Consider the following 52,037-nt stretch of genomic DNA (forward strand, 5'->3'; position numbering starts at 1 on the left):
CCTCTGAACTCGGAAGTTGAGCCTCTGAACTCGGAAGTTGAGCCTCTGAACTTAAAACTTTCAGTTTTAACTCTCACCGATCTCTCCCATCCCTCCATGCCCTATGCCCAATACCCCATGCCCACATAATTATGAAAATTTGGCAGATTGATTTTTATCGTCGTCCCTCACAAGATGCGTCTGGACAAATTTTATGGGAGTTGTTGATTTGTGACGCAACTCGTAGCTTTGAATATGAAGCCACCTGTCTCCAGTCAACAGCAAATTCTAATTGGGTTGTGACTCAACTTGAGCTAGCTGCTGGTGAAAAATTGCCAGATGTAATTCAGGTGTTTCGTCCGCAGTCTCTCAGCTTAATTGAGGCGGCAGGACGCAATTTAAGTATTAATGTCGAACCTACCCGCCACACCTTGGCGTTAAAGCAGTGGTTACAAGAAAAGCAATATCCTTTAACGCTGGATAAACCACCCCCAGCACCATTACCAGAAAATCTCTGGGGAGAACAATGGCGTTTTGCGACTCTAGCTGCTAGTGATGTAGAAACGAGATTTAGCGATCGCCCCATTCCCATTTTGCACATCCCAGAACATCTCAAACCAATCAATTTGGGTTTAGCATCAACAGTTCCTGTTCCTGGTGTAGTAATTTATGGTGGACGGCAATCGATGCGCCTAGCACGGTGGTTGCAGCAAGCCCGTCCTGTAAGCTTGAACTACATTTCTGGCGCACCGGATGGCTTAATATTAGAAGCTAGCTTGGTGGATAGGTGGATTGTTGCCACATTTGAAGATCCAGAAGTTACAACAGCAGCCCAAGCATTTGAACAACGCAAAAAGCATTGCCGAGGATTGCATTTTTTGTTAGTTCAACCCGATGATTCTGGTATGACTTATAGCGGCTTTTGGTTATTGCGGGTAGAAAATTGATATTAATTGCCAAAAATATTTGTCTGCTTAATTTTGATAGCTAAATAAATCGACTAAAGCGATGTCTGACTACAAGGGAATATGTGTCTAGGCTTTACTGTAATTTGCCTATATGGCCCAGGTGTATAAGTTTAGCAAATTTTAGTATGATGAGAAAGTCATACTAAATAGTAATACTAAAAATTAATTATAGATGCTCAAAGTCACAATTACTTTAGAAGAAGACATTCTGCAATTTATAGATCAGTATGCACAGGGGAACCGTAGTGCATACATCAATACACTGCTGGCAGAACACCGCCGCCAAGTTTTAGCAGCAGAAATGATTACAGCGCTAAAGCAGGATGCTGAAAATACAGAGTATCAAGCTGAAATTGCTGCTTGGGACGGCGTTGCAGGAGATGGCATAAATGCCAGGGAGTAATTTAACTTATCGGCGAGGAGAAATACGTTGGGTGAATCTCGATCCAACAGTGGGGGCTGAAGCAAAAAAAATCCGCGCTTGTTTGATTGTGCAAAATGACATCATGAATCAGTATGGATTGCTGACAATTGTCATACCATTTCGCCCTGGAAGTAAACAAGCCCCCTATGTTGTCAATATAAAAGCAACACTAAATAATGGGCTAGACCAAGACCGTTTTATTGATGTTGGGCAAATTCGTGCTGTTGATCATAGTCGTATTTTGGGTTTAGTTGGTGTATTGGAATCAGAATATTGGGAACTTATTCATACAGCTTTAAATGTAGTTCTGGGATTTGTGGTTTAAGGGTGTTAGAGAATAAAAATAGAGATAAAAGTGAGGCGAAGCCGATCGCTTTTCTGTAATAAGCTTTGTAATCATAAAAATTAACTTAAGAACCATTTTACTACTTTGGCTGATTTGCAGTCTTGGTTATAAGGGCAAACAAATTAAACTACTTCTTCCTGCTTTTGACTTAAATACATTGCAATTCCTTTCTCGTAGTAAGCTGCCTCATTAATAAAAATAGGATAAACAGTAGACTCTCCCTCATAGAAAATATCTTTTCCTTCAAAAGTTAGAAACATTGGATCGCCTGGATGCAAAGGTTCATAATCCCTAAACTGAAGCTGGGGGTGAATCATGGCTTGAATTTCTCCGCGTAGGTGCAGCCCGCCGTAGGCATCGCTTCTCGGATAATCGATAGTCTGAATATATTTATAAAGTGTAAGGTGGTTGCTTGTCTGCGGAACATTCCCCTGGTTGCACCCTTCAAAATAATCTAAAACTGCATAAATAAGCTGTTCTGTTTCCTGAAATAATTCGGCGTTTAAAACATTTTGAGCTACAGCCCCAACTTCTATAACAAAACCCAATTCACACAAAGAACGGAGAAAACCATTTTCTTTAGATTGCTGATTAATACAGACTTTTACTAAAGGATTGATAGAACTTAAATAAGCACCTAACCGAAGTAATAAAGGATGCATATCACAAAAAATCAGACTTAAACCCATATTGGCAGTTGTGCTGTGCAAATCAACAATTACATCTACAAAAGGCTGATTTTGCGGTTGCAATATCTGTTGAATTGCTTTTGCCCGCATATCTTCATAACTTGAGAGTTGGGGATTTTGTAAGCCTTGATTAGTGAAACAACGATTTAAATCCTTGTCAATGTATCGTTTGCCTTCTTCAATAGCTTTGAGATTACCAAGTAATGCCAAAGTTTCAAAACTTGCCCTGTTAATTAAATTAGGATATTGCTGAAACTTTTTGACTAAATGTACTCCTGTTAACTCATTACCGTGGTTTCCTCCAACGATCGCAACTCGTTCAATCTGACTCATAACAACCTCATATTTAAAAAACTACCCTACGGTTATTGAGAATGGTGCAAGATACAAGATAGAAGTATACCTGCTGCTGACTAAATCTTGTAAAAGACTGACGCGATGTCTACGACGGGCTACACCTACGCTCCATGTTCGAGTCAAAATATGATAACTGTTAAGCTGTTGGTTTGAGTACAAAAGGGGAGGAAATTTATGGAGTATAATTTTCAAGCGATGCCTCCAGCGGGCTACGCCTACGCTGAACTTTACAAAAACGCCCTCCTCAACGACGTACTCCCCTTTTGGGAAAAATATTCTCTTGATTGGCAGCAAGGCGGCTATTTCACCTGCCTTGATCGCGAAGGCAAAATTTATGATACAGACAAATTCATCTGGCTACAAAACCGCCAGGTGTGGACTTTTTCGATGCTTTACAACCAGCTAGAAAAACGCGAAAATTGGCTGAAAATTGCTAGTAATGGCGCTAATTTTCTCGCCCAACACGGCAGAGATAGCGATGGTAACTGGTACTTTGCCCTCACCCGTGAAGGTAAACCATTGGTTCACCCTTACAATATCTTTTCTGATTGCTTTGCAGCAATGGCATTTAGTCAATATGCACTCGCTGGCGGTGAAGAATGGGCAAAGGATGTAGCAATGCAAGCTTACAACAACGTATTACGCCGCAAAGATAACCCCAAGGGCAAATATAATAAAACCTATCCCGGCACACGCCCGATGAAATCATTGGCTGTACCGATGATTTTAGCCAACCTGACTTTAGAAATGGAATGGTTGCTGCCAAAGGAAATACTAGAGGATGTTCTAGCTGAGACAGTCCGCGAAGTGATGACCGATTTTCTCGACCAAGAACGGGGACTAATGTACGAAAACGTTGCCCCTGACGGTTCCCACATAGATTCTTTTGAGGGACGGCTGATTAATCCAGGTCACGGTATCGAAGCGATGTGGTTCATCATGGACATTGCGCGTCGGAAAAACGATACCAAAACTATTAACCAAGCCGTTGATGTGGTGCTAAACATCCTGAATTTTGCTTGGGATAGCGAGTACGGGGGATTGTATTACTTTATGGATGCAGATGGTCATCCCCCACAACAATTGGAATGGGATCAAAAGCTGTGGTGGGTTCACCTAGAGTCTTTGGTTGCATTAGCGATGGGCTATCGCCTAACCGGGCGTGAGATTTGTTGGGAATGGTATCAAAAGATGCACGATTACGCCTGGTTGCACTTTGCTGATTCCGAGTATGGTGAATGGTTTGGCTACCTGAATCGACGTGGAGAAGTATTGTTGAACCTCAAAGGCGGCAAATGGAAAGGATGTTTTCACGTACCGCGTGCATTATACCTTTGTTGGCAACAATTTGAGGCATTGCAATGCCTGCGGCGGTAAACAACGCAGTCAGTTTAATCTTCAGGGAAAACGCATCTTATTTTTTATGCTCAAAGAATTATTTGACGGTGTAGACTATACAACCGATCCACTTTGGATAGTCAAGTCATACTTTAATGCAATAGCGGGTATTTCTTTCCCTGATGCATTAAATTATCTTCTTGAAGGTACTGGTTATGGTAGTGAATATGCCATGTGTGAATTTCCTTGCGAAGATGAGGATGATATGTTTGAAGGAGTTCGCTTTTGCTTTCTGGATAAAGATGAAATAATAGTTTCTCAAGAGATATTCAAAAAATATCTCAAAATAGCGGCTGAAAGGTACATTGAACTTAATCCAGAAAGAGCAGATGAAGTTCAAAATATACTCAAAAAATTATCTGAATAGCACTGGCAAGTTAAGTGATTAGACGAGGTTCTTTACTCCGTTAATGAGGTTTTAACTGCCAAGATTAACGCTTCGCTTACTCGCTTTCACCTTAAGTTGACACTAATAAGCAATGCTATACCCCTACTGCATGGTCTATTTACCTGAAAATTGCTGTAGTCTCTGTTAATGTACAAGTAAAAGTAGAATCAGTGTCATTAGTAAGGATGTCTCATGAATGCTGTGACACCTAAGCGATTTACGATCGCACAATACCATCAATTGATTGAACTCGGATTTCTCACAGAGGGCGATCGTATTGAATTAATTCGCGGAGAACTGATTCAAATGACAGCCAAGGGAACGCCTCATACAGTTTGTGGTTCTATCTTATGCCGTCAATTGGCTCGGCTATTAGGCGATCGAGCAGTCATCCGTGGACAAGATCCCATCACCCTTCCTAATCAGAGTGAACCTGAGCCGGATGTTGTCATTGCACGAGGAAGAGATAAAGATTATCTGGCTCATCATCCCTATTCCGAGGATATTTTATTAGTAATTGAAATTTCGGATAAAACAATAGATTATGACCAAACAACCAAGCTGTCTTTATATGCAGAAGCCGGAATTTATCATTACTGGATTGTGAATTTGCCAGATAGTCAACTTGAGCGCTACAGCCAACCGTATCAAAATGCTCAAAATAAGTTTAGCTATCTTAGCAAGCAGATTTCTCTATCTAACCAGTCAGTAGCGATTCCTGGATTTGAAGATGCATTATTAGACTTGAGTCGGTTGTTTCCAGAAGATACTAGTGAATGATTTTGTTGGTGCGATCGCGTAAAAAAGTGTTCTATTCTCTGAAACACGTTTAAATACTGATACTTTATGCTTTAAATGATTGATATTATACTAAAATACGCAAAAAGTTTGCTGTTAGTATGCATCACATTGAACTAATTATATTAATTTTGGATTTGTTTCCGAATTACATGGGTTCAGACAAGCTATTGAGAATGCTAAAAATGCTTGATAATCATTTTAATGTAATTGACAGGCAGATAAGTGAAATAAAATCTCTTCTGTCTATGCTGTAAGTAAGCATTTTCCAGTTTTTTAATACATAACTACAAACTTTTGTTTAAGCCTGTGTTTGAGATTTAGGTTTCAACTTCATTACTATTTCCACATCACAACCTAAAGCATTTAGAAATCTGAAAAGTCGCTCTGTTGAAAAACCTGATAGTTTTCCCCTTATTAAAGCATAAATCTTAGGTTGATCAACTCCCAATAGTGCGACGACTTCAACTTGATTCATCTCGTGTTTAGCGATGATTTCACTGATTTGACGTGCAAGTTCTGCTTTCACAAGTAGTTCATCCGGGTTTGCTAGACCTAAATCTGCAAAGACATTACCGCTACTTCTTTTTACACTGATTTCTTCAGTCATTTTTCTCTTCCTTTTTTTCAGGTTATAGTTTTGTGCGTGATGCTCTTTTGCCCGATTAAGCCTTGCTTTAATTAATTCGATGTTTTGTTAGCAATCTTGATGAAGATGAAATAGTTTTTGAAGACATATTCAAAAGCTATTTCAAAATAGCAGATGGAAGGTACATTGAACTTAATCTATAAAGACCAGATGAGGTTCAAAATGTACTCAAAAAATTATCTGAATAGCATTGGCAAGTTAAGTAATTAGACAAACGAAACATAAAATGATTTAATCAAAGGTATTGCCCAAACAAAAAACTTTTAATATGAGAAAACTGTCTCTGATTCTCCCCTTAGCTATACTAGCTTTTGGCAGTGTAGTTGTTAAGAGCCAAGAAATCTCCTCACCCAATACTTACACTCAATCTGTTACCCGTGAAGTTTTAGCGAGTGGTTATCCTACTCAAGATCAAAAACAGATTCTTGAGCTTGTACGCTATACCATCGCACCAAGAGCAAAACTCCCTACTCATACTCATCCAGGAATGCAGATTGGACGAGTAGAGGTGGGAAGTTTAACTTTTACTGTTGTGAAAGGAGAAGCTAAAGTAACGAAAGCTAACGGCACAGAATTGATTCTTCAAAAAGGGAAAACTATACAACTTACAGTTGGAGATTCTTTAGTTGAATCTGTCGGAATAGTTCATTATGCAGAAAACAGAACGAACAAACCGATTATTCTTTTGTCTGCTTCTCTATTTAATGCTAATCAACCAAAAGCTATTTTAATCAATCCTGAAAACAAATGAATTTGATGAGAGATTTCGACTTTTGTTAGAGGTTTACTCATTGGTATTTTAAATGTCATCACACAGATGACGATATGAGTCGCCATTATCAGCAAAGTACCATCGAGTTGCCATTTAATCGTGTTAACCCTTTCAAGTTAAATGTGAAAGAACTTACCAACTTTGCAAAGTGTCACAGAAAACTGAAGATTTAAATAATATTCTAAAGAAGGTTTTTCAATCTGCTTGTTCTTCTAGTTCAGTGGCTTCATCATTAATCACAAACTAAATTCCGCTGCACCATCCTCATCCACATCTGCATTTTTATCCATAGCAGTAGGTTTAAATTTAGAGCCATGAATTAATTCACCAAACGCAATTCCTGGATTTTGGTGAAGAATATTCAGCACACTCATAAAATCTCGCACAATTTCCCCTGGTGTCAGTAATGCTTCCGCACCCAAACGATTAATAATTTCTTGCACAAACTCTTTCAACTCACGATTTGTCAAAGTCTGTTCATACCCAAAATTGAGTGCATGAATCTCAGTTAAACGTTGCAAAAGCGCCAATATTTCTGCTTCATTCAATGGATTTAGCCGAATTACTGGCCCTAAATGTTCCTGAACATTAGCTTGTGCAACAAAACGGCTTTCTTTTGTACGTCTTTGCCAAGCTTGGTCTGCAAACAGTCCTCGTTTGGGGTCTTCTAAAAACTTACTTGTTCCACCAACAACAATGCCAAGATGTTCTGCTTTACATTGCATGGTATCGTTAAACATTGCGAGGAGTCGATTATAATTCTTTTCTCGTGTAACGGTGGTAGATATTTGATATAAATGTACGGCTTCATCAACTAAGATTAATAGTCCTTTATAGCCAATCTCAGCCACAAACTTCGCAAACAGTTTGATGTAGTCATACCAACTATCATCATCAATAATTACCCGCACTCCTAAGGCTGCTTTCGCCTCAACTTTAGTAGTAAATTCTCCCCGTAACCAGCGCATCGCTGCATTTTTTAAATTATCATCATCCAATCGGTAGCCACGCCAATAAGCAATAATCACGCTACCAAAGTCAAAACCGTGAACTAAATCTTCAATATACTGAACAACTTCTCTAATTTTCGATTCAACTTGGTCATCAAAACCATCGTCATTCGGACGCATTTCAGTTTCTTTAACCACTTCTTGTTGAATTTTATTAATCCATCCTTCTAAAATTGAGACTAAAGCACCACCATCAGGACGAGTTTTTGTTGCTAGGTGGCTCATTAATTCTCGATAGGTAGCGACACCTTCATTGTTGCTTCCAGCTAATCGGCGTTCAGGGGATAAATCAGCATCAGCTACTACAAAACCTTGCTCCATCGCTCGATTACGAATTAGTTGGAGTATAAAACTTTTCCCTGAACCGTAGTTACCAATTATAAAGCGAAATGCTGCTACACCTTCTGCAATATCATCGAGATTTTGTAATAGGCTTTTTAATTCTTTTTCTCGACCTACTGCGATATATTCAACTCCCACTCTTGGTACTACCCCCGCACCAAGAGAATTGATTAAAGCAGTGGAGATTTTCTTCGAGATTTTGAGCTTTGCCATGTATTACACTTCACTTTATTCTAAACGCAGAAGCACACAGTAAATAGGTAAGGTACATCGCCTTACTACTAAATATTACGACGACAATAACAATTTAATTTGACGAAGTATGTCTGGCCATGAGGCTTTCATACATCGCAATCATTTTTTTTACATCTGTTATATGCTCCTGATAAAGTTTTGGACTTTCCGAATCAAAATTAATTATTAATTCCCCAATAGTATCATTTGCCCGTTCATTTATAGAATCGATTAATAAATTTGGCATAGTGATATTTGCTTCGGCAATTTTTTTAATAGTACTATTGGGATTATTTTGTTCAATGATGGCTTTTAATACTTGTAACTCATGTCCTGGAAGCTTTCCAAGAAAATTAGTCCATTCTTCAGGTATGTTTTCTGATGTCTCAATTTTCGATGTGTCAATGACATCTGAAGATTCAATTATTTCAGAAAATGGAAACAACTCAATATCATCTTCTTGGGAATTATCAGACAAAGGCTCTGAATTAAATGTTTCTACTTGTTGTAGTAATTCCCATACTTGATTTTGTAATGAGTCTCGTTCTTGTTGCAATAATGAAACTTGTCCTTGTAATTGCTGTAATTCGGCTTTTTGTTCTGCTAGTTGGGTTTGTGAAGAATTCAGGATAGCTTGGATATTTTCTCTTTCGGTTTTTGTTGCTACAAGCAATTGATTATTTTGGGTTGTCTCAACTTCTAGCTCTTGAATTGCAATTCGCAGTTCGTATAATTTTTCTTCTAATTGGGGTTTGAGTCTGCCTAAAAGAGTTAAATTACTTTCAACTTCTTGTTTCTCATGTTGTAGCTCGGAAATTTGACTTTGCAATTGGGTGATTTCAGCGCGAGATACATTACAATTGGACTCTAAACGGCGCTTCTCTGCTGTGAGCATAGAAAAAGCATTGTTCAATTCAGTTTGATTGTTCTGCAAATTATCAATTTCAGTTTGCAGGCTACTAATTTCTGTTTCTAATTGCTTCTTTTGCCCTGCAAATGTTCTTAATTCTCGATGTATACTATCTCTTTGGCTACGACTTTCTATGACTTGATTTTGCAACTGTTGTGATTCAGCATAGAGTAAATTATGATGTTCTTCAATTTGATTTATTTCTCTGACAACACGAGCCTTTAATCCCTCTATATCTTTAATTCGCTTGCGGAGAGAACCTAAAACAAACATTTCATAATTTCTGCGCCGCTTGTCTATAAATAATGCTGTTGTATGGATAGTAACGGCAGTAATTATACCTGTGAGAAAGGCTTTATTAAAATCCCAGCTTGGAACAAGGCTTAGACCAAAACTCACACTAAAGGCAACTATCACTAGTATAAATCGATTGCTGATCGTTACTGATTGCATATTGCTGGTTTTTAGCGTAGTTAAATTATTTGAATAAGTGGTTCTCATAATAATTATTAATTAAAATTTATCTACATATAAAATACTTAATTAATTGGTTTAGTCAAACAAAGCATTTTTGTCAACTTTATGCTCGTAGTCGTTCTCAAATATCTAATTTTACTTACTGGTACATAACATTGTTGTATAAATCACATAAAAGTACAATCACCAATAAAATTTCATTCTACGTGTTGGATGTATTGTTACCTGTATTAAAAAGTATTAAATCTGCTTTTAAAAAATCAACAAACTGCCGTGCTGTACGTCCAGAACGACCATTATGACGAGTTGCCCATTGTAATGCTTGAAATTCCAAATCTTCTTGAGTAATATTAATTTCAGCTTGTGCGGCTAGATGTTGTACAATTTTTAAATAAGTTTTCTGATTGGCTGGTTCAAAAGTCAAGGTTAAACCGAAGCGATCGCTAAACGAAAGCTTCTCCTGCATCGTATCCCAGGCATGGATTTCCTCGTTATCCTTGGGAGTTGGTCTATCCACAAAAAACTCCCGAATCAGATGGCGGCGATTGGAAGTAGCATACACAACTACATTTTGAGGACGGGCGGTTAAATTACCTTCTAAAACTACCTTGAGGGACTTAAAAGCATCATCATCTTCTTCAAATGAAAGGTCATCGACAAAGATAATAAATTTTTGTGACACACCCCGTAAATGTTCCACAATTTCTGGTAAGTCTTTTAAATCAGATTTTGCCACTTCCAACAAGCGGAGGCTGCGATCGCTATATTCATTCAACAAAGATTTCACTAAAGAAGATTTGCCAGAACCGCGACTACCGTAAAGTAATACATGCAGTGCCATCTCTCCTGATAATAAAAACTCTGTATTTTTCAGCAAAGCATCTTTCTGAGATTCGTAACCGACAAGCGCACTCAGTTTAACCGGGTCAGAATAGCGGATACCGATAAATTGCCCAGATTGCCAGCGTAAAGCGCGATATTCTGCAAATAAACCAGAGCCACATTGTCGATAATAAGCAGCTAACTCTTCTACAGCATCACCCCAATTATCTAATTCTTGTAGATATGTAGCGAACTTTGTCTCTACCGCTACCAATTCTTGCTCTTTATACCATACTACTGGTGAAATCGGCATATAAGCTACGTCTTGTACCCACTCGCTCAAAGAAGCGCTGCTACATTCATAAAGACTTTGCAGTATTTGTAAATCATGCTGAACTGCTGCTACTAAAGCTGGCGGCAAATCTTCAAATTCTTGCACTTCCGCCAGCCTTGTAAAGGGATTTTCACAGAAGAGAAGTTGAGTAATTAAATAGTCTTCCCAGTTTTGATTTCTAGTAGCTAAAGCGTGGAAGTAACTGCCGTAGGCTTGGAGACAACCCCGTGCATCGGTGTTAGTGTAACGTATAGCTTGCAACAGTTCCAGAAATGCTATCCCGACTTCGCCGTGGAGAACAGACTGGTACAGTAAGAGTGAGGCTGTTTGGCGCTGGAGATATTGAACTTTTGTATATAAGGAAGTACTTGCCATTGGCATCGTTTGATTATCCATCAATCAACTGTGTAGTATAGCTAAATAGCTATGGTAAATTGTCTGCTGACCCTGGCAGTAAAGTCAAAGTCTATATAGGTTTTAACAATGAATTTAGGTATAGTTGCTGCTTTTGCCTACGGCATATTAGCAATTGTTGGTGGCGTTATTGGCTACATTCAAGCTAAAAGTAGAGTTTCCCTCCTAAGTGGTAGCATTAGCGGTTTATTACTAATACTTGCCGCTTACTTCCAACTCCAAGGGCAAACCTGGGGTGCGATTTTAGCACTGTTAGTTACTGCTGTTTTAGTTGTCATCTTTGCATTTCGATTGATAAAAACACGCAAGTTTATGCCTGCGGGATTGATGACGATTTTGGGTCTGCTGGCATTGGCGGTAATGGTGAATCAAATTGTGGCTTTAAGGTAGCATTAGTCTCTAAGCAATAACCACCCTCCTGTTTTTTTGTATGGCATAACTTTCCCTGCTTTGAATTATATTAGTACATTTATATTACTTTAACTTGTAACCCTTGCCTAATAACTTCCTGCTTTCTCAATGAGTTATGGCGATTTTTGTTTAAATAGGGTAAATCAGGTAGGGGCGCAAAGTACCTCTGTCAAGGTAAGTAAAATTGTTGGCAACGAATTCTTCTTGAGTATATATTGTCTGCACGTTTGACGTTAAATAAATTACTTATTAACCACAGATGGACAGAGAGTAAAGAGAGAAAAGTAAAAATTTTCTCGCCGTTGCGATTTTGCTAGACTACTGTTGAATTGCCTTTCTACATCTGCCATTTCCTATTTGATGTAGCCAAGGTTAATGATAGCTGACAAAAGTTTGTCATTTTTTGTTAGGGCTTGTCACTAGATATTGCCAGCACATCATCACAAATCATACTTGAAAAATGCCCTGTTTCAAACTTGACAAAAGTATAGTTACATAAGATGCGCTCATGTAGGCTTTGTTTGCGATCGCCCATAGTCATCTACAATTTGTAGGTGACGAAAATAACGTGATAACAAGCTTTACAGACATCAATTTTGAAAATTAAATCAAAAAATAATTATTAATTGCCGAAAAACTCCGGTTTTTTTGGCTTTGTGATGATAAATAAAAGTAATAGTATTGAATCACGTGCTTCGTACCGCGAAGGATTACTGAAATTCTTCGTTGCTTTGAGGATGACTACTAAACACCAAACAACCTCTGCTGCCAATCAGTTTTTTGCTGGGGATGCTTCTTTGCCACAAAAAAAGGCTCTAGCACAAAACTTCCTGTAGATGTTTCTAAGTAACTATGCTGATAAAGTGTAAAGATGTCAACGTATATTGGAGCAAATTTTAAAGGAATTGCAAAGGACTTGGTGCCATTTTGGCAGGTTTTTCTGCCAAATATGGGATATTAGTAGATTGTAGAAATCTTTATTGTTATTCACATCTCTCTTCTTGCATTAGTTCCTATCTACTGAAAACTCTTAAGATCAAGCAAATTTGACACGATAAGTTTAAGTAATTTAATGAAGTAGGAAATAATACATGGTATTATCACTGTCTTCTCATAACGTTATCCAGTATCTGCAAGACGCGGGTCTGTGTAGCTCAGAAGATGGCCCATCAGACAAATCTGAGTTGCCAGGAAGTAGTCAGAACAATTTCAATTTACTAGTGACTTTAGCAGATAATTGCCAACTGCTCCTGAAACAAGAACGTAACGTTAACAACAATGACGGCGTGCCTCATGAATTGTTTCAGGAGTGGCTGTTTCACCAGTTGCTACAACATTTTCCAGTTCTAGGTAATACTTCAGCGATCGCACCATTGGTAATGCATTTTGACGAAGAAAATTCTATTCTCGTCCGTAACTACCTGAGTGAATATCTAGAACTTGCGACATTTTACCACAACAATGAGATTTTTCCACAAGAAATTGCCTCTGCCATCGGCACTACTTTGGCGGGACTGCATCGCGCCACCTACAACCGCCGAGAATATCGGGATTTTATGGCCACTGCTCCCCAAGGAGAATTTCGCTATGGGTTTTACAATCCAGCTCAAGGGGTGGGGTCAATTGGGCCGGAGATTTTTGGGACTGTTCCCACGGATGCACTGAAATTCTATGTTCTCTATCAACAATACGAGAGTTTGGAATCTGCGATCGCAGATTTGGCATATAGCTGGAATCCTTGCTGCTTAACTCACAACGACCTGAAATTGAACAACATTTTGGTTCATTCCAGGTGGGAGCAACTAGACAATTGTCTTGTACGACTAATTGACTGGGAAGCTTGTTCTTGGGGAGACCCAGCCTTTGATTTAGGAACTTTACTGGCAAGCTATTTAGAAATTTGGCTTAAGAGTCTGGTTGTAGACCCCACCATTGAGTTAGAAGAATCTCTACATTTGGCGTTAACACCGTTAGAGATTTTACAACCTTCAATTATTACCTTAATTAGGGCTTATATAAATGCTTTCCCGATGATTTTGGAATACCGTAGTGACTTTATTTCGCGGGTTATCCAGTTTGCAGGGCTGGCACTAATTCATCAAATTCAGGAAATGATTACATGCCAGAAACACTTTAATAATGCTGAACTCTGTATGCTACAAGTAGCTAAAAGTTTACTTGTAATGCCAGAACAAGGTGTACTGACCATTTTTGGGATATCAGAGTTAGAAATATTGAATCCTGTGGCAAAGATTCAGAAATTTCCTCAGGCTATAAAGGAGCAGCAGTTACTTCGGATTTATTATGAAAAAACTCGGCTACGTGGTTGTTAATACCAAAAAGTAAAACCGCGCTACCGCAGCAGTCACACAGAATTAAATTCTAAATTCTGACTCCTGAATTCTATTTTCTTAAAGTTTGATTTCGGAATGGATTAATGCTAAATTCCTCTATCAATCAATCGCTAAATTCTTTGTTTGATATTGCTCATAATATCCAGATTGAGTCCAATTTTTGTATTTACCATCCTAATTATCAACCCTTCGCTCTGCCAACTAAAATAGCCGATAGATTTCAGCAGAATTCAGTAGATTTACAACAGAAGTATCTTACTCTCTTACTACGAAATTTTCTCTATGGAATCTATTACAATGGCTCCCTGCAAAGTACTTTGGCAATCAATACTGATAATACTAATCGACTGCCAAAGCATAATTTAGCAGATAATTCTATTTTGGAGATTGACTGGGACTTTTACGAACAACTGCACGCCAGTAATCACGGCATAGGTTATTTTGACCCTCGATGGCAGGTGTTACGGAAAGAACCTGATGGGACTATGGCTGTGACTAAAGGCGGTTTAACACTTTATGTTGAGCCAGACTGCCATCTAGAATCCAGTAAGAAATCTACCAAAGTGGGTGATATGGTAGCAATCTGGATGCCTAAAAATCGACTGCAAAACGGCTGTTACTTAGCAGTTAGCAATGTTGGACAGGAACAGCAGAGTAACCCAGACGCCGATTTAGGAGGAGGGCGAATCTACTTTAACTTTACGCCATCTGGTGCGATCGCTCTCATGGAAAGCTTAACGCTGCAACTAAATGCAGCCTCGATTCCCTTTAGCTTTCAGGTTCTTTACAATCCCTCTGCATACGGACGCTATGATTCGGGGCTACTCTACTTTGAACTCCACGACTATCCAGCAATCCGCACAATCCTTCAGACTGTTTATATCGAAAATCAATCCCATTTCCAGCCCGAAATTCCTTTGTTTACCAAATTTTTAGCCCCAGGGTTAGGTTTAGCCGAAGAACCAACCCAAAAATTTGCGGCACAAGAAAGTTTTGGGATGAACCGTTGCCAAATCGTCGCTAATGCTCTGTTAGAAGCTTGGCAAAAAGGTAAAAATGCAATGGAGGAACGGATGAGGGTTATTGACCAACACTTTGCGCGACACCTAATAGATTTGCAGCGTCCTTATCTTAATCCTAGTTCTGAGGATATATATAAGCCGTTAAATTGATTGATTAATTGGGCATGGGGCATGGAGATAAGAGATAAGGGACTATAGGATAAGTTGCAGCAAGTTTTTCCCCAATGCCCAATCCCCAATCCCCACTCAAAATTCCACAATAACTGGTACATGGTCGCTAGGTTGAGTTAACTTTCTGGGTGCAACATCAATGATGCAACTTGTCGCACGCTCATACAAGATGGGTGTGAGATAGTGATGGTCAATTCGCCAACCTAAGTTACGACGGAAGGCGGCGGAACGATAATCCCACCAGCTATAATTTCCACCTTCTGTGGTGAATTTGCGAAAAGCATCGGCAAATCCTAGTTTCAGAATATCTCGTAAGGCTTGGCGCTCTGTTTCTGTTGCCATAATGTGATTTTCTGTACTCACTTGCTCGTGAATATCCTTATCTTCCAAGGCGATATTGAAGTCGCCGCACACACAAATTGCGGGTTGTGACAGCACGAGCAATCGCAAATACTCGTGTAGCGCTGTCAACCAGCGCAGTTTGTATTCGTATTTCTCAGTTCCTACCGCTGCGCCATTAGGAACATATAAGTTTATAATCTGAACACCATCAATTACACCTGTAATCACGCGCTTTTGCTCGTCCCATTCGTGATGTAAATCTGGCAAAATCTCCCTAAACCCGCTACTGACATTGAGGAGTGGCTGGCGGCTAATCAAGGCTACACCGTTATAAGATTTTTGTCCTGACATATAAAGGTTATAGCCTAACTGCTCAAAAGGCGATCGCGGAAATTCAGCATCTACAACTTTGGTTTCTTGCAAGCAGAGAACATCAACGGGATTCAGGGTTAACCAATCGATAACCTGTTCAAGGCGAGTGCGAATTGAGTTGACGTTCCAAGTAGCGATTTTCATTAGTTAATTATCAGATTTTTTCTAAATTACTAATTACAAATTATGTAATTATTGTACAATTACTTAATATTTATAATTTCTGTTCCCTTTCCTAATTACCTTTAAATGAAGCTTTAATGACTTGATCCCATTCAAGATTTTAGTATTTGCAGCTACAAAATATTCCATTTTGTAAGTTACGCTACAAAATATTCTACCTTATTATGATTCCCAAGACAGATGCAACAAGTAATAGGTTAGCTATACGGTTAGAAGTGTAGCTCAGAGTTGACTTTTGCGTATAGTCCGTTAGATTTGTTGGTAGAAAATTTGCGGTACGGTTAACCGTTATTGCGCTTTTGTTAGCCTGTTAGGTTAATTTAAATGTCAAAAGAGTAAGTACAAATGCTCTTTACTCATAGAATAATGATGTCGCTCATTATATTGAGGACAATTTCATAGACTGAACCAGAAAAACTTATGAAAATCGCTCAAGTTGCCCCCTTATGGGAAAGGGTTCCACCTCCTAATTATGGAGGAATCGAACTGGTAGTGAGTCGCTTGACTGATGAACTTGTTCGTCGCGGTCATGAGGTAACTTTATTTGCCTCTGGCGATTCTCAAACTTTGGCTCATTTAGAAGCAGTTTATCCACGTGCATTGCGCTTAGACCCAAATGTGAAAGAGTATGCAGTGTATGAAATGTTAGAACTAAGCCAAGTTTACCAGCGTGCTGACCAATTCGATATTATCCATTCTCATGTAGGGATTTCGGCATTACCTTTAGCGAGTTTGATAACAGCAACTTCTACAGTCCACACCCTGCACAATAATTTTACAACTGACAACCGTCACGCATTTAGCTACTACCAAAAGCAACCATATATCAGCATTAGTAACTCGCAGCGTCAAATCGATCTTAATTATGTTAGTACGGTTTATAACGGAATTGAGCTAGCAGATTACCCATTTGTAGCCCAACCGTTAGAACCTCCATATTTAGCATTTTTAGGTCGTTTTTCGCCAGATAAAGGCCCGCAACATGCGATCGCCATTGCTAAACAGAGTGGTTGGCGTTTGAAGATGGCAGGAAAGGTTGATGCAATATACTCTGAGTTTTTTGAACAAGAGATTGTCCCTCACATAGATGGTCAGCAAATTGAATATCTCGGCGAAATTAACCACACCGAAAAAATTGAACTTCTGGGCAATGCTGCCATAACTCTTTTCCCCATTAGCTGGCAAGAACCTTTTGGGTTAGTAATGATTGAATCAATGGCAACTGGTACGCCAGTGATTGCCACAAATTTAGGTTCTGTACCTGAAGTTATTGCCCACGGTGAAACAGGTTTTATCTGCAATAGCCATGCAGAAATGGCAGCAATGATTCCACTAGCTTTGGAACTCAATCGTCAAACCTGTAGAAAACACGTAGAAAACAACTTTAGTGTTAGCCAAATGGTTAACGGATATGAAGCTGTTTACAGACAAATTATTAAAGACCGCATAGAATCGAATGGCCGCATTCATGCAGCTAACATTCAGTTTTAATCAACTGCTTTTTTAATGAGCTTAAAACAACAATTTTTTAAGGAGAATATTGGTATGAGTACGAGAGCTAACACCTGCCCATGCTGCGCTGGTTCCCTTTTGCGTCATGTCCGTCATGGTGAACTATATTGGTTTTGCCAGTCGTGTCGACAAGAAGTACCGCTATTAACTGCAACTCGCCTACCTAATGTGGCTAATGTGGAAACCCGGAACACCGGAGTGGTTCCTCAGCCAGCGGTGAATACCTAGTTTTTCAACAGATAAAACCTCCTAAAAATCAATACTAATTTAGTTTAAACCTATCAATAAGCCTCAACTGGTAAAATCAGATGGAGCTAATTCATAGGTTTAAAATTTTGTTAGCAGCCTTACTTTACGGTCAAGAAGATTTACGCCTAGAGCAAGTTCCTGACCCCACTCCGGCGGCTGGCGAGGTTGTAATCCAAGTCGGGGCAGCAACAACTTGTGGTACAGATTTGAAAGTTTGGCGGCGTGGTGGTCATGCCAGAATGCTGATAGCGCCAACGCTGTTTGGTCACGAAGCGGCTGGGCGAATTGTTGCTGTGGGTGCAGGAGTGACAAATTGGCAAGTAGGCGATCGCGTCGTCGCTAATAATTCTGCTCCATGCATGAAATGCTTTTTTTGTCAACGCCAAGAATATTCCTTATGTCCGAATTTAACATGGAATAATGGGACTTTTGCCCAATACCTAAAAATTCCCGCACCGATCGTCGAGCATAATTTGTTGCAGATTCCTGATGAGTTGCCGTGGGAATTGGCAGCGATGACAGAACCTTTAGCTTGTGTGTTGCATGGCGTAGCGCGTTCAAATATTAAGTCTAAAGATAAAGTAGTCGTGTTAGGAGATGGAGCGATCGGGTTAATGTTTGTGGCGGCGTTGAGCGAGAAAGCTGAAGTTTTGCTGTGGGGAGGTAATAACCATAGGCTAGAAATTGGTCATAAATTGGGTGCAACCCAGACCTTTAATTATCATCAAATTCCAGAGATTCCCAGTGTAGTGAAAGAACTTACCCAAGGATGGGGTGCAGATGTAGTAATTGAAGCCACTGGTGTCCCAAATGTTTGGGAAACTGCGATCGCTTGCGCTCGTCCTGGTGCAACAGTCAACTTATTCGGTGGATGTCCACGGGATACTAGCATTACTGTCAGTACAGAACAGCTACACTATAACGAACTTACCATCAAAGGTGTTTTTCATAATACACCAGAGTATGTGCGATCGGCCCTTGCACTCATAGCTAGTCGCAAAATTCCCTTTGAGTTACTTATTAGCGAACAGCGACCATTAAAAGATTTAGAACAGGTGTTTTCTGAGATGAAGGCGCGTAAAGTAATTAAGGTGGCGATGATTCCTTAAATTGTATTAGTTACAGTGTGAGCAAGGAGACAAAATGTTATTTATGGTGGTCGAGCGATTTAAGCAAGGTAAGGCTAAATGAAATATACTGCCGATTTCAAGAGAAGGGGCGTATGATGCCTGAAGGCTTACAGTATATAGATAGCTGGGTTGAAGTCAACTTTAATCGTTGCTTTCAACTGATGGAATGTAACGATCTACGTTTATTACAGGAGTGGATATTCCAGTGGCAGGATCTTGTTGAATTCGAGATAAATTTCTATCGTTCCGTCCAAAGAGACAGCAGAGATAGTTACTAAGATGCTTTAGCACCAGACAGATGCCATAAAAAGAGCTAGGAAGAATTTTTCTGCGTCTTATAGTTTAATTGAGCGATCGCTATAATTGCATCTCTACCACTTAATAACTAAATCTTTATGGCAAACGCTATTTCAATTACCGATTCTCTAGTTCCTAATCCCGTCCCTAAATCAACAATTATTCGTTTAGAGAATATCTTTAAAGTATATGGCAGTGGCGAAACTGAGGTCAAAGCACTTAACGATGTGAATTTGACTATCCACGAGGGCGAATATTGTTCGATTATGGGGCCATCTGGTTCAGGTAAATCCACAGCTATGAATATTATTGGCTGTCTAGACCGACCCACAGGCGGACATTATTACTTAGATAATATTGATGTGGCGCAAATGGATGATAAATCCTTGGCACACATCCGTAATAAAAAGCTGGGTTTTGTCTTCCAACAATTCCATTTATTACCCCAACTTACAGCATTAGAAAATGTGATGCTACCAATGGTTTATGCTAGTGTGGATCCGAAAGAAAGAAGCGATCGCGCAACAGAAGCCTTGACGCGAGTAGGTTTAGCAAATCGCCTCAACAACAAACCAACTCAACTATCTGGTGGACAACAACAAAGAGTAGCGATCGCGCGTGCGATTGTTAATCGACCCGTAGTACTCCTCGCAGATGAACCCACAGGCGCACTTGATTCGCGTACAACTCAAGAAGTCTTAGATATTTTTGGCGAACTCAATGCCAGTGGAATCACAGTTGTGATGGTAACACATGAACCAGAAGTCGCTCGTCAAACCCAGCGCATCGTTTGGTTCCGTGATGGTCAAGTAGTACACTCTAACCTTACCCCAGCCGACTTAAGTCAGTTAGCTGTCTCGTAGGTTATAAAAGTCCGCCTGTGCGGACTTTAGGTTGTGTAGGAGCGACTTCTAGTCGCCAAAGCTGATTACAAACTTGACGTTTTCCCAGTTTCTGCTTGCGTTGCGATCGGCTTAACATCGGTGTAACCCACTTCACCAGCTATTGTCCGAAAAACTGACATTTGCTCCTCAAAATCTACTCCTTCAATTTGGGAAAGTAGATCGTTAACTGCCTTACTTGGCTGGTAGGTAGCTGGTATTCCAACCACCGTGTCTCCCATAGCTACCGCCCAAGCATACCAAACTAACAGCTGGTTATTTTCTTTTATCGCCCCATAAGCGCGAGAATATTCTGTGTCTTTGCGGTTAACAATATCCCGCATAATATCTAGTTGCTGCTCATCGGATAATTTAAAATAATCTCCTAGCAGAAGTGGTGCTAACTCTGGTTCGGCCGCAGCGGGAGCAGCTGGTGTGATCGAATCACCCATTTTTTTATAAACAAAATAGAACCACGCTAATTTGGCATCGGTATCTAAGGCGTTAAACGCATCCACCAATTTTTGAGTTTCATTGCTCTGAGCTTGAGAAATACTTTTATCGTAACTTGCAGTCATAAATTTATTTCCAAGGAAATCTAATAGGCCAAACTAACTCCTACCAGAGTTTGAGGATCGGATTCTACTACCCATAGAAATAGTTAAATTAATGGAAAATTTTACCTTTAATCTACCTTTTAATAGAGGTAAAAGTCTCCCCCAGGAAGCAAGAAAGCAGCACATTACTTCGCTATGATTGCCCTAGCAATAAAAAATTTACCTAAGGTTTTAATTATGCCTGATGAAGAAGTAAAGCCCAATTTAAATGAAGCTTCCAGCCATGAGGCACAATTAGCTGCTGAAAACATAGCTAGTGGTGAGGAAAAAGCGCCAACGGTGGATTTTGATGATGATTATGCAGCTGCACAAAAATTCAGCGTTAGTGAAGTCGATCGCACAGGTAAGGGTGCAACAGCAGCTGAAGCAGCTACTGCACCTAATCAGAAAACCTCTCAGCCACAAGAGACAAAAACTCAAACTCAGTCAACTGGTAATCCTGATGATTTTCTAGAGTCAGCAAAAGAAGTTGGAAATTCTCAGACTGGAGGTGCAACTAATGTCAGTGATGATTTAGTAGAAGAAGCTTTGGAAAAGGGCGAACGAAAAAATTAATTTTCCCTGATATCTTAATTATTTTGTCAGATGGGCAATGTCACAAAATAAGATAATTGAAATTATCGCATTGGTAGACATTGCCGACTCTACTATTTTTATCGATTGTCAATTGTTAAAATTATCACTATCGACTTTTGACTATTAATTAACGACTATTCATCACTTCTAGTAGTTCGCTAGGTTTCTGAATTAAATAATCTGGATTTTGCTTGGCTAGTACTTCCGGTGAGTTAAAACCCCAAGTGACTGCTATCACTTGGATATTTGCTTTTTTTGATGCTTCTATATCTCTGGTTTCATCGCCAACATAAATAACTTCTTGAGGTTTGAGTTGCTTTTGCCTCAAGACATTATTGATAATAGTTGTTTTGCCAAAAATTGTAATTCCTGAGTAGATAAAATCAAATAGGTGATTTAAATCATTGATTGTAAGGAATTGTGTAACATTTTCTTTAGAATTAGAGGTGATAATACCTAGTTTATATCCGTGATTTTGGAGTTCTGTTAATGCTTCCTTAATTCCCGGAATAGGCTTTAATTCTGGGATTTTGTTTTTTAATTCTCCTTTAACTTTCTTAACTAGAAAAGGTATCTTAAATAAAGAAACTCCTGAGTACTTAATGATTTCCCTAGATGTTAAGTTCTTGAGGAAGGCTAATTGTTCTGGGCTTATTTGTTTATAATCAAAGTCTCCAGCTAAACGATTAGCAATACTTACAAGGGCATCTACTGTATCAGCAATAGTGCCATCAAAATCAAAAATAATTACTTTCTGGGTCATTCTTCTGCCTAAATGCGTCAAGATTAGCTAGGGCGTTGCGTCGTAACATTTCTGGCTTAATCCGCCGCAAGGCAGATGCTGGAAAACGTTTATCCCACTCCCGATCTGAGATTTGGGCTAATTCTAGCAGGTGGGGAGCAATATTCCCAGGATAAGGCTGAAACTCTGCAATATCAGTTGTTTGAGCAAAACGCTGATTCCAAGGACAAACATCTTGGCAAATATCACAACCAGCAACCCAGCCTTGCAAATGAGATGCGATCGTCTCTGGTAATTCCTTGTCACGATTTTCAATTGTATGATAAGCAATGCAACGATTAGCATCGACAACAAAAGGCTGAGTAATTGCACCTGTGGGACAAGCCTGAAGACAACGAGTACAGCTACCACAGTGTTCTGTGTGCGGGCGATCGCTCTCTAATTCTAAATTAGTCAACACTTCTCCCAAAAATACCCAAGAGCCATATTCCCGTGTAATCACATTACCATTCTTGGCAATCCAACCAATTCCGGCTTGTTGAGCCAACACTTTATCTTGCACCGGGCCAGTATCTGTATAATAAAGAGCTAATACGCCTGCATCAAGTGATTTTAGCCATATAGATAGCTGCTTGAGTTTTCTATGCATTACCTTGTGATAATCCCTTCCCCAACCATAACGGGAAATTTTGGCGTATTCCTCACTTTCAGGGCGTTGATGTGGTGTGTAATAATTCAGCGCTACACACACTAGCGATCGCACCTCTGGCATCACTAAGCGGATATCCTGACGCTTGGGATTAGCCATCCATTTCATATCAGCGTGATAACCTAGTTCAATCCATGCTTGCAACCTCTGCGCTTCTGTGGCATTTACCCGATCTACAGCAGTAATTCCAACTTTGTGAAAGCCCAACTCGCTGGCTTTTTCTTTTACCAGACTGCTGCTCGTTACGGAATACTGATTCATTTTTTTTATCTGGATTTTGCCTAAATAAAGGCGTCTTGATTATACATTATCTAACTAATATCTTTAATTAAGATTTGTTACTTACCCGATATATAGCCTGTCTTAAGTTGCGTAACAGCTCAAGACTTCCATCGTCAGGAAGATTTATTAATATGTAGCAATCTATCTCAACAGCAGCTTTTTTTTTACTTATTTTTGTATTGAAATTAATATTTAGACACCATAATACAGGTAATTTTATGACCTCTGCTGAATTTATATCACCAGCGCAGTTTGAAGAATTCCAGATTGAGGGAATTACAGAACCAAGCGTACTGCGTTATTTTGAAACCTTAAATGCAGGAGAATTTGAGGCAACTGCTGCCTTGTTTGCGATAGATGGTGTAATGCGTCCGCCATTTGAATCTGATATTGTGGGGACAGATGCGATCGCAGCCTACTTAAAACAAGAAGGTCAAAACATTAAAGCTTACCCCAACACAGGAATAGCCGAGACTTTAGAAAATGGAGATATCCAAGTCCAGGTAACAGGCAAAGCACAAACTTCTTGGTGTAGTGTCAATGTATTGTGGCTATTTATCCTCAACCAACAACGGCAAATTTTATATACTAGAATCAAACTTTTAGCTTCCCCCAAAGAGTTACTTTCTTTACGTCGTGAAAAGTAAGTAGAAAATAACTACAAAGGGTAAAGTTTTAAACCAATATTTCTCACTGAGTCACACAGGATTCATGGCTTTATTCTGACTCCTGAATTCTGAATTCTTCTTCGTAAATAGCATAAGTTGAAAAATAGTAACTTTTGTCTATTGGACTAATTCGGGTAAAGTAGCTTCTAACTTGAGACAGTTTGCACCATTAATCTGCAACTTGTAATCTACTTTATCCATGAGACGATTCATAATCAGCCAACCATAACCACCTTCTTGCTTTTCCATTGGATTTGGAGCGTAGTAGTTAGACATATCAAAGCCTTCGCCGTAGTCCCAAATTTCTAGGGCAAAATCCCGGTCTTTCACTTCCAAGCGCAGTAAAATCGGTAAATTTGGTTGATCCTTATGGGCATGACGGACTGCATTAGAGTAGGCTTCCACTAAAGCCAGTCTCAAACGACTTGATTGCCGCGACCAATCTACAGATTCCCCTAGCTGAATTTTCAAACATCCCAACAACCAGTTTTCAACAATATTAAGAAAATTCAAGTCGCTTGGTACATGAAGCTCACTTTTCATGACTTACAAAATCTCCAGTGAAAGTATAGTTTGATCGTCTTCTTGAACGTGATTATCTGCCTGGATGCGAGCTAGTAAATGGTTCAGAGAAAGTGGTTGTTGCTCTTGTTGTAAGAGTTGCCAAAGACCATCTTGATTCAGCATCGAACGGTTCACTGGCTCAACCCCAGCCTCAGTTTTTCCTGTTGAATCATGATTACTTGATACCATTGCTTCTGTAATTCCATCGCTGGCTAGTAACAATGTGTCTCCAGCAGCGAGAACTAAGCGACCAGACTGTGCCTGCCACTTGGGCAAAATCCCCAAAGGAACGCTGCGAACTTTCAGGTAATTGGGATTTTCAGCTAAAGTCGAGCAACGCGACCATAATATTGGGTAAATATGACCGGCATTAGTGTAGACCAGTTCCTTAGTGCTAGGGGTATAACAAGCTAACACAAGAGTGACAAAATAATTGTTGCTAATCAAATCTTCACTGAGAGCGTGGTTGAGGTTCTGCATGACCACATTCGGCTCTGCTGGTGTCTCTTGAGATAATTCTCGGCGCAAAACTGAAATAATACTAGCCATAAATAAAGCTGCTGGGACGCCCTTACCAGAAACGTCACCCACTGCCAACCACAAGTCGCCTTTAGGATGGACAAAAACTTCAAAAAAATCGCCTCCGACTTCGCGCGCTGGATAGCAGCAAGCTTGTACCTTCACACCTTTGATGTCAGGTAAACTTTGGCGTAGCAGGTTGTATTGAATTTGGCGAGCCACCTCTAACTCAGTGTGAATCTGCTGTTGCTTTTCTTGGAGGCGTTGGTAGAGTTTTGCTTGGGAGAGGGCTAAGGCTGCTTGTTCGGCAACACCTGCAATTAGTTGGATATCTTCGTCTTCCCAAGGGCGATCGCGTCCCCATTGGTGGAGGGTTAGTACAGCCAACAGATGCTGATGGTAGCTAAGTGGCACAACTAGGTGATGACCAGGATTACCGTTATATATATCTTGAGCAAGTTGATAATGACGGGTTTCCAGCACCTTTTCTATTAAAACACTGGAGTCGAAGAAGCAATCTAATAGATTAGATTTCGGATCGCGGTAGAAAAACTCGTCTTGTGTAAGGCGATCGCCCTCTACTGGTTTGAGCAAGCAACTGGTAGCTTCAAATGTTTCTCCAATAGTTGCGACAATTTTTTGCAGCATACTATCGTAGTCTAAAGATTCCCGAATTGCTGTTGTTACCGCATTAAACAAAGATTCTCGCCGTAGGGCCCGACGTAACTCTTGGGTGCGCTTTTTAACTAGGCGATATGTATCAGTGGCTTGCTCAACTAAGCTTCTCAGCCGTTCTGGATTCCAGGGTTTGGTAATGTACTTGAATACCTGACCGGAGTTAATCGCATCTACCAAATCTTCGACATCAGTAAAACCAGTTAACAAAATCCGAATCGTGTCTGGAAAGCGTTCTACAGTGCGACTAAAAAATTCAGTCCCATTCATTTCTGGCATTCTTTGGTCAGAAATAATTACCGCCATTTCGCCAAATTGATCCAAGATTTCCAGAGCACCAAAGGCATGATTGGCTTTATATACTTGAAAATCTCGCCTAAAAGTGCGGTAGAGTAAATCTAGGTTATCTGGCTCATCATCTACCACCATGAGTTTAAGTTTGTCCGTACCAATTTCAGCCATATTTGACTTGTGTTTTTATATATTTGAATGGCGAGATAATATGATATTTATCCCACCTAATAAACAAGAGAAAATCAGAGAAGCCATTCACTTTGAAAATATAACTTTTCAAAGTTGTGAGTTTCCCTTGATTATCCTCAATCGATCCACACCAAAATTAAATTTATCCAACTAACCCAGAACGCAAGGCGCGGACTGCTGCTTGGGTACGGTCATCGGCACATAGCTTATTCAAAATATTGCGAACGTGAGTTTTAACAGTGCCAACTGTGATGTAAAGTCTTTCCGCAATTACTGCATTACTACAACCTTCGACAATCAACTGTAACACTTCCAATTCCCTTTCTGTCAGGGTGTAAGGTGGAATTTCTTCCAAATTCTCAAAAGAATCTGGGTTAGGAGCAATAGTCTTATAATCGACCAAAGCCGATTCCAACTTTTGAGGATTTTGTTGCGCTTGTTGTAATACAATCCGAGCGATCGCTGGATCGATCCAAGCGTTGCCATTGTAAGTTACTCGTACTGCTTCCAGCAAATTATCGAATTTAATATCTTTCATACAGTAAGAGTCTGCACCAGCGGCAAAAGCTGCCAACACCGCTTCTTTGTTATCCCGCAGCGTCAAAATTAACACTTTTGTAAGTAGCTGCTGTGGATTAGTAGTAGATTTTACCTCCCGTGTTAATTCAATGCCATCCTTATCTGGTAAACCAATATCTACAATGGCAATATCTGGTTGTAGCATTTTTAACATTTTTAGACCTTCAGCAGCATTAGCAGCTTCACCTACAACTTCAATTTCATCCTTTTGCTGTAGTGCTGTGCGAATACCCACACGAGTTAGGTCATGATCTTCAATCAGAGCGATACGAATTTTACTCATAGCCAACTTCAGCCCGTTACACTATAACCATAAAGTCGAGTTTCGTGACATACTCCCACACTAACTGCAAGCAGTATAGTGGAGGCTTCTATTCCCGGAACCAGAGTTGCGATTTGAGCGTTTTATACTGAGTGAATATTACACTTTAACAATCAAAGTTGGACTGGTTCAGCCCAAGCACAAGCGCCCAAGATTAATAGACAGAGGAATGAAATTAATTATGTGTTATATAAAACACTTGTATATACGTAGCAGTGCTACGTACATACATTCTTGTTCACTCTTATGTCTATTTAGTTTAATTATGCTTTCTCTCGTTGCCGGGCAAAGGGGAATCTCTTTTGCCTAAGTTCTAATATAAAAAAATTTGATAAACTTAACATTCATGCAAAATCTGGTGTGAGTATTACTTAAGAATAGGCTATGTTTAACGGCAATCAAGCATTTTCAGTGTTGGGAATACCAGTTCATGTGATGGCTGACTATCCAGGCTGGTTGTTAGAATGCCTGCACACAGGCAGAGGAACTCATGTAGTAACGCTCAATGCAGAAATGACTATGCAGGCAGAGCGAAATCAATTATTAGCTCAAGTGATTAGAAATGCTGAACTCGTGATTCCAGATGGAGCTGGGGTTGTTCTGTATTTACGGTGGCTGTTATGGCAAAAAGTGCAGCGCTTTCCAGGGATTGAATTAGCAGAAAAACTTTTGCAAGCCCTTGGGCAACAAAAGACAGGGGCTAAGATATTTTTTTATGGAGGAGCGCCCGGAGTGGCTGCAAAAACGGCAGATTTTTGGCAGCAGCAAATTCCAGATTTGAGTATAGTCGGCACTCACTCAGGCTACCATTCCCCAGAAGAAGAAGCACAATTGCGACAAACTCTTGCTCAATTGCAGCCACAAGTGATTTTTGTCGGTTTGGGGGTGCCACGCCAAGAATTATGGATTGCCGAAAACCGCCATTTGTGTCCTCAAGCAATTTGGATTGGCGTTGGTGGCAGTTTTGATATTTGGTCGGGAACTAAAACTCGCGCTCCCGCCTGGTTAGGAAATAATAATTTGGAATGGTTGTATCGCCTTTATCAAGAACCTTGGCGCTGGCGGCGAATGTTGGCTTTGCCAGCATTTGCGGTGAAAGCGTTTGTTTATCGTTTGACAGCAAGGGGTGCAATTAGTTAAGAGTGCTGAGTGCTGAGTTCTGAGTGCTGAATTCTGAATTTCGGGTGTTCTTACTTAGTTAGTATTAAAGTCTTAAAAAAATTTTAAATTTTCTTTGTTGAATTTTAAATTCCCAGGCGAAACTTGGGAATCCTTGTTTTGGGGAGAATATCACATTTAAGCAGGCAAACTGTTTGGTTGTGGGTATGAGGAAAATTTAACAATGCCAGTATTAACAACTCAAGTTAAAACAGATAAATCCGTTCGTGGAGAGGACTGTGAAACTCAACAGCACAGTAACAATACTACTACAAAAGTACAATTGCAATCTGTAACCAAGACTTATGTTAACGGCACTCACGCCTTATTAAATGCCAACCTTGAGGTAAAAAAGGGAGAATTTCTGTTTATCACGGGGCCAAGTGGTTCTGGTAAATCAACGCTCTTGAAACTGCTGTATGGCCAGGAATTACCTACACAGGGAGAAGTAATTGTTGATAAATGTAATGTAGCGGATTTACGGGGCGATCGCTTGTCATTATTGCGGCGACGGATTGGTATTGTGTTTCAAGACTACAAACTCATTAGCCAACGAACAGTAGCAGAAAATGTCACTTTTGTGCTGCAAGCTCAAGGGTATACCCGTAAAGAAATTCAACGACGTTTAGAACCAACCTTAAAGTTGGTAGGTTTACTGAGTAAAGCTGACTGTTTTCCAGATCAACTGTCTGGAGGAGAACAGCAACGGGTGAGTATTGCTCGTGCGATCGTTGGTACACCACCTTTACTGTTGGCGGATGAGCCTACTGGAAATCTCGATCCAGATAATTCTTGGCAAGTAATTCAGATTCTTCAGAAGTTAAATTCCTTTGGGGCTACAGTAATTGTCACCACCCACGATGAACAATTGGTACGGCGGTGCAATCATCCGGTAGTGCAAGTTCGTAATGGAAGGTTGTCTCAAAAATAAGTGTTGGGCATGGGGCAAAACAGCACTCAGCACTCCTGAAGGGCATGGGGCATTGGGCATTAATTATGACTGAATCATTTAACCAAGGACAAATGACAAAGGACAAATGACAAAAGACAAATGACAAATAATTAATAAACGTGGTGCTTGATTTTTGCTGATATCGGTGTGAAAATTGTTGCTGTTTTGGGGGGTAGCACTTGTAGGCGATCGCAGGCTTGTAAACTCTTAAAAGCTGCCTCTCGCACTACAACTTCTTCCTCTCGACTGAGTAGGAGTTGCAAGCATTGGACAATATCTTGCTGCACTGAAGAATCAACTCGCTTACGGCTGATCAATTTAGTTAGTTGACTTAAAGCAATCAATCGCTTCAATGGATCTTTTTCTGTTAAATTCACCAACAAGCGATCGAGGTGGTCTTCTTCTCGATTTTCATAGAAGTTGACAATTTGCCATACCAATAAAATTAAAGTTAACAGGGTTCCTACACCTTGTACAATCGCACCAGCAGCAATCCAGTGACTGTGAGAGTCAATCCATATTGCTGCTGCCATGTAAGTGCTGACAGTCGCAATACCACCACTGATGACTGCTAAAACTAACCGACGATTTGAACTGTTTAAGAAATTACGTATTTTTGACCAGCGCAATTGCCAGTCCCACTCCTGCATTGAGTAAACCAATACCATTACTCCAATGCCGATTAAGAGAGCCAGTAGCAGTTTCCAGTTCCACAACAACATGGCAATGATAATTGTCAGGAACCCAAGAAAGCCCCCAGGGCCAGAGAAACGTTTAAATGTTTGCTGCTTTATGGCTCCCTTTGTCTTGAATTTTGTCAGCGACCAGTTCCAGTTGGGGATTTGGTTGATCAATTGCTGCCAAGAAGACGAAGCCTGTGCCACAGTGTTTACCTACTTGATTACAAAATTACCTATTGTATAAGTTTTACTATGGATGAAGAAAGGATGAAGGCTCAAATTACAAAATGCCCGGTTTTATAGACGGATAGTAGACTAATACAGCACAGCGCAAATAAGATACCATTTTCAATCGCTCAGAGCAAGGGCATTTTGTACGTAAGTCTTAATTAAAGACAAAAACGAAAGTTATCAAGGGTGAATTGACCATCAAAAGTACAAAAGGTAACGCTGTAAATGTTATTCACATTTATAGATAATAAGGTATTGGGAGAAATTGGCGAGTCGGAATTGGCAAGATTAGAGCCTGGTAGTGCAGTTTGAGCGAGTAATTGCCGATCGCGATCGTAGGCGGAAAGCACTAGCCGTTGCGAACTAGTAACAAAGGCGCTAACTGAGTTAACTGGACGCAAGAAACTAGCTTCTAAAAATCCGCTTTTGGGCGCTCCCATTAAGACTATTAGCCCTGAATAGATTGGAAATGCTGGATTTGATGGCTGTATTGCTAGAGAATTGTGAAAAATGACTCCCCAAGGTTCATATTGGCGCTCTACTGCTTCAAAACACTTCAAGTCTTCTAAGTCTAAACAAATACAAGTAGGTACAGGAAGTCTGGTAGCATCAATAACTGGCTCGACCTGACCCCGCCTAGCTGAAGCTTTAATTTCGTTTTCTATATTAAAGTTGTCAAGCGCAAATTTAGCGTCTTCAATCGTTGGTAGTTTATTTGATTGAAGAGTAGCCTGCTCTACCATGACATCCCACCTTACCATTACTTAGATAATAATCAGATTAGTTATACATCAAAAGCTATTGTTTCTACATATATTAAGTAGAATTAACAGCTTATTAAAATAAGCGTTTTAACTATTGTTGACGTGTTGACGCTCAAAATTATTTATGGGTTTTTTGATAGACTACCATAAAAACTTATGTTGGATTCACGCTGGAGCGATCCTCTCTATCATGAAAAACCCTTATAAAACAGTAATTTCAACGTTAATTTACTTGATGATTATGAAAAAAAGCACCAAATCTTTACAAGTAATCTAGTAATTTTATATCTACTTAATCTGACGCTAGCGAGAAGTCTTAGAATGATTGGTTCGCTGATAATAACAATGAGTGGGGAGTTTGAACTAGACACATGAAGAGTGCTGAGTTAAAAGACTGCCTACAAAGGACGTTGCTTTTACTAAGTACACAGATATTGAGTGCAATGAAGAGTGCTGAGTGAAAAGTGCCTCGGCTTAAAGTTGAAAGACCACCTGCAAGAGGTGGGGTATCAACCTTCTTCTGGCGAAAAGATTTCACCCACGAGGGGCGGGGCTTTGACCAAGTATATTAATGCTGAGTAATTCTATTTACTCAGTATTCAGCACTGAGTACGGTAAACATCTAGGGTGACTAAAGCGGAGGCGGATAAATTATCAAATCTTCTCTTTCTGTGCTTGCGTCCCAGATATCGTGTCTTACTTGTGCCAACGAATCACTACAGTCAACAAAAAAATACTTATGTTTCAACCACTAGGATTTGAACAACGTTCTATAGATACCTCACTAGGTAGAATGGTATATTACACTGCTACCGGAGCACCTTGGCAGGATGATGGAACTGCCAAAGACGATCGGGAAACTTTGGTATTCCTGCACGGCTTTGGTGGTGGGTCTTCTGCTTATGAGTGGTCGAAAGTTTATCCGGCTTTTGCGGCTGAATATCGAGTCATTGCGCCAGATTTGCTCGGTTGGGGTAGGTCTGAACATCCAGCACGGAGTTATAAAATTGAGGATTATTTGACCACGATTCGGGAGTTTTTCGAGCAGACTTGTACTGGGCCAGTAACAGCGATCGCTTCTTCTTTGACCGCAGGATTTACAATTCGGGTAGCAGCAGATCGTCCCGATTTATTCAAGTCTTTAATTCTTACCACGCCCGCCGGACTTTCTGACTTTGGCGAAGACTACTCCCGTAGTTTTTTTGCCCAATTAGTTAGCGTTCCCATTGTTGATCGTTTACTTTACAACACTGGAGTTGCTACTAGTGGTGGTATTCGCGGCTTCTTAGAACAAAGGCAATTTGCTCAATCAAATCGAGTCTACGAAGAAATTGTAGATGCTTATCTACAATCCGCCCAACAGCCTAATGCTGAGTATGCAGCACTGTCCTTTGTTCGTGGCGATTTGTGCTTTGATTTATCCCTTTACATTCAACAATTAACCACTCCTAGCGCCATTATTTGGGGACAAAAGTCAGAATTCACAGGCCCCTCAATTGGTCGCCGCCTTGCTGAAATCAATCCTCAAGCAATCCGATTTTTTCAACAGTTGGAAGATGTCGGATTAACACCACAGTTAGAATTGCCAGCAGTAACAATTGGGTTAATTCGCAAATTTTTGCCTTTGCTTAATTAACATGAGTAGTAGAGACGCGTTCGCTCCGCTGCGCTAATGCGTCTCTACATTCTTTTTTACCAGATTTTAATAAGATTGCTAAAGAAAATATTATCAACAAAAGTGACAATACTATTTATCTTTCAATCTGATATCAATAACAGTTGCATTGAAGTCGTAGTTAAAGCCTTCTAACTCAAATGGCATCCCAATTTTCACTTTACTGTTACCCAAAACTGGCCCGCTTTCAGTAACTTGAGCTTTACCATCTAAAGTCAAAAGAAAATCTGTACTATAATTGTTGCTCTTGGGATCTGGCAGTTCTTTAACACTGCCATCCGGTTGGAAAACATTGATTGTTCTAGGTAGCTGTTGAATAGATTTAATTTCAATCTGTCCGTATGGTTGATTGCGGATAATCACATTGGTTTTTTCACCTTTTTTGAACCCATTATCGATTAATCTTTCTGGGTCACGTACATTCAAACCACGAACTACTAAGTCTACTTCTATAGGTACTGTTTTCGCACCGACTTGGGCAACGGAACCAGAAGTGCCAGGAAAAACGAAGATGCCAAAGATAACTAGCAAAATTACCAGCGCCGCACCTAAATCTAGAAGATTGATTTTGCCAAACAAGCGACCTTTTGAATCTAAAATAGCCATAAAAAGTTTTCCAAGGTAATAGCGAAGTAATGGATTGTAGCAAGAGATTTTTCGATGAAATCGGCGATTTTCCTTATTTAGTAATAACTCAAAGTATTCGGGGTTGTAGTTATGCGACAGTTTATCACGAGTTCGTAATTTCCGAGGAATGGCAGCTAACCCTCAAACTTTTACCTGTTAATACTGACGCGCCTAGAAAGTAAAATCTAGTGTTTAAGCCTATCTCTGGAGAGAATCCCTAGCCTCCCACAGTTAGATAGATTTGAGTCAAGATTATCTGTATGACAACTCCTTTGGTCTTGAGTTAAGAATGCAACTTAGAATACTCTAAATCCGTCTCATAATTTGTCACCTCATTTTATGTTCTCCCGAAATAATCTTCAAAGTGTATTATGTTCAATTGGAAAGGTTTTACTGCAAATTACCGTGTATGGCGGCGTCGCTGGTTTTATCCCCTAATTTCAGTGGTAGTTGCCCTGAGTCTGTGCCTGAGTACACCCTTGCCTGGAAGAACTTTAGATTTCTTACCTCTTCTACTCCAAGGAGTTCAGGCATTTCAGCTTTCTAATATATCTCCTAATCAAGAAGTTGATCTTGGTAAGCAGATTAATCAGGAATTGGTCGGCAGTCAAGTCCGACTTTACCGCAATCCCGAAGTGAATCGTTATGTAGAACAAGTTGGTCGGCGTTTAGCAACGAATAGCGATCGCCCCGATCTCCCCTATAATTTTCAGATAGTTCAGGATGACTCTATTAACGCTTTTGCGACCTTGGGCGGCTATGTATATGTCCATACAGGTTTGCTGAAAACCGCAGACAATGAAGCAGAATTGGCAAGTGTACTCGCCCATGAAATTGGTCACATTGGCGGAAAACACGTAGTCAAGCAGATGCAGCAAAAAGCCCTCGAAAGTGGTCTATTAACGGCGGCTGGCTTAGATCGAAGTTCCGCAGTGCAAATTGGTGTACAGTTAGCGCGAGACTTACCACGCAGTCGTAAAAACGAATTTGAAGCCGATCAAAGAGGACTACGAACTTTGACACGTACTGGTTATGCCCAGTCAGCAATGGTCTCTTTTATGCAAAAGCTGCTGAAAAAAGGTGGTTCTACTCCGACATTTTTGAGTACACACCCCGGAACTAGCGATCGCATTGAAGCCCTCAGACGTGCAATTAACTCTCAACCTAGTAATGGAAAATATGGCTTGGATAAAGCTAGTTATAAAGCTAATATTCGACCATTAGTAAGGTCTTGAGGGAATTGGGAAAGAGGAGGTAGGAGGCAGAAGTTCTAAAATGTTTGAATTTTGATTGATTTCTCCCCACTTCCCCTCATTTCAAATATTGCTCAATTCTTATTGCGGCGAGCGACTTTAATTTTGGCTGGATCGACCGTACTTACAACCTCTTCTAAAGGCAGGATACGGATATAATTTTTAAAAATATTAACTTGATAAACCAACTGATTTGTGACATCTAGTCCAGTCAACCAGCCACTCCGAGGATGATAAGCGCCAGTATCTATGTCTAGCCATCCCTTGCCTTGAGCCAGTTTCCCAGGAGAAACACCCGGCAGGGTAAAGGTAATGGTGTGACCGATGATAATTTGTTTATCTGGAAAGTAGGGTTTTTCAATGCTATGAAATTCCTCTCGTATCCAGCACAGTTCATCGGCAGTTTGTTCTGTCACCGACTTGCAAGGGTCAACACCAGCATGAGTTAACCAAATATCTCCCAAGTCAAGGTATGTAGGCAAAGCTTTTAACCAATCCAGATGGTCATCAGGAATTGGAGCCTCTTGATAACTGGCCACGGTAGCTTGCCCTCCACCAAACAGCCATGCTTGCATCGTCGAGGAGGAAGTCCTTTCATTGGTCAGAATGCTTAATAACATCTGCTCATGATTTCCCAATAAACATGAGTAGTTATTTTGCTTGACAAAATTAACTACTTGTGCGCTATGAGGGCCGCGATCGATTAAGTCTCCCAGAAAATAGACTCGATCTTCTGACGTGGGGGCGATCGCCTCCAACAATGTCATTAAACCTTCATAGTGTCCATGCACATCCCCAATTACAACTCGTCTGGGGCTAGTTTCGCTCATTGTCTCTTAGCTGCAATAGTTTTGGCTAATACTTCTGCTACAGTTTACGCTGTCTGCTTTCCGCAATGAAAGGTAAAAATACTGGATAATAGTTATTTTAATTTAATTTTTGTACTAGTAATAAACTGAACTTATCAAATATATACAACAGCAATTGTTTTTCATATATAACTTATAATAACGATGCGTAAGACTAGCTTTTTCTGCTAATTTAAATTACTTAGCCGAGAATTTAGGCTCTTGCCATATTCATCACTTTTAAATTCACAATGTCTAATGGTTTCTCTGCTGAAATTAGTTCGCGTATCTGCAAGCACATGAATGACGATCATGCTGATGCTGTAGTTATTTATGCTAAAGCTTTTGGTGGTGTAACAGATGCGCTCGCAGCCGAAATGCTGTCAATTGATGCACAGGGTATGGATTTAACAGCGCAAGTAAATGGGGAAGCTGTACCAGTTCGCATTCAATTCGATCATATTTTAGTAGATGCGGAAGATGCCCATCAAACTTTGATTACAATGGTGAAACAGGCGCGGGTGAAGGCTAAATAGGAAATTACAAAGTAATTGACACTAAATTTACGATACATTTAGTCACATATTTTCATATATATAGCAATACTGACACACAAGTTGAATTACCCCCCTTAATCCCCCCGATGCATTGGGGGGAAAAAAGAAATCTAGTTCCCTCCCCAATACATACGGGGAGGGTCAGGGTGGGGTAAAACCCTGGTTAATTTAGCTGTTGCAGAGTTGTGTGTACACCGTAGCCGCTTGAGGGGAGAGGATTAAGGGGTGGGGTGTAATTGTAATAACAAGGGGAATCATAACTAATTATGCGGACATGATATTATGTCGTAATTTCTGTAAATACTCACCCCGCCAGCCGATACATAATCACTTTTCCTTTCCAATTTTCTTCTACAAATACCAGATGTTCACCATTGGAACGCCGAAAAGCGCGAATACCGTAGGGTATATCAATCCAGCCACTTTCGCCGCCAACTTCCAGGCCTGGTTTTAACTTTTGTACTTGCGCTCCCGTCTTGGCATTGTAGACATATACCTCTGCGGTTTTGACTGTCACAGCAAATACATAGTCTCCCGCCACACTGATTGCTGCTGTAGACACTTCACGCTTACCGGTGCTGTCGTAGGGAATTACAATCCGCCATTTGGGAGTACGATTTCCTTTACTCCAATTGTCAAAACAGGCAATCTCAGATCCAGCAACTCCAGCATCGTCACTAAATGCAGGGCGATCTACCGTAAAACCTGACAAATACATACTATCTGTTTCAGGGAAATATTCGATCCGCCGCAAGTCGTTAAATATTTTGGGAGTAGTTTGCTTTTCCATCGAACTATAGCTGTAGATGGGGTTGCCTTTAGGATCTATTCCCTGTAAAGGATAATGTCGAATGCCATCTTCTGTTCGCAAAGCTTTCCAAACATCTCCTTTGCTGTCTACCCACCAACCACCGAGATAAGGATAATCTTTGCTGCGATCGTATTCGTTCTTTTCAAATTTGCCATTACCGTTGCGATCGCGCCAGATCCATTCCCCTTTTTCTGGTTGATGCGGTGGCCAATTTCCGGTGATAAATGGTTTATCTGCGCTGTTAGTACCGACAAACATTCCGGCGGGTATGGCGACTTTACCATCTGTGGCGGAATTAAAACGATATATTTGTAGAAAGCTGTTATACATATCTGTGAGGAACAAAAACGGTTTCCCTTGGATGCGGCGAACAAAGGTTCCATCTGGAGATGTATGCAGACGTGGATCTTGAGGATATTTGAAAGCATTTAAGGTGTAGGCTTTGTAAGTCCATTGCTTACCAGCAGCCTTACTATAATCCATCAGATAGTGTTCTTGTTTGGTGAATAAATCGACACCATCGGTTTTAGGATCGGCATCTGCATTATCGACAAATATTAATCCCAGCGATCGCCACATTAGTTTTCCCGATGGCGAAAATTTCCGCAAATCTGTTCCTGATTTGTTGAAACCATTACTATTTATATAGATATTGCCTGAAGCATCTGTACCAACTCCGGTAAGTCCGTAAAGTTTCAAATCTCGAACTTCACCAGGAACTCCTGCATAAATACCGCCTTTAGAACCGAAACTACCCACCTGTACCGGTTTATCTTTGATGTCGTAAATCAACATTTGCTGACGCGGGCCATTTTCTGCTACTAACAGCTTACCTTGATGATTAATAGCGATCGCTGTTGGTTCGACGATATCTACGAGCTGTTGAGGCAATTGTTTTCCATTTTGGGAATAATGTAAAATTTTTGCAGGCTTACTACCATTTTTACTTTGAATAATCCACAGATTTTTTTGTGGATCGATAGTTATTGCTCCCGGATTAGCAAAGGTAAAGCTGCGGAGTTCCTTCATCGTATCAGTATCATAAACACGAATCTGGTTAGCAGCAAAATCACTCACATACAACTCGCTTCCTACAGTTGCTAATCCAGTGACTTCACTTTTAGTACTGGTAATCAACATACTTTTATCCCAGCCACGCCCATTCGGAAATGGTGCAGGTTTTCCTGATAAATCATAGCGTCTAACGCTATACCAAGTTGTTCCTTCTGGTGGGTAATCTTCTTTTATATTGCCCCTCGAACCTTGAGTCATGGCAATATAAACATATTTACTATTTGCTGTTACAGCTTTACCACCGCCACGACTCCAGCCGTGGGTATCCCCAAGGGCAGCAATAACCTTACCATCTTTATATATTCCTGCCTCCATTGCTGCTTCATCCCAATGGCTGTTGGTATAAACTGTGCCATCAGGGGTAACATACATGGCCTCAATATTGTTTTGTACCCGCAGATTTCCACTGCCAATAGTATTACCTATCCACGATGTTTTGTAGTCAGGCGTGGGTGTTTCAGTATTGTTTTCTACTAGCAGATTTTTACTGTCAATAGTATTACTTATCGACGATGCTTTGTAGTCAGGCGTGGGTGTTTCAGTATTGTTTTGTACCTGCAGATTTGTACTGTCAATAGTATTACTTCTCGACGATACTTTGTATGTAATTGTCGGTATTTCTGTTGTTGCCCAGTCTGTTGTCATTCCGATGCTAGTAACAATGACTGCAACAGTCATACTGAGTAAAAAATTAAAATTTTTACTTCTTTGTAAATATCTAGTCTTAGATAATTTTTTTACCTGCTGATTGAATTCATGACAAAGTTTTACTAACTTCGCCAGTAACTTATTTCTCATATATTTTTAAGCTTTTAATTATTTATATACAATTAACTTTTATGAAATCCGCATAGAATATGACTGTTTTTTAATTCACTAATATACAATTTTTTCGGAGCGAGACATTTGATGACAGATCAATAAAAATCTATCAGGATTAAAAATGTATTATTCACATAAACTTTATCAAACCCACATTATTATTTAAAATCTCAAGTAATACTTTAAAATTATTAATATTTACTTTATTCGTTGTAAACATTAATACAATATTGCTTGTTAATCAGTAGTTTTTTGTTGGTATATCTAGCATACAGCTTGGTTAATTTTAAGTACAATATCTATCGTAGCTGTGTTATTTAGTTAATAAAAATACAGGTTTTAATTCATTATTGACGTTGGCATATAAATAGTTTATAAATTGGTGTTCCATAAAAAAACTCTTATTAGTAATGTGTATTCCGAAATTATAGTGATTCGGGTTTGGATACAACACGCAGTGGGGGCGCACATCTGTGTGCCACTACTGTTTTAATACATTTATAGGAGACATATCGATGGAAGCTAATAAAAAAAGAAGTTTGAATTCAGCATCTGCATCTATTCTCACCCTTGGATTAGGCTGGTTTCCCAAAAGTCCCGGAGGACTAGAAAGGTATATTTATGAACTAACTCATAAATTAGCCGCAAATCAAGATCGGATTGAATTATGCGGAGTCGGTTTACCAGATGCTGAACTAAATTCACCAATTAAGCTGACTAACTTGGCGAGTCCCGATAGTGCTATTTGGCAAAGATTATGGTCAATTCGTAATAATTTTCAGAAAACAAGAACCAGCAAACCAGATGCTATTAATTTACACTTTGCATTATACAGCTTTCCTATTTTAGATATTTTGCCAAAGGGAGTACCAGTTACTTTTAACTTTCATGGCCCTTGGGCTTCTGAAAGTCAGCAAGAGGTAGTTAATAAAAACCTCAGTCTTTTAATCAAGCATTGGCTAATAGAACAAAACACTTATAATCGCTGTGATCGCTTCATTGTTTTGAGCAAAGCATTTGGTAAAATATTACATGATAAATATCAAGTACCGTGGAGCAAAATTAATGTTATTCCCGGTGGAGTTGATATTAATTGGTTTCAACCAAATTTATCACCCCAAGAGGCTTGTACAAAGCTAGGCTGGCCAAGTAATCGCCGTATCCTATTTACATCACGCCGCTTAGTGCATCGAACGGGAGTTGACAAATTATTGCAAGCTCTGGCTATAATTAAGCCCAGAATACCAGATGTTTGGCTAGCGATCGCAGGTCGTGGTCACATCCAAGCTGCGCTACAACAACAGGCTACAGAATTAGGACTAGATGACAACGTTAAATTTTTAGGTTTTCTCCCTGATGAGCAATTACCTATGGCTTATCAAGCTGCTGAATTGACTATTATGCCTAGTCAATCTTTTGAAGGATTTGGATTAGTAATAGTTGAGTCTCTAGCCTGTGGTACTCCTGTTTTATGTACTCCAGTTGGAGGAATGCCAGAAATTTTATCAGAATTTTCACCCGATTTCATTACGACTTCAACAGAAGCCTCAGACATTGCTGAAAAATTAGAACAAGCACTTTTGGGAAATATCCCCATACCATCAAGATCAGACTGTCGCTATTACGCCAGCACACACTATGACTGGAATCAAATTGCCCAACAAGTACGGTATGTTTTATTAAATTAAACAAGTGATTGTAATAGATAGTAAGGGTGCTACGTGAGTCAAATTAGATAAAATAGAGGTTTAATGAGAATTTTTTTTCTAGACCAAAGCGGTAAACCAGGCGGTGCAGAATTATGTTTAATAGATATTGCTAAACCTTATGGCGATCGCGCTTTAGTAGGTTTATTTGCAGATGGATCGTTCAAACATTTATTACAGCAAAATCATATCCCAGTAGAAGTCCTCGCAACTCAAGCAATCCAAGTTCGTAAAGAAAGCAGTTTGCTACAAGGATTAAAGAGTCTGGGACAACTTGCACCTCTTATTACTAAGGTAGTTAAAATAGCACGTGAATACGATTTAATCTACGCCAATACCCAAAAAGCATTAGTTGTCGGAGCATTGGCAAGTTTTTTCAGTCGTCGCCCTCTGGTTTATCATTTACATGATATTCTTTCCAAAGAACATTTTAGCCAAACTAATCTTCGCATTGCTGTTAACTTAGCTAATCGTTTTGCATCATTAGTAATTGCTAATTCTCAAGCTAGTCAAACAGCCTTCGTACACGCAGGAGGACGTCCAGATATCATCGAAGTTGTTTATAACGGCTTTAATCCAAAAAATTATCAAACTGATGAGTCTGACATTCAGAAATTACAGCAACAGTTAGGATTAGAAGGAAAATTTGTCGTTGGACACTTTAGCCGTCTTGCACCTTGGAAAGGCCAGCATATTTTAATTGATGCCCTTGCTAAATGTCCGCATAATGTGATAGCAATTTTAGTGGGTGACGCACTGTTTGGTGAACAAGATTATGTCCAAAAGTTACACCAACAAGTTAGGGAACTGGGATTAGAAAACCGCGTCAAATTTTTAGGATTTCGTTCTGATATTCCTCAGTTAATGGCAGCTTGTGATTTGGTAGCACATACCTCTACTTCGCCAGAACCCTTTGGTAGAGTGATTGTAGAGGCAATGCTATGTGAAAAACCTGTAGTTGCAGCAAAAGCTGGAGGTGCAATGGAATTAGTAGAACATGGACTTAATGGTTTTCTCGTTACACCAGGAGAACCCCAGGAAGTTGCACAAGTAATTATCACCTGTCTTCAGGAGACGAAAAGAACTGCAACTATAGCAAGTAATGCCAGGATTAGTGCTAGTGGGCGTTTTGATATGACAGCAATTAATGATTACATTGCTCAACTATTAGTAAGTAAATTTAATAGTAATTAGTTAAGAACTTCATAAATATGTAATCTAGACTCCAAAGTTTAAGTGTTATGAGTCGCTCGTGAGATAATCCGCTTAATTCGTTAGGTGGCAAGGATAAGTGACTCATGAAAACCGACAGGCTTACAATTAACCAGCTTTCACCGAAGACCTACGAGTGGTATCTCACCTACTTGCAGGCTATTGATACTAAAAATATAGAGGTTTACGGCACATTTCTGGCAGATGATTGTGTCATGCAATCTAACAATAATCCTCCTATTCAGGGTAAGGCTGCCATTTTACAGAGTCTTTCTGAGTACTGGATTACCTTCGATACCTTGACTCACGACTTACTGAATATTTACGGCATCGAATCGTCTTTTGTCCTTGAAGCCTTAAATCATTACAAACGCAATGATCAAAAGGTCATAACAGTTAGGGCGGTAGCTATCACCGATCGCCACGAAACAGGCTTAGTAACTTCGGTTAGACTCTACACTGATACAACACCTCTGTATACATAACTGCAACTTAATACTTTGACTTAGCCTCGGAATTGATTCCGAGGCATGATAGTTACCAAGCAAGAGATTTGACAGATATGTGTAAAGATTAGGAGTTGAATTTAGAGGTTGATGGGTGTGATTACAAACCAACTAATTCACGAGATTCAAAATCAGAGAGTTGTTGAGCGATCGCTAATCTTGCTTCCAACTTAGCTACACTAAACTGATTACGCAGATATTCCAAATGAGCGATGGCATTTGCTTTATCGACAGTTAGTCGAATTTGAGTGTCTATTGCTTTTTGATATTCCTGATTCACAAGCAACACCTCAAAGCGACGAGCCTTACGTTGAGCATCATTTTTCAAATCCATCTCAAAGGCGGCGGTGCGGTCTGCATTGCCTTCAAATCGGTTAACTTGGTGCTGCACTGCCATTAACTGAGAGTCTATTTCATTAGCCCGTTGAGCAGCTTGTGCGATCGCAGCTGGATAATGACTCAGTTGCATCATTTAATAATTTTCCTCTAAGGTCAATAATGTAGTGTTTAAGTATAAGACCAACCCTTGAATCCATTTCCCAAAAGGCTGTCACAGAGCAGTTTTACACTTAACTCAGCTTGGTGGACGCTATATATATATTATAGTCTAAATATACTGAATTAGGGGAGAAAAAGCGATGTCTGAGGTGCAGTAAGCGCAATTATTATCTACGAGTTATTTATAATCGCTTTCCTAAAATTTAGTGTCAATTAAGTTCAAACAAACTCTCAACAAATTTTAAATTCAAACCTGATTCATCTTTATATATACCCTGTATCGACCAACTTTTTAAGTTTTGAAAATTAGCTTTATCTAGTACTGAAAATGAATGTACATCATGATTAACTTCTGGAGATATTTTTTGAAGAACGCCATTAATTTTGTCTTTTACAGCTATTGTCAGGTAAATAGACCACGCGGTAGGGGCGCAAGCCCTTCATTGGTGTAAACTTAACGCTAAACCCGCTTGGTGACAACGTTTTGCCCTCACCCCCAGCCCCTCTCCGCAAGTGAGAGGGAAGCTAGACATTCAATTCCCCTTCTCCCTTGGGAGAAGGGGTTAGGGGATGAGGGCGTCAGGGATTTGCAAAACGCCTGTCCGATATAGTTTTTGGTTTAAGTTGACACCAATGCAAGCCCTTGCGCCTCTACAACAGATGTGGTTCAAATACATTAAAACTGCTGTAAAATTAAGTCTGCTCATATACCGATGACTTATTTAGCCGTCAGACTGAAGTCTGCGGCTAACAAAGCAAGCCTGCTTATGCAGGCTAATTATTTTCTCCTAAATTCTGTACTTTAGCTCAAGCTGCTTCCCGCAGTTGTGGTTGTGACGGCACACTCACCTCTGGAAATGAAAGCGAGAGTTGTTCGGCTTGAGGTACTGCCGCTTGCTGCAAAACTTGAACTTCGATATTCACGCTCACCAAATAACTACCTGTATCAGCACCAACTGCTTCGGCAATTAGTTTAGCAATGTCTGGGCGTTTGGCAGTCAGCGGGTCACGTAAAATACACCGATCCCATTCATGCTTGGCAGTCGGATTGAGGTTGAGAATATAATGCTTCATCATCGAACTAACCCTTGAATCCATCTTCCAGAAGGTTTTCACAGAGCCATTATGCATTTGGCTAGGCTTTGTGGACGCTATACCTATTATAGTATATTTGTACTAAAATGGGCGATATCTGAGTCAGAAAGTAGGAAATATATCATGTCCGGCTAATTAGCTATATTTCCAAATCGATGCAGAAAGCCCAAAAATCCCTCTCCTGTGCGGTCTTAATCATAAGTCTTTTGTCAGACACGATTAAGCTGTTCCACATTTAATTTGCATAATTAGCGTAGGCTTTTCGGACTATGCCACAAGAGTTATATAAATTTTGGATATGCAAACTAGATGTCGTTTAGCTTATAAACCATTCCTAAAAGCGTGTAGGTGTGTCTTAGCGATATTCCCGTGCTACATCCGATTGTTAAAGGACTTCTAACAAATAATCAAGGTGCGATGTCTAAGATGGGCAAAACCAACACCAAATTTATTTATTCCCTTCTTCTCCACTTTGATTCCTAATCCCAGAAAATCTGCCCATAGGTAAATTCTAATACAAAGGTATTGCAACTAAGCTTACAAAGCAACACCTTATATTTATGTAAACCGCTATATGGTAGATATCTATATTATTGAGCTATTTGTGATTGGTCTACTTTTGCTGATGGTAACGTTAGGGTCAGGTTGGATTAGTCGCTTACCTCTTTCTTTTGCCATTATCTACCTAGTGGTTGGTATTTTTCTAGGCCCTTATGGCTTTGGGCTGATTCAATTACGTCGAGATGACGTTTTTAACACCGAATTGCTGGAGAAAATAACAGAACTTGTTGTAATTATTTCTGTGTTTAGCTGCGGCTTAAGAATTGTTCGTCCTCTCAAGTTGGGTGTTTGGGATATTACGGTGCGATTGATTGCATTTCTGATGCCAATTTCAATTTTTGCTCTGGCTGTTGTGGGTAAATTATTTTTAGGGATGAATTGGGGAGAAGCAATTTTATTAGGAGCAATTCTCGCACCTACCGATCCGGTATTAGCATCAGAAGTACAACTCACTAGTACAAATGACCAAGATGAGTTGAGATTTGGTTTAACTTCTGAAGGTGGATTAAATGATGCTTTAGCTTTTCCCTTCGTTTATTTTGGGATTCATGCCTTAGAAAACGACAACTGGAGCAGCTGGATTCAAAAATGGATTGCGGTTGATTTAATTTGGGCGATCGCAAGTGGCATTGTTATGGGAGTTGTTGTTGCCAAATCTATAGTTTGGATTGAAGAAAAAATTCAAAAACGCCGCGCTGCTGATAAGTTAATGGAAGACTTTGTTGCTATCAGCACAATTTTTATAACTTATTCATTAACAGAAATGGTTAATGGTTATGGGTTTCTGGCAGTATTTGTTGCTGGATTAGTTGTCCAACGCAGTTACAGAAATCCAGAAAAACCGCTAGCAGAATTAGAATTTGTTGAGCAAATTGAGAAGCTGCTGGAAGTTGGGACAATTTTACTATTGGGTTCAATATTATTATTGCAGCCAATGCTCAAGTATGCTGGGCAATCTTTGTTAGTAATAATTTTGTTATTCTTAATAATCAGACCTGTGGGAGTTTGGATTAGCACAATAGGTAAACGTCCTTTAGAATCACACCGCCGAACCTTACACCCAGGAACTCGGTTATTATTTGGATGGTTTGGTATTCGCGGTGTTGGTTCTTTGTATTATCTAGCTTATGCCTTTGGTCATGGCTTAAAAGGTGAACCAGCCGAACAAATTGCTTGGATAACTTACACTACCATTGTCGCTTCAGTAATTGTGCATGGAATTAGTACAACTCCATTAATGAAGTGGTATGAACGCAGTTTTGCTAATAAGAAAAAGACTACTCCTCCCACCACAATAGACGAATTTGAGTAAAAGAAATTTTTGCCGCGACTTTTAGATAGTGGCGACAATTTAGTTGTCTGAACCTTACTTTAAACCTGAAAATTGCTTTGAGTCTTAATTCCCCTTTCTTTATAAGAAAGGGGTTTAAATTAGGTCTATATTACTATTTACCAGTTACTTTTTCAAGAACTTCTTTCGCTTTTTCACCAAAATTTTCTGGAGGATTTTGTGCTTGTTCTTCCTTCAAATTTCTTTCGTAAGCCTTCTCCATAGTATCAAGGTTTTTTGAATCTTTTACTGCTTCCTCATAAGCTTCTTCTCGTTCTTCTTCTTGAACGCCAACACCTGGATCATATTCGTTAGCACGATTAATTTTTTCTTCAGAAATTGGTTTATATTCTGGAGGTATTAGCTTTAATTCTTCAAGAGTAGTTGCATAACTAGCTTGCTGAACGAAAATGAAAGAACCTGACAAGCTAATGAAAATTATTAAACCAATAACCAAAAAGCTTGAGCGTAATGTTTGTTTTAAACTTAATAAAATTTTTTGCATGAAAAAAATCTCCTTATCTTTTGTTATGAGCCTTTTTAGGTATTAAGATAGATGAAATCTTAGGCTCACAGGCATCCTAAGTGTTTAGGTACAGTTCTTTCTTCTACCTCAAGGTATATTAATTTTATTCATAAGACTCAGAGCCTCGACTTCTCAGAAAAGTCGGAATCTCGTTATTCGCGAATGATTTAGTCGTAGCACAAAGTTGTGTAACCTTACCCGTGTACCTAATTAAAATGAGAATCGCTATAGTCCGAAATTGTGGGAGCATCCACTTTCGGCAGAAATACTCAAACAGCAAGTAAACCATTGAGATAAGCACAACGAACAGAGAGGATTTGACTAACACTATCAACATTCCATTGTGCGCCGGAAATTTTAATCCTAGCTCCAATCTGTTTAATAGCAGATTCAACTGCACCAGAACCAATAGAACAAAGTTGTTCAGCTTGGTAATAACTGTAGTTGACAATGCGAGAACGATGTTTTTGTAGATAAGCGATGAAGTTCTTAACTTGTTTACCTCTGCAATGATCAAATAAAGCTTTAGTTTCATCGACTTTGCCTTGCCACAAGAGAGTTTCAGCAGTTTTGAGCAGTTTTAAAGAACCACCAACTTTATAAAGATTTTCATTGAGATGATACCAATCTAATATTTCACAACGTTCAAAATGCTCTGTTTGACCAAACTGTTTGACTAAATTCCACACACTATCATGACCATCTCCTAAGCAAACTAATGGGTTAACTAGATGTTGGCTATTGACATAATCAACTAATGATTGGTTGTTATCAAAAAATGCACCATAGTAAATCCCTTGCACCCGAACGGTTTTATAATCTCGCCAGTGACAACCTTCTTTGGGTTTCCCTCTTAGTCTTACTTTTCCCCCATCCACACTTACTTCTGATACAGATTGCCTTGCTTGTGGTAATTGAAAATCTTGTTCGAGAACTAGTTTTTGCTGTGTTGAGTGACCAACTTTCACTCCTGTTAATGCCTCAATTTCAATTTCTGCATTTTGGTATGATTCATTCCCTGATAGCCTCAAACAGCATTTTTGAAGCAATGGGCAAAACCTGCCTTCTTGCCCTTAAACCTAGTCTCTGTAGCTGTTTCGCTTTAAGAGTCAATTCTCCAACCAGGCTTTTGATTTTTCTCGTTTTACCTACTGTTGTCCCTGTTTTTTGTTCGACAAAAAAAGGGCTATTTCTGGACTCACTAGTTCTAATATTTGACTGCGAACTGTTTTTTCTATGCCTTCAAGGTCTGTCAGCTTACTTTTGTCTGCTTCGTCATACAGCAGTGTTGACAATTCTTGTAAGCAGGCTTTGATCCGTTCTTCTTTCTCTTGGTTCATTTTTAGCGATCGCACAGGGTTATTTCTCTTTACATTTTCCCATACATGATAAATCTTCCAAAACTGGATGCTCCCGAAATTGTCATGCTTACTAATATACTGTCCAGAACTCAGTTCTCGATTAATAGCTATTTATGACCAACTGTGATTAATTTTAATTTTTCGGTTTTGCATTACCTCTTCAAATAAATTTGTTGGTAATGCTTCTTCTACAGGAAAAACTCCGGGTTTTTTGAGTTTACCTTCTAGCAATAATTGAGCAATACTACCTGTGCCGCAACCAGAAGCCACCGCTGTATTTTCATGCACTACAGTTGAACAATAAACAGCTGTTTTACCATTTTTCTGCCCTGTCACTTCAGAACGAACAGCTACTCCAATTCCACTAAAATTATTAGTGACATCTGTCATTGAATGGCTGACATGAGACAGAAATTCAATCATGTAACGACGCTGCATTAACCACTTGGGAAAAACGTGTGCCGCAATCCAAGTTAGGTGATTGTAAAAATCAGGAACAGAGCCAAACTTAGTAATTACAGTTTTTACTGATGGGAAGGCTTTGGGCAGTGTAAAGGTTTCTGGCATATCAAACCAGTAAACTCCGGTGCTTCCATAGGGAGGTGGAAACTCAACTACTTCTCTTTCACTATAAGGCTTGACTATTTCCCATTTTCCATCTATCCATGTCTCAAAAGGATACTGCAACCCAAGAAAAGTTGTCCGCATCACTGTGATGCCAGCACCACCAGAACCCGAAACCAAATAACTTAAGTGGATCTTTTCTGGTCGATCAAATTGTTCAACTCCCTGACGTACCATGCTGTTAGAAATACCAGGAAAAATGCCAGTATTAATAATTGCCGTCACACCAGCAGCAGCAGCTTGTTCATGATACTTGAGAGCTTTGCTGGTATAGGACCGATGGTCGCTGACATCTAGATAATTAACGCCTTGAGCAATACAGGTTTCTAGAACATTAGTATCTCGATAGTGAAATGGGCCAGCACAGTGGATGACTAAATTAGAGTTTGCGATCGCATCTTGCAGCTTGTCAACTTCTGCCAAGTCTAATATCAAAAACTGCACTTGTCCCCCCGAAGACAAGTTCACAGCTTCCCCAAACTCCGCAGAACGTCCAGTAATTGTAATTTGTGCTTGCGTATGGGTAGCTAGATCCTCGGCAACACTGCTACCAATCCGCCCTCGTCCTCCAAGAATTAAAACGCTGTCTGTCATTACTCCAGATTCGCAACACTAACCTTATTTCATCAGTTTTGCGTCCTGTTTGCCATCGGTTATAAGTATGATTTATAGTATTTAATAAAATTTCTGCTCTATCTAAATAGTTGTAAACAATTTTGTAGTCAGGACTTTAGTCCTTATCAAAACTAACTTGAGTAAGTACTACATTTGCGCTTCAATTTGCCTAACTACCGTTAGCGCCGAATAACTCACCCCAGCAGTACCTTCCCCTGGATGGGTGGAGTCACCAACTAACCACAAATTCTGGATTGGTGTACGATTAGCAAACCCAAAGGGGCCAAAGGTAGGAATTCTTTGACCAATACCACCAACTATACCGCGATCGCGGGCTGTGAAATGGGCAAAGGTGCGGGGTGTTGCGGCTTCTTGATAAATAATTGTTTCTGGTTTGAGATAAAAGTATTGGGCAAGACGAGCGATCGCTTCGAGGGTAAACTTTTCTTTTAGTCCTTCATAATCATCAGTCTGCCACCACGGTGCAGGATCGACAAACGAAGAAGCGATAATTGTCGCTTTCCCTTCCGGGGCGCGACCATCTCCAGGATGACTGACGGAAACAAATAGGGAATTATTCTCGCCAATCGGGCCATCAGCATCGTACAGAAATTGTAAGTGCGGAGGACACCCAAGCGGAATCGCGCTGGCATCTACACCCAAATAGACCACAAAAGCACCCGATGCTTGGGGCAGTTTTTCCACCCGGTTTTTATAACCAGATGGCACTTGTTCTCCTAACAACTGCACCAAATTTTGCACGGTGACGTTGCTAACAATGTGGTCGGCTGCTTCTGTCCAAACTTCGCCAGTTTTCTGATTTCTAATGACTACAGCATTGGCTTTACCGTTTTCTAATTTGATTTTTTCTACTGTATGGCGCATCAATAGTTTGCCGCCATCTCTCTCTAGGGATTGTACCAAGCGATCGCTTAATACTTGCATACTTCCCTGGAGGTGAAACAATCCTTGGGGCAGTTGGGATACACTTAACGCCGTTGCTGCATAAAGTAATGCTGTTTTTTCTGCATCCACCTGGGAGTATAGCTTCAGTTGCAAATCCAAAAAAGTTCTCAATCGTTGGTCATTTCCCAATCCATATAACCTTAAAGCATCTCCTACCGTAAACAAAGTGAAGGGTACGGTAATTAATGTACTCGGACGCACCGCCTGAGTTAGCTGCCACAAATCCCATAAATTACGCGGTGGTAGTACCGGGTCGCGTCCTTGAAATTCCCAACTAGCAGCAAATAAAGTTGTCATCAACTGCCAAAATGCTTCGCTACCAGGAAACTGTTTTTGTCGTTCCTCTTGCCATTTCTCTTGCTCGCGCCAAACGTTGATGGGTGTGGTTTCCCCTGGTAAATACACCGCACAAGCAGGATCGCAAGGCGTTGCTTGTGGCAAATCTATTGACAATTCTGAGAAAATCCGGTGGTGAATTCCCCCTGGTTCCAACCCAGCCACCTGAGTTGCTCCCACATCAAAGGTAAATCCTTGGCGTTTAAAGGTTGAAGCACAGCCTCCTGGTACGAGGGCTTGATCCAAAATTAAGACGCTGTAACCTTTATGAGCTAATAATGCCCCAGCAGTCAGTCCACCTATTCCCGCACCTATAACGACGACATGAGAGTTACTTTTGTCAAGAGAAATGCTGGACATTGATTAGTTTATTTAAAATTCTTAATACTTTTACTTATAATCTTACCTTCTCTGCGGTCTCTGTGCCCATAAAGATGCGGGTAATGGATAGCCTATAAGGGAAGGGGAGTAAGATTCAAAGCTTCTCTCCTTTTAGGCTGCTGTGTAGACACAAGTCGAATTACCCCCCTTAATCCCCCCTTAGAAAGGGGGGAAACTAGAGATACAGTTCCCTCCCCTTTCCAAGGGGAGGGTTAGGGAGGGGTAAAACTTACGCTTAAACCAGATGATTAAACTGTTTCAGACTTGTATGTACACCGTAGCCTAAGAGGAGAGAGGAATGGAAGTGAGGTAAAAGTGAATCACGGGTGGATTACCCTAAACCCAAAAAATTTGAAATCAACGGCAATAGATTGCTGCATTGTTCAACCAACTTTGTAGCACTGGGTAAACTAGAAATTGTCCCTTTTAAAATCTTTATAGCCGTTTTCGCTGCCTTTTGCATCCCCCCCTCTTGAGGACTTTTCCCCGCTTCAGCTAAGGCTTTCACTTGTTCTAATGCCTCAGCTTTATCTTCTTGCGGTAAATTTGTATCAGCCTCAATTGCTGCTTGCAATTGCGTCAACAATTCCTTAATTCCCGGTTTCTCTGGTTCGGGAGACGCTGGTAACTGGTTGATGGTATTTGTTACCGTACCGCTAATATCACCTAAATTTAAAGCTTGTCCACTAGCATTAAAGTCTCTGCCAACACTGCCAATTTCAATTTTGCGACTGGCATCATTGCTGTTAGTCATATTTTTATTCTCTACTTTATTGTCAACTTGAACATTAATCGGCTTATTCGCTAATAATCTTACAATCTCTGCCATCTCTCCACTTTGTTGGCGATAAACGACTATTTGCTCATCTTTAGCTTGTAATTGTGCTTTATATTTTTCTTCTACAGCTTGCAATGCCAGTTGATAACTTTGTGTAAAATCACTATGAATCTTTTCTTTATCGGCACCATCAGGTACACCAACTTTAACTACTACTACGCCATCACCTTTATTTTCAATACTCTGTAGAGCTAATTCTGTGTCTGCATTTTGGTCTTGCACTGTTTGGAAGGCGTTAACAAAAGCTTTCCAGTCTATGCCATTGCGGAAAATTAAATCAACAGTATTTAAAACTTCTTCAAACAGTTTGGTAAATTCTCCTGGTTGAAACTCGCCACTACTAGGACGGCGTTCGCGGTCGTCTGTTTCAGGCTTGGGATGTTCTAAAAGATAGATAAAGCGACAATCTATATTATCTAATTTGGTTGTACTTTCAATATTCCACGCTTCCACACAAGCACTTGTCATTTGGGCGCTAGTGAAGTTAGTACCTACAGCTTGAGCTAAAGTTAGGTTTGCCCGCTCTAAACAAGCGCCTTGGAAGGTGGCTTCTGTAATATCAACATCTTTTAGATTCGCTTCTTTTAAATCTGCACCTATCAGGTTAGCGCCTTTGAGGTTTGCACCAGCATAAGATTTTCCTCGACCATTACCAGTGACGAGTAATTTTATAACAGCTAATTTAGTTAATATGGTGTCGTCAACTCTGGCAAAGTCAAGTTTTTTTGCTTCATAAAAACGGGTGCGTGTTAGGTTTGCTTTTCTAAAATCTGTGTTTTTCAGGATTGCACCAGTAAAATCAGCATCGGTTAAATCGGCATTGCGGAAGCTAGTTCCACCTGTCGCAGCAAAGGCGAGAGCAAATGAGCGAATCCAAGCATCTTTTTCATCTCCCATTAAACTACGCCAGCCAATGTAAGCACTAAATAATGTAAAGGCTCCGGCTACGGCTACGGCAAAGGCTCTGGCAAAGGCTCCGGCAAAGGCTCCGCCAAAGGCAAAGGCAAAGGCTACTAAAAATGCAAATTCAAAGAAACGAATAAAAAAAATAAAAAAAAA

The 52,037-nt window shown here is 39.9% G+C and carries 50 protein-coding genes and 1 pseudogene; 27 read left to right on the forward strand and 24 right to left on the reverse strand.

Annotated elements, in window-relative coordinates:
- Nucleotides 1–131: 131 nt before the first annotated feature.
- The 3 genes from ACFE93_RS14335 to ACFE93_RS14345 all read left to right on the forward strand — a co-directional run bounded on the left by ACFE93_RS14335 (nt 132) and on the right by ACFE93_RS14345 (nt 1,696).
- Nucleotides 132–926 (forward strand): Tab2/Atab2 family RNA-binding protein, encoded by a 795-nt coding sequence (locus ACFE93_RS14335; RefSeq protein WP_375473921.1) that lies wholly within the window; start codon nt 132–134, stop codon nt 924–926.
- A 193-nt stretch (nt 927–1,119) separates the two neighbouring features.
- Nucleotides 1,120–1,350 (forward strand): CopG family transcriptional regulator, encoded by a 231-nt coding sequence (locus tag ACFE93_RS14340; protein WP_375473922.1) that lies wholly within the window; start codon nt 1,120–1,122, stop codon nt 1,348–1,350.
- Nucleotides 1,337–1,696: a type II toxin-antitoxin system PemK/MazF family toxin gene (locus ACFE93_RS14345; protein ID WP_375473923.1), complete on the forward strand. Its 360-nt coding sequence runs from the start codon at nt 1,337–1,339 to the stop codon at nt 1,694–1,696. The genes ACFE93_RS14340 and ACFE93_RS14345 overlap by 14 nt, the downstream gene beginning before the upstream one ends.
- A 143-nt stretch (nt 1,697–1,839) precedes the next feature.
- Here ACFE93_RS14345 and ACFE93_RS14350 read toward each other — a convergent pair whose 3' ends face one another.
- A complete protein-coding gene (locus ACFE93_RS14350; RefSeq protein ID WP_375473924.1) occupies nt 1,840–2,739 on the reverse strand; it encodes an aspartoacylase in 900 nt (299 codons plus the stop codon).
- A gap of 198 nt (nt 2,740–2,937) precedes the next feature.
- On the opposite strand from ACFE93_RS14350, the gene ACFE93_RS14355 reads away from it, so the two are divergent.
- The 3 genes from ACFE93_RS14355 (at nt 2,938) to ACFE93_RS14365 (ending at nt 5,329) form a co-directional block, all read left to right on the forward strand.
- Nucleotides 2,938–4,140 (forward strand): AGE family epimerase/isomerase, encoded by a 1,203-nt coding sequence (locus ACFE93_RS14355; RefSeq protein ID WP_375473925.1) that lies wholly within the window; start codon nt 2,938–2,940, stop codon nt 4,138–4,140.
- A gap of 46 nt (nt 4,141–4,186) precedes the next feature.
- Entirely contained in the window at nt 4,187–4,528 is a 342-nt protein-coding gene (gene cdiI, locus ACFE93_RS14360) for a ribonuclease toxin immunity protein CdiI (RefSeq protein ID WP_375473926.1), read from the forward strand.
- Nucleotides 4,529–4,741: 213 nt separating this feature from the next.
- Nucleotides 4,742–5,329, forward strand: coding sequence for a Uma2 family endonuclease (locus ACFE93_RS14365; protein WP_375473927.1), 588 nt, complete (start codon nt 4,742–4,744; stop codon nt 5,327–5,329).
- 319 nt (nt 5,330–5,648) lie between these two features.
- Here the strand turns inward: ACFE93_RS14365 and ACFE93_RS14370 are convergent, their stop codons facing one another.
- Nucleotides 5,649–5,957 (reverse strand): helix-turn-helix domain-containing protein, encoded by a 309-nt coding sequence (locus ACFE93_RS14370; RefSeq protein WP_375473928.1) that lies wholly within the window; start codon nt 5,955–5,957, stop codon nt 5,649–5,651.
- 307 nt (nt 5,958–6,264) lie between these two features.
- On the opposite strand from ACFE93_RS14370, the gene ACFE93_RS14375 reads away from it, so the two are divergent.
- Nucleotides 6,265–6,747, forward strand: coding sequence for a cupin domain-containing protein (locus tag ACFE93_RS14375; protein ID WP_375473929.1), 483 nt, complete (start codon nt 6,265–6,267; stop codon nt 6,745–6,747).
- Nucleotides 6,748–7,004: 257 nt separating this feature from the next.
- On the opposite strand, the gene ACFE93_RS14380 is transcribed toward ACFE93_RS14375, so the two are convergent.
- The 3 genes from ACFE93_RS14380 to ACFE93_RS14390 form a co-directional block, all read right to left on the reverse strand.
- Nucleotides 7,005–8,333 carry an ATP-binding protein gene (locus tag ACFE93_RS14380; RefSeq protein ID WP_375473930.1) on the reverse strand — a complete coding sequence of 443 codons (1,329 nt, stop codon included), beginning with the start codon at nt 8,331–8,333 and terminating at the stop codon, nt 7,005–7,007.
- Nucleotides 8,334–8,427: 94 nt separating this feature from the next.
- On the reverse strand, nt 8,428–9,717 hold the full coding sequence (locus ACFE93_RS14385; RefSeq protein WP_375473931.1) for a tellurite resistance TerB C-terminal domain-containing protein: 1,290 nt from the start codon (nt 9,715–9,717) through the stop codon (nt 8,428–8,430).
- 226 nt (nt 9,718–9,943) lie between these two features.
- Nucleotides 9,944–11,293, reverse strand: a complete 1,350-nt coding sequence (locus ACFE93_RS14390) for an ATP-binding protein (protein ID WP_375473932.1) — start codon at nt 11,291–11,293, stop codon at nt 9,944–9,946.
- An 87-nt stretch (nt 11,294–11,380) separates the two neighbouring features.
- Here ACFE93_RS14390 and ACFE93_RS14395 point away from each other — a divergent pair, with 87 nt between their 5' ends.
- From ACFE93_RS14395 to ACFE93_RS14410, 4 genes are all read left to right on the forward strand, one after another.
- Nucleotides 11,381–11,701, forward strand: a complete 321-nt coding sequence (locus ACFE93_RS14395; protein WP_375473933.1) for a TMEM14 family protein — start codon at nt 11,381–11,383, stop codon at nt 11,699–11,701.
- Nucleotides 11,702–12,348: 647 nt separating this feature from the next.
- Nucleotides 12,349–12,558, forward strand: a complete 210-nt coding sequence (locus tag ACFE93_RS14400; RefSeq protein ID WP_375473934.1) for a hypothetical protein — start codon at nt 12,349–12,351, stop codon at nt 12,556–12,558.
- A 255-nt stretch (nt 12,559–12,813) separates the two neighbouring features.
- Entirely contained in the window at nt 12,814–14,055 is a 1,242-nt protein-coding gene (locus ACFE93_RS14405) for a phosphotransferase (RefSeq protein ID WP_375473935.1), read from the forward strand.
- A gap of 104 nt (nt 14,056–14,159) precedes the next feature.
- On the forward strand, nt 14,160–15,248 hold the full coding sequence (locus ACFE93_RS14410) for a T3SS effector HopA1 family protein (RefSeq protein ID WP_375473936.1): 1,089 nt from the start codon (nt 14,160–14,162) through the stop codon (nt 15,246–15,248).
- Between the two features lie 96 nt (nt 15,249–15,344).
- On the opposite strand, the gene xth is transcribed toward ACFE93_RS14410, so the two are convergent.
- Nucleotides 15,345–16,127 (reverse strand): exodeoxyribonuclease III, encoded by a 783-nt coding sequence (gene xth, locus ACFE93_RS14415; RefSeq protein ID WP_375473937.1) that lies wholly within the window; start codon nt 16,125–16,127, stop codon nt 15,345–15,347.
- 459 nt (nt 16,128–16,586) lie between these two features.
- On the opposite strand from xth, the gene ACFE93_RS14420 reads away from it, so the two are divergent.
- The 5 genes from ACFE93_RS14420 to ACFE93_RS14440 all read left to right on the forward strand — a co-directional run bounded on the left by ACFE93_RS14420 (nt 16,587) and on the right by ACFE93_RS14440 (nt 20,217).
- A complete protein-coding gene (locus ACFE93_RS14420; protein ID WP_375473938.1) occupies nt 16,587–17,657 on the forward strand; it encodes a glycosyltransferase family 4 protein in 1,071 nt (356 codons plus the stop codon).
- Between the two features lie 54 nt (nt 17,658–17,711).
- Complete coding sequence (locus ACFE93_RS14425; RefSeq protein ID WP_375473939.1) at nt 17,712–17,906, forward strand: hypothetical protein; 195 nt, start codon at nt 17,712–17,714, stop codon at nt 17,904–17,906.
- 107 nt (nt 17,907–18,013) lie between these two features.
- Nucleotides 18,014–19,036 (forward strand): zinc-binding dehydrogenase, encoded by a 1,023-nt coding sequence (locus tag ACFE93_RS14430; RefSeq protein ID WP_375473968.1) that lies wholly within the window; start codon nt 18,014–18,016, stop codon nt 19,034–19,036.
- A gap of 113 nt (nt 19,037–19,149) precedes the next feature.
- Nucleotides 19,150–19,335, forward strand: a complete 186-nt coding sequence (locus ACFE93_RS14435) for a DUF3303 domain-containing protein (protein WP_375473940.1) — start codon at nt 19,150–19,152, stop codon at nt 19,333–19,335.
- Nucleotides 19,336–19,452: 117 nt separating this feature from the next.
- Nucleotides 19,453–20,217 (forward strand): ABC transporter ATP-binding protein, encoded by a 765-nt coding sequence (locus tag ACFE93_RS14440; protein WP_375473941.1) that lies wholly within the window; start codon nt 19,453–19,455, stop codon nt 20,215–20,217.
- A 65-nt stretch (nt 20,218–20,282) separates the two neighbouring features.
- Here the strand turns inward: ACFE93_RS14440 and ACFE93_RS14445 are convergent, their stop codons facing one another.
- The gene (locus tag ACFE93_RS14445; protein ID WP_375473942.1) at nt 20,283–20,813 is read right to left on the reverse strand and encodes an orange carotenoid protein N-terminal domain-containing protein; all 531 of its coding nucleotides are present in this window, start codon (nt 20,811–20,813) and stop codon (nt 20,283–20,285) included.
- A 216-nt stretch (nt 20,814–21,029) separates the two neighbouring features.
- On the opposite strand from ACFE93_RS14445, the gene ACFE93_RS14450 reads away from it, so the two are divergent.
- A complete protein-coding gene (locus tag ACFE93_RS14450; RefSeq protein ID WP_375473943.1) occupies nt 21,030–21,407 on the forward strand; it encodes a hypothetical protein in 378 nt (125 codons plus the stop codon).
- 148 nt (nt 21,408–21,555) lie between these two features.
- On the opposite strand, the gene ACFE93_RS14455 is transcribed toward ACFE93_RS14450, so the two are convergent.
- On the reverse strand, nt 21,556–22,191 hold the full coding sequence (locus tag ACFE93_RS14455) for an HAD-IA family hydrolase (protein ID WP_375473944.1): 636 nt from the start codon (nt 22,189–22,191) through the stop codon (nt 21,556–21,558).
- Nucleotides 22,166–23,140 (reverse strand): tRNA epoxyqueuosine(34) reductase QueG, encoded by a 975-nt coding sequence (gene queG, locus ACFE93_RS14460; protein ID WP_375473945.1) that lies wholly within the window; start codon nt 23,138–23,140, stop codon nt 22,166–22,168. The genes ACFE93_RS14455 and queG overlap by 26 nt, the downstream gene beginning before the upstream one ends.
- Before the next feature lie 239 nt (nt 23,141–23,379).
- Between queG and ACFE93_RS14465 the strand changes: the two genes are divergently transcribed.
- Nucleotides 23,380–23,808, forward strand: coding sequence for a ketosteroid isomerase family protein (locus ACFE93_RS14465; protein WP_375473946.1), 429 nt, complete (start codon nt 23,380–23,382; stop codon nt 23,806–23,808).
- Between the two features lie 138 nt (nt 23,809–23,946).
- Here the strand turns inward: ACFE93_RS14465 and ACFE93_RS14470 are convergent, their stop codons facing one another.
- From ACFE93_RS14470 to ACFE93_RS14480, 3 genes are all read right to left on the reverse strand, one after another.
- Nucleotides 23,947–24,372 (reverse strand): ATP-binding protein, encoded by a 426-nt coding sequence (locus ACFE93_RS14470; protein WP_375473947.1) that lies wholly within the window; start codon nt 24,370–24,372, stop codon nt 23,947–23,949.
- A 3-nt stretch (nt 24,373–24,375) separates the two neighbouring features.
- The gene (locus tag ACFE93_RS14475; protein ID WP_375473948.1) at nt 24,376–26,049 is read right to left on the reverse strand and encodes a SpoIIE family protein phosphatase; all 1,674 of its coding nucleotides are present in this window, start codon (nt 26,047–26,049) and stop codon (nt 24,376–24,378) included.
- Between the two features lie 163 nt (nt 26,050–26,212).
- Nucleotides 26,213–26,932: a response regulator gene (locus ACFE93_RS14480; RefSeq protein WP_375473949.1), complete on the reverse strand. Its 720-nt coding sequence runs from the start codon at nt 26,930–26,932 to the stop codon at nt 26,213–26,215.
- A 423-nt stretch (nt 26,933–27,355) separates the two neighbouring features.
- Between ACFE93_RS14480 and ACFE93_RS14485 the strand changes: the two genes are divergently transcribed.
- Both ACFE93_RS14485 and ftsE read left to right on the forward strand, forming a co-directional pair.
- Entirely contained in the window at nt 27,356–28,111 is a 756-nt protein-coding gene (locus ACFE93_RS14485) for a WecB/TagA/CpsF family glycosyltransferase (protein WP_375473950.1), read from the forward strand.
- A gap of 202 nt (nt 28,112–28,313) precedes the next feature.
- Complete coding sequence (ftsE, locus tag ACFE93_RS14490; protein WP_375473951.1) at nt 28,314–29,060, forward strand: cell division ATP-binding protein FtsE; 747 nt, start codon at nt 28,314–28,316, stop codon at nt 29,058–29,060.
- Nucleotides 29,061–29,191: 131 nt separating this feature from the next.
- Here the strand turns inward: ftsE and ACFE93_RS14495 are convergent, their stop codons facing one another.
- Together ACFE93_RS14495 and ACFE93_RS14500 are read right to left on the reverse strand one after the other, a co-directional pair.
- The gene (locus ACFE93_RS14495; protein WP_375473952.1) at nt 29,192–29,965 is read right to left on the reverse strand and encodes an armadillo-type fold-containing protein; all 774 of its coding nucleotides are present in this window, start codon (nt 29,963–29,965) and stop codon (nt 29,192–29,194) included.
- A gap of 185 nt (nt 29,966–30,150) precedes the next feature.
- On the reverse strand, nt 30,151–30,753 hold the full coding sequence (locus ACFE93_RS14500) for a hypothetical protein (RefSeq protein WP_375473953.1): 603 nt from the start codon (nt 30,751–30,753) through the stop codon (nt 30,151–30,153).
- Between the two features lie 742 nt (nt 30,754–31,495).
- On the opposite strand from ACFE93_RS14500, the gene ACFE93_RS14505 reads away from it, so the two are divergent.
- The gene (locus ACFE93_RS14505; RefSeq protein ID WP_375473954.1) at nt 31,496–32,392 is read left to right on the forward strand and encodes an alpha/beta fold hydrolase; all 897 of its coding nucleotides are present in this window, start codon (nt 31,496–31,498) and stop codon (nt 32,390–32,392) included.
- A gap of 111 nt (nt 32,393–32,503) precedes the next feature.
- On the opposite strand, the gene ACFE93_RS14510 is transcribed toward ACFE93_RS14505, so the two are convergent.
- Nucleotides 32,504–33,037, reverse strand: coding sequence for a DUF4330 domain-containing protein (locus ACFE93_RS14510; RefSeq protein ID WP_375473955.1), 534 nt, complete (start codon nt 33,035–33,037; stop codon nt 32,504–32,506).
- A 392-nt stretch (nt 33,038–33,429) separates the two neighbouring features.
- On the opposite strand from ACFE93_RS14510, the gene ACFE93_RS14515 reads away from it, so the two are divergent.
- Nucleotides 33,430–34,293, forward strand: coding sequence for a M48 family metallopeptidase (locus ACFE93_RS14515; protein ID WP_375473956.1), 864 nt, complete (start codon nt 33,430–33,432; stop codon nt 34,291–34,293).
- 92 nt (nt 34,294–34,385) lie between these two features.
- On the opposite strand, the gene ACFE93_RS14520 is transcribed toward ACFE93_RS14515, so the two are convergent.
- Nucleotides 34,386–35,141 carry a metallophosphoesterase family protein gene (locus ACFE93_RS14520; RefSeq protein ID WP_375473957.1) on the reverse strand — a complete coding sequence of 252 codons (756 nt, stop codon included), beginning with the start codon at nt 35,139–35,141 and terminating at the stop codon, nt 34,386–34,388.
- A 269-nt stretch (nt 35,142–35,410) separates the two neighbouring features.
- On the opposite strand from ACFE93_RS14520, the gene ACFE93_RS14525 reads away from it, so the two are divergent.
- A complete protein-coding gene (locus tag ACFE93_RS14525) occupies nt 35,411–35,695 on the forward strand; it encodes a DUF2470 domain-containing protein (protein ID WP_375473958.1) in 285 nt (94 codons plus the stop codon).
- A gap of 325 nt (nt 35,696–36,020) precedes the next feature.
- Here ACFE93_RS14525 and ACFE93_RS14530 read toward each other — a convergent pair whose 3' ends face one another.
- Entirely contained in the window at nt 36,021–38,399 is a 2,379-nt protein-coding gene (locus ACFE93_RS14530; RefSeq protein ID WP_375473959.1) for a hypothetical protein, read from the reverse strand.
- A 539-nt stretch (nt 38,400–38,938) separates the two neighbouring features.
- On the opposite strand from ACFE93_RS14530, the gene ACFE93_RS14535 reads away from it, so the two are divergent.
- The 3 genes from ACFE93_RS14535 (at nt 38,939) to ACFE93_RS14545 (ending at nt 41,826) form a co-directional block, all read left to right on the forward strand.
- Nucleotides 38,939–40,111 carry a glycosyltransferase family 4 protein gene (locus ACFE93_RS14535; RefSeq protein ID WP_375473960.1) on the forward strand — a complete coding sequence of 391 codons (1,173 nt, stop codon included), beginning with the start codon at nt 38,939–38,941 and terminating at the stop codon, nt 40,109–40,111.
- Nucleotides 40,112–40,174: 63 nt separating this feature from the next.
- Entirely contained in the window at nt 40,175–41,323 is a 1,149-nt protein-coding gene (locus ACFE93_RS14540; protein WP_375473961.1) for a glycosyltransferase, read from the forward strand.
- 104 nt (nt 41,324–41,427) lie between these two features.
- Nucleotides 41,428–41,826, forward strand: coding sequence for a nuclear transport factor 2 family protein (locus ACFE93_RS14545; RefSeq protein WP_375473962.1), 399 nt, complete (start codon nt 41,428–41,430; stop codon nt 41,824–41,826).
- Between the two features lie 121 nt (nt 41,827–41,947).
- On the opposite strand, the gene ACFE93_RS14550 is transcribed toward ACFE93_RS14545, so the two are convergent.
- The gene (locus tag ACFE93_RS14550; protein WP_104909380.1) at nt 41,948–42,319 is read right to left on the reverse strand and encodes a hypothetical protein; all 372 of its coding nucleotides are present in this window, start codon (nt 42,317–42,319) and stop codon (nt 41,948–41,950) included.
- An 833-nt stretch (nt 42,320–43,152) separates the two neighbouring features.
- A complete protein-coding gene (locus ACFE93_RS14555) occupies nt 43,153–43,422 on the reverse strand; it encodes a hypothetical protein (RefSeq protein ID WP_069069307.1) in 270 nt (89 codons plus the stop codon).
- Between the two features lie 592 nt (nt 43,423–44,014).
- Between ACFE93_RS14555 and ACFE93_RS14560 the strand changes: the two genes are divergently transcribed.
- On the forward strand, nt 44,015–45,313 hold the full coding sequence (locus tag ACFE93_RS14560; protein WP_375473963.1) for a cation:proton antiporter: 1,299 nt from the start codon (nt 44,015–44,017) through the stop codon (nt 45,311–45,313).
- 133 nt (nt 45,314–45,446) lie between these two features.
- Here ACFE93_RS14560 and ACFE93_RS14565 read toward each other — a convergent pair whose 3' ends face one another.
- The 5 genes and pseudogenes from ACFE93_RS14565 to ACFE93_RS14585 all read right to left on the reverse strand — a co-directional run.
- Nucleotides 45,447–45,836: a hypothetical protein gene (locus ACFE93_RS14565; RefSeq protein WP_375473964.1), complete on the reverse strand. Its 390-nt coding sequence runs from the start codon at nt 45,834–45,836 to the stop codon at nt 45,447–45,449.
- Between the two features lie 290 nt (nt 45,837–46,126).
- Nucleotides 46,127–47,197: pseudogene (locus tag ACFE93_RS14570) on the reverse strand (ISKra4 family transposase).
- Between the two features lie 132 nt (nt 47,198–47,329).
- Complete coding sequence (locus ACFE93_RS14575) at nt 47,330–48,436, reverse strand: saccharopine dehydrogenase family protein (protein WP_375473965.1); 1,107 nt, start codon at nt 48,434–48,436, stop codon at nt 47,330–47,332.
- 168 nt (nt 48,437–48,604) lie between these two features.
- Complete coding sequence (gene crtD, locus ACFE93_RS14580; protein ID WP_375473966.1) at nt 48,605–50,119, reverse strand: C-3',4' desaturase CrtD; 1,515 nt, start codon at nt 50,117–50,119, stop codon at nt 48,605–48,607.
- A gap of 352 nt (nt 50,120–50,471) precedes the next feature.
- The coding region (locus ACFE93_RS14585; protein WP_375473967.1) for a pentapeptide repeat-containing protein at nt 50,472–52,037 on the reverse strand (1,566 nt) is incomplete at its 5' end.

It is taken from the genome of uncultured Nostoc sp., from assembly GCF_964247315.1.
Lineage (GTDB): Bacteria > Cyanobacteriota > Cyanobacteriia > Cyanobacteriales > Nostocaceae > Nostoc.

Bases quoted from the DNA above. Each gene is read 5' to 3' on its own strand.
- ACFE93_RS14365 (WP_375473927.1), top strand. From the start codon at position 4,742: ATGAATGCTGTGACACCTAAGCGATTTACGATCGCACAATACCATCAA.
- ACFE93_RS14575 (WP_375473965.1), bottom strand. From the start codon at position 48,436: ATGACAGACAGCGTTTTAATTCTTGGAGGACGAGGGCGGATTGGTAGC.
- ACFE93_RS14410 (WP_375473936.1), top strand. From the start codon at position 14,160: ATGCTAAATTCCTCTATCAATCAATCGCTAAATTCTTTGTTTGATATT.
- queG (WP_375473945.1), bottom strand. From the start codon at position 23,140: ATGAATCAGTATTCCGTAACGAGCAGCAGTCTGGTAAAAGAAAAAGCC.
- ACFE93_RS14350 (WP_375473924.1), bottom strand. From the start codon at position 2,739: ATGAGTCAGATTGAACGAGTTGCGATCGTTGGAGGAAACCACGGTAAT.
- ACFE93_RS14335 (WP_375473921.1), top strand. From the start codon at position 132: ATGAAAATTTGGCAGATTGATTTTTATCGTCGTCCCTCACAAGATGCG.
- cdiI (WP_375473926.1), top strand. From the start codon at position 4,187: ATGCTCAAAGAATTATTTGACGGTGTAGACTATACAACCGATCCACTT.
- ACFE93_RS14375 (WP_375473929.1), top strand. From the start codon at position 6,265: ATGAGAAAACTGTCTCTGATTCTCCCCTTAGCTATACTAGCTTTTGGC.
- ACFE93_RS14420 (WP_375473938.1), top strand. From the start codon at position 16,587: ATGAAAATCGCTCAAGTTGCCCCCTTATGGGAAAGGGTTCCACCTCCT.
- crtD (WP_375473966.1), bottom strand. From the start codon at position 50,119: ATGTCCAGCATTTCTCTTGACAAAAGTAACTCTCATGTCGTCGTTATA.
- ACFE93_RS14485 (WP_375473950.1), top strand. From the start codon at position 27,356: ATGTTTAACGGCAATCAAGCATTTTCAGTGTTGGGAATACCAGTTCAT.
- xth (WP_375473937.1), bottom strand. From the start codon at position 16,127: ATGAAAATCGCTACTTGGAACGTCAACTCAATTCGCACTCGCCTTGAA.
- ACFE93_RS14500 (WP_375473953.1), bottom strand. From the start codon at position 30,753: ATGGTAAGGTGGGATGTCATGGTAGAGCAGGCTACTCTTCAATCAAAT.
- ACFE93_RS14405 (WP_375473935.1), top strand. From the start codon at position 12,814: ATGGTATTATCACTGTCTTCTCATAACGTTATCCAGTATCTGCAAGAC.
- ACFE93_RS14425 (WP_375473939.1), top strand. From the start codon at position 17,712: ATGAGTACGAGAGCTAACACCTGCCCATGCTGCGCTGGTTCCCTTTTG.
- ACFE93_RS14505 (WP_375473954.1), top strand. From the start codon at position 31,496: ATGTTTCAACCACTAGGATTTGAACAACGTTCTATAGATACCTCACTA.
- ACFE93_RS14560 (WP_375473963.1), top strand. From the start codon at position 44,015: ATGGTAGATATCTATATTATTGAGCTATTTGTGATTGGTCTACTTTTG.
- ACFE93_RS14370 (WP_375473928.1), bottom strand. From the start codon at position 5,957: ATGACTGAAGAAATCAGTGTAAAAAGAAGTAGCGGTAATGTCTTTGCA.
- ACFE93_RS14450 (WP_375473943.1), top strand. From the start codon at position 21,030: ATGCCTGATGAAGAAGTAAAGCCCAATTTAAATGAAGCTTCCAGCCAT.
- ACFE93_RS14395 (WP_375473933.1), top strand. From the start codon at position 11,381: ATGAATTTAGGTATAGTTGCTGCTTTTGCCTACGGCATATTAGCAATT.
- ACFE93_RS14480 (WP_375473949.1), bottom strand. From the start codon at position 26,932: ATGAGTAAAATTCGTATCGCTCTGATTGAAGATCATGACCTAACTCGT.
- ACFE93_RS14380 (WP_375473930.1), bottom strand. From the start codon at position 8,333: ATGGCAAAGCTCAAAATCTCGAAGAAAATCTCCACTGCTTTAATCAAT.
- ACFE93_RS14390 (WP_375473932.1), bottom strand. From the start codon at position 11,293: ATGGATAATCAAACGATGCCAATGGCAAGTACTTCCTTATATACAAAA.
- ACFE93_RS14470 (WP_375473947.1), bottom strand. From the start codon at position 24,372: ATGAAAAGTGAGCTTCATGTACCAAGCGACTTGAATTTTCTTAATATT.
- ACFE93_RS14565 (WP_375473964.1), bottom strand. From the start codon at position 45,836: ATGCAAAAAATTTTATTAAGTTTAAAACAAACATTACGCTCAAGCTTT.
- ACFE93_RS14525 (WP_375473958.1), top strand. From the start codon at position 35,411: ATGTCTAATGGTTTCTCTGCTGAAATTAGTTCGCGTATCTGCAAGCAC.
- ACFE93_RS14535 (WP_375473960.1), top strand. From the start codon at position 38,939: ATGGAAGCTAATAAAAAAAGAAGTTTGAATTCAGCATCTGCATCTATT.
- ACFE93_RS14345 (WP_375473923.1), top strand. From the start codon at position 1,337: ATGCCAGGGAGTAATTTAACTTATCGGCGAGGAGAAATACGTTGGGTG.
- ACFE93_RS14515 (WP_375473956.1), top strand. From the start codon at position 33,430: ATGTTCAATTGGAAAGGTTTTACTGCAAATTACCGTGTATGGCGGCGT.
- ACFE93_RS14555 (WP_069069307.1), bottom strand. From the start codon at position 43,422: ATGATGAAGCATTATATTCTCAACCTCAATCCGACTGCCAAGCATGAA.
- ACFE93_RS14355 (WP_375473925.1), top strand. From the start codon at position 2,938: ATGGAGTATAATTTTCAAGCGATGCCTCCAGCGGGCTACGCCTACGCT.
- ACFE93_RS14385 (WP_375473931.1), bottom strand. From the start codon at position 9,717: ATGCAATCAGTAACGATCAGCAATCGATTTATACTAGTGATAGTTGCC.
- ACFE93_RS14455 (WP_375473944.1), bottom strand. From the start codon at position 22,191: ATGACCCAGAAAGTAATTATTTTTGATTTTGATGGCACTATTGCTGAT.
- ACFE93_RS14435 (WP_375473940.1), top strand. From the start codon at position 19,150: ATGATGCCTGAAGGCTTACAGTATATAGATAGCTGGGTTGAAGTCAAC.
- ACFE93_RS14550 (WP_104909380.1), bottom strand. From the start codon at position 42,319: ATGATGCAACTGAGTCATTATCCAGCTGCGATCGCACAAGCTGCTCAA.
- ACFE93_RS14540 (WP_375473961.1), top strand. From the start codon at position 40,175: ATGAGAATTTTTTTTCTAGACCAAAGCGGTAAACCAGGCGGTGCAGAA.
- ACFE93_RS14445 (WP_375473942.1), bottom strand. From the start codon at position 20,813: ATGACTGCAAGTTACGATAAAAGTATTTCTCAAGCTCAGAGCAATGAA.
- ACFE93_RS14475 (WP_375473948.1), bottom strand. From the start codon at position 26,049: ATGGCTGAAATTGGTACGGACAAACTTAAACTCATGGTGGTAGATGAT.
- ACFE93_RS14545 (WP_375473962.1), top strand. From the start codon at position 41,428: ATGAAAACCGACAGGCTTACAATTAACCAGCTTTCACCGAAGACCTAC.
- ACFE93_RS14440 (WP_375473941.1), top strand. From the start codon at position 19,453: ATGGCAAACGCTATTTCAATTACCGATTCTCTAGTTCCTAATCCCGTC.
- ACFE93_RS14340 (WP_375473922.1), top strand. From the start codon at position 1,120: ATGCTCAAAGTCACAATTACTTTAGAAGAAGACATTCTGCAATTTATA.
- ACFE93_RS14520 (WP_375473957.1), bottom strand. From the start codon at position 35,141: ATGAGCGAAACTAGCCCCAGACGAGTTGTAATTGGGGATGTGCATGGA.
- ACFE93_RS14465 (WP_375473946.1), top strand. From the start codon at position 23,380: ATGACCTCTGCTGAATTTATATCACCAGCGCAGTTTGAAGAATTCCAG.
- ftsE (WP_375473951.1), top strand. From the start codon at position 28,314: ATGCCAGTATTAACAACTCAAGTTAAAACAGATAAATCCGTTCGTGGA.
- ACFE93_RS14530 (WP_375473959.1), bottom strand. From the start codon at position 38,399: ATGAGAAATAAGTTACTGGCGAAGTTAGTAAAACTTTGTCATGAATTC.
- ACFE93_RS14510 (WP_375473955.1), bottom strand. From the start codon at position 33,037: ATGGCTATTTTAGATTCAAAAGGTCGCTTGTTTGGCAAAATCAATCTT.